General features: G+C 45.4%; 53 protein-coding genes and 4 tRNA genes (2 of these 57 cut by a window edge). 32 read left to right on the top strand and 25 right to left on the bottom strand.

Going from position 1 to position 57,671, the window contains the following annotated elements; genetic code table 11:
• The 4 genes from STSP1_RS00470 to STSP1_RS00455 form a co-directional block, all read right to left on the bottom strand.
• Positions 1 to 1,301 carry the 5' portion of a LamG-like jellyroll fold domain-containing protein gene (locus STSP1_RS00470; RefSeq protein ID WP_085754461.1) on the bottom strand. The gene continues 1,093 nt to the left of window position 1, outside the view, so the window shows 1,301 of its 2,394 coding nt (coding positions 1–1,301); it begins with the start codon at positions 1,299 to 1,301; its stop codon lies beyond the left edge, outside the window.
• 83 nt (positions 1,302 to 1,384) lie between these two features.
• Positions 1,385 to 2,197 carry a type II secretion system protein gene (locus tag STSP1_RS12425; protein WP_085754460.1) on the bottom strand — a complete coding sequence of 271 codons (813 nt, stop codon included), beginning with the start codon at positions 2,195 to 2,197 and terminating at the stop codon, positions 1,385 to 1,387.
• Positions 2,198 to 2,249: 52 nt separating this feature from the next.
• Complete coding sequence (locus STSP1_RS00460; protein ID WP_085754459.1) at positions 2,250 to 3,977, bottom strand: FecR family protein; 1,728 nt, start codon at positions 3,975 to 3,977, stop codon at positions 2,250 to 2,252.
• A complete protein-coding gene (locus STSP1_RS00455) occupies positions 3,970 to 4,518 on the bottom strand; it encodes a sigma-70 family RNA polymerase sigma factor (protein ID WP_161491540.1) in 549 nt (182 codons plus the stop codon). Before STSP1_RS00455 ends, STSP1_RS00460 begins: the two co-directional genes overlap by 8 nt.
• 360 nt (positions 4,519 to 4,878) lie before the next feature.
• Between STSP1_RS00455 and STSP1_RS00450 the strand changes: the two genes are divergently transcribed.
• The 14 genes from STSP1_RS00450 (at position 4,879) to prfA (ending at position 18,051) form a co-directional block, all read left to right on the top strand.
• A complete protein-coding gene (locus STSP1_RS00450) occupies positions 4,879 to 6,588 on the top strand; it encodes a GspE/PulE family protein (protein ID WP_161491539.1) in 1,710 nt (569 codons plus the stop codon).
• A gap of 160 nt (positions 6,589 to 6,748) precedes the next feature.
• Complete coding sequence (locus tag STSP1_RS00445) at positions 6,749 to 7,957, top strand: type II secretion system F family protein (RefSeq protein WP_085754456.1); 1,209 nt, start codon at positions 6,749 to 6,751, stop codon at positions 7,955 to 7,957.
• Positions 7,958 to 8,023: 66 nt separating this feature from the next.
• Positions 8,024 to 8,446: a type IV pilin protein gene (locus STSP1_RS12765; protein ID WP_261340865.1), complete on the top strand. Its 423-nt coding sequence runs from the start codon at positions 8,024 to 8,026 to the stop codon at positions 8,444 to 8,446.
• 81 nt (positions 8,447 to 8,527) lie between these two features.
• On the top strand, positions 8,528 to 9,019 hold the full coding sequence (locus tag STSP1_RS00435; protein ID WP_085754454.1) for a hypothetical protein: 492 nt from the start codon (positions 8,528 to 8,530) through the stop codon (positions 9,017 to 9,019).
• 24 nt (positions 9,020 to 9,043) lie between these two features.
• The gene (locus STSP1_RS00430) at positions 9,044 to 9,583 is read left to right on the top strand and encodes a prepilin-type N-terminal cleavage/methylation domain-containing protein (protein ID WP_085754453.1); all 540 of its coding nucleotides are present in this window, start codon (positions 9,044 to 9,046) and stop codon (positions 9,581 to 9,583) included.
• 19 nt (positions 9,584 to 9,602) lie between these two features.
• A complete protein-coding gene (locus STSP1_RS00425; protein ID WP_085754452.1) occupies positions 9,603 to 10,823 on the top strand; it encodes a DUF7305 domain-containing protein in 1,221 nt (406 codons plus the stop codon).
• Positions 10,824 to 10,841: 18 nt separating this feature from the next.
• Positions 10,842 to 11,897 carry a pilus assembly protein PilM gene (pilM, locus tag STSP1_RS00420; protein WP_085754451.1) on the top strand — a complete coding sequence of 352 codons (1,056 nt, stop codon included), beginning with the start codon at positions 10,842 to 10,844 and terminating at the stop codon, positions 11,895 to 11,897.
• The gene (locus STSP1_RS00415) at positions 11,890 to 12,561 is read left to right on the top strand and encodes a hypothetical protein (RefSeq protein ID WP_085754450.1); all 672 of its coding nucleotides are present in this window, start codon (positions 11,890 to 11,892) and stop codon (positions 12,559 to 12,561) included. Before pilM ends, STSP1_RS00415 begins: the two co-directional genes overlap by 8 nt.
• The gene (locus STSP1_RS00410; protein ID WP_085754449.1) at positions 12,551 to 13,120 is read left to right on the top strand and encodes a ubiquitin-activating E1 family protein; all 570 of its coding nucleotides are present in this window, start codon (positions 12,551 to 12,553) and stop codon (positions 13,118 to 13,120) included. Before STSP1_RS00415 ends, STSP1_RS00410 begins: the two co-directional genes overlap by 11 nt.
• Before the next feature lie 15 nt (positions 13,121 to 13,135).
• The gene (locus STSP1_RS00405) at positions 13,136 to 13,798 is read left to right on the top strand and encodes a hypothetical protein (protein ID WP_085754448.1); all 663 of its coding nucleotides are present in this window, start codon (positions 13,136 to 13,138) and stop codon (positions 13,796 to 13,798) included.
• 5 nt (positions 13,799 to 13,803) lie between these two features.
• Positions 13,804 to 15,285, top strand: a complete 1,482-nt coding sequence (locus STSP1_RS00400; RefSeq protein WP_085754447.1) for a type IV pilus secretin PilQ — start codon at positions 13,804 to 13,806, stop codon at positions 15,283 to 15,285.
• Positions 15,269 to 16,363 (top strand): type IV pilus twitching motility protein PilT, encoded by a 1,095-nt coding sequence (locus STSP1_RS00395; RefSeq protein ID WP_204844956.1) that lies wholly within the window; start codon positions 15,269 to 15,271, stop codon positions 16,361 to 16,363. Before STSP1_RS00400 ends, STSP1_RS00395 begins: the two co-directional genes overlap by 17 nt.
• Before the next feature lie 278 nt (positions 16,364 to 16,641).
• Positions 16,642 to 16,875: a 50S ribosomal protein L31 gene (rpmE, locus tag STSP1_RS00390; RefSeq protein ID WP_085754445.1), complete on the top strand. Its 234-nt coding sequence runs from the start codon at positions 16,642 to 16,644 to the stop codon at positions 16,873 to 16,875.
• 90 nt (positions 16,876 to 16,965) lie between these two features.
• Positions 16,966 to 18,051, top strand: coding sequence for a peptide chain release factor 1 (gene prfA, locus STSP1_RS00385; RefSeq protein ID WP_085754444.1), 1,086 nt, complete (start codon positions 16,966 to 16,968; stop codon positions 18,049 to 18,051).
• 71 nt (positions 18,052 to 18,122) lie between these two features.
• Here prfA and STSP1_RS00380 read toward each other — a convergent pair whose 3' ends face one another.
• The 4 genes from STSP1_RS00380 to STSP1_RS00365 all read right to left on the bottom strand — a co-directional run bounded on the left by STSP1_RS00380 (position 18,123) and on the right by STSP1_RS00365 (position 23,199).
• Positions 18,123 to 19,985 (bottom strand): sodium:solute symporter family protein, encoded by a 1,863-nt coding sequence (locus tag STSP1_RS00380; RefSeq protein WP_085754443.1) that lies wholly within the window; start codon positions 19,983 to 19,985, stop codon positions 18,123 to 18,125.
• A gap of 159 nt (positions 19,986 to 20,144) precedes the next feature.
• The gene (locus tag STSP1_RS00375) at positions 20,145 to 22,007 is read right to left on the bottom strand and encodes a sodium:solute symporter family protein (protein WP_085754442.1); all 1,863 of its coding nucleotides are present in this window, start codon (positions 22,005 to 22,007) and stop codon (positions 20,145 to 20,147) included.
• Positions 22,008 to 22,096: 89 nt separating this feature from the next.
• Positions 22,097 to 22,300 carry a hypothetical protein gene (locus STSP1_RS00370; protein WP_085754441.1) on the bottom strand — a complete coding sequence of 68 codons (204 nt, stop codon included), beginning with the start codon at positions 22,298 to 22,300 and terminating at the stop codon, positions 22,097 to 22,099.
• Positions 22,285 to 23,199: a nucleotidyltransferase family protein gene (locus STSP1_RS00365; RefSeq protein ID WP_085754440.1), complete on the bottom strand. Its 915-nt coding sequence runs from the start codon at positions 23,197 to 23,199 to the stop codon at positions 22,285 to 22,287. The genes STSP1_RS00370 and STSP1_RS00365 overlap by 16 nt, the downstream gene beginning before the upstream one ends.
• A 221-nt stretch (positions 23,200 to 23,420) precedes the next feature.
• Here STSP1_RS00365 and STSP1_RS00360 point away from each other — a divergent pair.
• The 9 genes from STSP1_RS00360 to nifJ all read left to right on the top strand — a co-directional run bounded on the left by STSP1_RS00360 (position 23,421) and on the right by nifJ (position 34,055).
• A tRNA-Gln gene (locus tag STSP1_RS00360) sits at positions 23,421 to 23,491 on the top strand.
• A 192-nt stretch (positions 23,492 to 23,683) separates the two neighbouring features.
• On the top strand, positions 23,684 to 25,042 hold the full coding sequence (locus STSP1_RS00355; RefSeq protein ID WP_085754439.1) for a deoxyribodipyrimidine photo-lyase: 1,359 nt from the start codon (positions 23,684 to 23,686) through the stop codon (positions 25,040 to 25,042).
• 152 nt (positions 25,043 to 25,194) lie between these two features.
• Positions 25,195 to 25,956: an IclR family transcriptional regulator gene (locus STSP1_RS00350; protein WP_085754438.1), complete on the top strand. Its 762-nt coding sequence runs from the start codon at positions 25,195 to 25,197 to the stop codon at positions 25,954 to 25,956.
• 36 nt (positions 25,957 to 25,992) lie between these two features.
• Entirely contained in the window at positions 25,993 to 26,754 is a 762-nt protein-coding gene (gene kduD / locus STSP1_RS00345) for a 2-dehydro-3-deoxy-D-gluconate 5-dehydrogenase KduD (RefSeq protein WP_085754437.1), read from the top strand.
• 36 nt (positions 26,755 to 26,790) lie between these two features.
• A complete protein-coding gene (locus tag STSP1_RS00340) occupies positions 26,791 to 27,891 on the top strand; it encodes a sugar kinase (RefSeq protein WP_085756626.1) in 1,101 nt (366 codons plus the stop codon).
• 20 nt (positions 27,892 to 27,911) lie between these two features.
• Entirely contained in the window at positions 27,912 to 28,589 is a 678-nt protein-coding gene (locus STSP1_RS00335; RefSeq protein WP_085754436.1) for a bifunctional 4-hydroxy-2-oxoglutarate aldolase/2-dehydro-3-deoxy-phosphogluconate aldolase, read from the top strand.
• A gap of 83 nt (positions 28,590 to 28,672) precedes the next feature.
• Entirely contained in the window at positions 28,673 to 29,503 is an 831-nt protein-coding gene (kduI, locus tag STSP1_RS00330; protein WP_085754435.1) for a 5-dehydro-4-deoxy-D-glucuronate isomerase, read from the top strand.
• Positions 29,504 to 29,649: 146 nt separating this feature from the next.
• Entirely contained in the window at positions 29,650 to 30,093 is a 444-nt protein-coding gene (locus STSP1_RS00325; RefSeq protein WP_085754434.1) for a cupin domain-containing protein, read from the top strand.
• Positions 30,094 to 30,491: 398 nt separating this feature from the next.
• A complete protein-coding gene (gene nifJ, locus STSP1_RS00320; RefSeq protein WP_085754433.1) occupies positions 30,492 to 34,055 on the top strand; it encodes a pyruvate:ferredoxin (flavodoxin) oxidoreductase in 3,564 nt (1,187 codons plus the stop codon).
• Between the two features lie 177 nt (positions 34,056 to 34,232).
• Here nifJ and STSP1_RS00315 read toward each other — a convergent pair whose 3' ends face one another.
• From STSP1_RS00315 to STSP1_RS12360, 6 genes are all read right to left on the bottom strand, one after another.
• Entirely contained in the window at positions 34,233 to 34,760 is a 528-nt protein-coding gene (locus STSP1_RS00315; protein WP_085754432.1) for a PEP-CTERM sorting domain-containing protein, read from the bottom strand.
• A gap of 109 nt (positions 34,761 to 34,869) precedes the next feature.
• Positions 34,870 to 35,475, bottom strand: a complete 606-nt coding sequence (locus tag STSP1_RS00310) for a PEP-CTERM sorting domain-containing protein (protein WP_085754431.1) — start codon at positions 35,473 to 35,475, stop codon at positions 34,870 to 34,872.
• Between the two features lie 27 nt (positions 35,476 to 35,502).
• A complete protein-coding gene (locus STSP1_RS00305; protein WP_085754430.1) occupies positions 35,503 to 36,087 on the bottom strand; it encodes a PEP-CTERM sorting domain-containing protein in 585 nt (194 codons plus the stop codon).
• A 109-nt stretch (positions 36,088 to 36,196) separates the two neighbouring features.
• Entirely contained in the window at positions 36,197 to 36,772 is a 576-nt protein-coding gene (locus STSP1_RS00300; protein ID WP_085754429.1) for a PEP-CTERM sorting domain-containing protein, read from the bottom strand.
• Positions 36,773 to 36,885: 113 nt separating this feature from the next.
• On the bottom strand, positions 36,886 to 37,473 hold the full coding sequence (locus STSP1_RS00295; protein WP_085754428.1) for a PEP-CTERM sorting domain-containing protein: 588 nt from the start codon (positions 37,471 to 37,473) through the stop codon (positions 36,886 to 36,888).
• A 289-nt stretch (positions 37,474 to 37,762) separates the two neighbouring features.
• Positions 37,763 to 38,026 carry a hypothetical protein gene (locus STSP1_RS12360; RefSeq protein ID WP_123806938.1) on the bottom strand — a complete coding sequence of 88 codons (264 nt, stop codon included), beginning with the start codon at positions 38,024 to 38,026 and terminating at the stop codon, positions 37,763 to 37,765.
• Between the two features lie 501 nt (positions 38,027 to 38,527).
• Between STSP1_RS12360 and ffh the strand changes: the two genes are divergently transcribed.
• Genes ffh through STSP1_RS00260 form a run of 6 tightly spaced genes read left to right on the top strand, consistent with a single transcriptional unit; the run spans position 38,528 to position 42,315 of the window.
• Complete coding sequence (gene ffh, locus STSP1_RS00285) at positions 38,528 to 39,955, top strand: signal recognition particle protein (RefSeq protein WP_085754426.1); 1,428 nt, start codon at positions 38,528 to 38,530, stop codon at positions 39,953 to 39,955.
• Positions 39,956 to 39,962: 7 nt separating this feature from the next.
• Positions 39,963 to 40,292 (top strand): hypothetical protein, encoded by a 330-nt coding sequence (locus STSP1_RS00280; RefSeq protein ID WP_085754425.1) that lies wholly within the window; start codon positions 39,963 to 39,965, stop codon positions 40,290 to 40,292.
• A gap of 28 nt (positions 40,293 to 40,320) precedes the next feature.
• Entirely contained in the window at positions 40,321 to 40,749 is a 429-nt protein-coding gene (gene rpsP / locus STSP1_RS00275; RefSeq protein ID WP_085754424.1) for a 30S ribosomal protein S16, read from the top strand.
• A 14-nt stretch (positions 40,750 to 40,763) separates the two neighbouring features.
• Entirely contained in the window at positions 40,764 to 41,486 is a 723-nt protein-coding gene (trmD, locus tag STSP1_RS00270; RefSeq protein WP_085754423.1) for a tRNA (guanosine(37)-N1)-methyltransferase TrmD, read from the top strand.
• On the top strand, positions 41,476 to 41,853 hold the full coding sequence (gene rplS / locus STSP1_RS00265) for a 50S ribosomal protein L19 (protein WP_085754422.1): 378 nt from the start codon (positions 41,476 to 41,478) through the stop codon (positions 41,851 to 41,853). The genes trmD and rplS overlap by 11 nt, the downstream gene beginning before the upstream one ends.
• A gap of 27 nt (positions 41,854 to 41,880) precedes the next feature.
• Positions 41,881 to 42,315, top strand: a complete 435-nt coding sequence (locus tag STSP1_RS00260; RefSeq protein ID WP_085754421.1) for a YraN family protein — start codon at positions 41,881 to 41,883, stop codon at positions 42,313 to 42,315.
• Between the two features lie 121 nt (positions 42,316 to 42,436).
• Here the strand turns inward: STSP1_RS00260 and STSP1_RS00255 are convergent.
• The 8 genes from STSP1_RS00255 to STSP1_RS00220 form a co-directional block, all read right to left on the bottom strand.
• Positions 42,437 to 42,510: transfer RNA gene (locus STSP1_RS00255), tRNA-Cys, on the bottom strand.
• Between the two features lie 19 nt (positions 42,511 to 42,529).
• Positions 42,530 to 42,603 (bottom strand) — tRNA-Ile (locus STSP1_RS00250).
• 59 nt (positions 42,604 to 42,662) lie between these two features.
• Positions 42,663 to 42,745: transfer RNA gene (locus STSP1_RS00245), tRNA-Tyr, on the bottom strand.
• A 101-nt stretch (positions 42,746 to 42,846) separates the two neighbouring features.
• Positions 42,847 to 44,064 (bottom strand): aldo/keto reductase, encoded by a 1,218-nt coding sequence (locus tag STSP1_RS00240; RefSeq protein ID WP_085754420.1) that lies wholly within the window; start codon positions 44,062 to 44,064, stop codon positions 42,847 to 42,849.
• An 88-nt stretch (positions 44,065 to 44,152) separates the two neighbouring features.
• Positions 44,153 to 45,883: a 4Fe-4S binding protein gene (locus tag STSP1_RS00235; RefSeq protein ID WP_085754419.1), complete on the bottom strand. Its 1,731-nt coding sequence runs from the start codon at positions 45,881 to 45,883 to the stop codon at positions 44,153 to 44,155.
• Positions 45,880 to 46,848, bottom strand: coding sequence for a DUF362 domain-containing protein (locus STSP1_RS00230; RefSeq protein WP_085754418.1), 969 nt, complete (start codon positions 46,846 to 46,848; stop codon positions 45,880 to 45,882). Before STSP1_RS00230 ends, STSP1_RS00235 begins: the two co-directional genes overlap by 4 nt.
• On the bottom strand, positions 46,832 to 47,836 hold the full coding sequence (locus STSP1_RS00225) for a DUF6599 family protein (protein WP_085754417.1): 1,005 nt from the start codon (positions 47,834 to 47,836) through the stop codon (positions 46,832 to 46,834). The genes STSP1_RS00230 and STSP1_RS00225 overlap by 17 nt, the downstream gene beginning before the upstream one ends.
• Before the next feature lie 376 nt (positions 47,837 to 48,212).
• Positions 48,213 to 51,254: a glycoside hydrolase family 2 TIM barrel-domain containing protein gene (locus STSP1_RS00220; RefSeq protein WP_085754416.1), complete on the bottom strand. Its 3,042-nt coding sequence runs from the start codon at positions 51,252 to 51,254 to the stop codon at positions 48,213 to 48,215.
• Positions 51,255 to 51,452: 198 nt separating this feature from the next.
• Between STSP1_RS00220 and STSP1_RS00215 the strand changes: the two genes are divergently transcribed.
• Together STSP1_RS00215 and STSP1_RS00210 are read left to right on the top strand one after the other, a co-directional pair.
• Complete coding sequence (locus STSP1_RS00215; RefSeq protein WP_085754415.1) at positions 51,453 to 52,124, top strand: cobalamin B12-binding domain-containing protein; 672 nt, start codon at positions 51,453 to 51,455, stop codon at positions 52,122 to 52,124.
• Between the two features lie 9 nt (positions 52,125 to 52,133).
• Positions 52,134 to 52,574, top strand: coding sequence for a hypothetical protein (locus STSP1_RS00210; RefSeq protein WP_085754414.1), 441 nt, complete (start codon positions 52,134 to 52,136; stop codon positions 52,572 to 52,574).
• A gap of 2 nt (positions 52,575 to 52,576) precedes the next feature.
• On the opposite strand, the gene STSP1_RS00205 is transcribed toward STSP1_RS00210, so the two are convergent.
• The gene (locus tag STSP1_RS00205; RefSeq protein ID WP_085754413.1) at positions 52,577 to 52,960 is read right to left on the bottom strand and encodes a response regulator; all 384 of its coding nucleotides are present in this window, start codon (positions 52,958 to 52,960) and stop codon (positions 52,577 to 52,579) included.
• A gap of 154 nt (positions 52,961 to 53,114) precedes the next feature.
• On the opposite strand from STSP1_RS00205, the gene STSP1_RS00200 reads away from it, so the two are divergent.
• Positions 53,115 to 56,129 (top strand): PAS domain S-box protein, encoded by a 3,015-nt coding sequence (locus STSP1_RS00200; RefSeq protein WP_085754412.1) that lies wholly within the window; start codon positions 53,115 to 53,117, stop codon positions 56,127 to 56,129.
• Between the two features lie 89 nt (positions 56,130 to 56,218).
• Here STSP1_RS00200 and STSP1_RS00195 read toward each other — a convergent pair whose 3' ends face one another.
• Both STSP1_RS00195 and STSP1_RS00190 read right to left on the bottom strand, forming a co-directional pair.
• Positions 56,219 to 57,223, bottom strand: a complete 1,005-nt coding sequence (locus STSP1_RS00195) for a Gfo/Idh/MocA family protein (protein WP_085754411.1) — start codon at positions 57,221 to 57,223, stop codon at positions 56,219 to 56,221.
• 38 nt (positions 57,224 to 57,261) lie between these two features.
• On the bottom strand, positions 57,262 to 57,671 hold the 3' portion of the coding sequence (locus tag STSP1_RS00190) for a TdeIII family type II restriction endonuclease (RefSeq protein WP_085754410.1). 373 nt of this gene lie beyond the right edge of the window; the window shows 410 of its 783 coding nt (coding positions 374–783); the start codon falls outside the window, past its right edge; the stop codon is at positions 57,262 to 57,264.

The raw sequence follows: 57,671 nt of genomic DNA, 5'->3' as shown, positions 1-57,671 counted from the left end.
ACAGAAGCCATAGACTCAAACTCCCAGACAGGCCCGTGAATGTTGTTGTTCGGGTCTGCATCTGCAAGCGTGCTGACTCCTGGAGTGAGGCTCTGCTGATATCCGTCCATAACGCCCACTACTGCCCACTGATAGGTGCTGTCGTAGTTGAGATCAACCGGGCCAAATGAAGATGCAGGATCTGCTGTGCCCGGGTCAACGCCAGTTGCGCCTGCGTAGTACAGCTCGGGATCTTCTTCATTGCCTGAGCTAACGAAAACATACTGATCTACAAGATCGGGCTCAACTGCATTTGAACCGTCTCCAGAGGCATCCTCGCCCGGAGCGTCCCAGCTGAATGTAACATCAACATCGCCGTTAACAGGATCGGACTGCTGAGCAACATCACCGTTGTAGGGTGTTGGGCCCTGGAGGAAATCTGTAACTCTAAGGGCTGAATCGCTGATTCTGATTTCATCAACAAAACCCCAAGCACGATCTCCGTGACCGCCGCCGTAAAGACCTCTTGTTACTGTCCAGTTACCTGCGTCCCAGTCTCCGCCGTCTCCGGCGCCGGCTGTAAGGGCAGTATTTGTGCTCTCGGTTTCTTCGAGCATATTCTCCTGAGCAATAAGCCTGTAGCCTTCTTCAGGGCTGTCGTGGTTGTAAAGATAGAGCGAAAGGTATTCGCCGTCGCTAACTGCCGCTATGCTGTAGAACGGAATGCCTGCACCAGAAGGATTAGTGCCAAAATCGTAAGTTTCTATCACTCCGCCCTCTGAAATAGCATCATGCCAAAAACCCTGTACATCGCAGAATTTTATCGCAAGGCCGTTTCCAGGGGTAGCCTGAAGATAAAGTGCTGCAAGGTCAGGGTTGTGCGGTGAAGTGCCGTAGCTGTCTCGACCGACTATACAGCGATAGCCGCCGTTTTCGAGCCTTACGGTTGCCTCGATAGTAAACTCAGCCGGGCTCATATTGCTAATTTGAGAGCCTGTTTGAGTCCACATTCCGGGGAAGCCGGTATTGTTCTTAGCACTGAACTGATTGGATGCCCCAGTTTGAGGTACTTCGGTGAATCCAACCTCCGTGCTGTAAATGTGCGCGCCTTCGTGCCATACAGAAAGGGCGTTGCCGTTTCCGGAACTGTCAACTATCGCCGGATAAAAATCTCCGTCGGCCGCGTCTCCGTGCAGGATGGGGTCTCCATCGGATGTACCGCCTTCGAAACGCCAGTAGGCAACAGTGCTGCCTACGGCAAGCGACTGCAGCAAAAATAACTGCGCCGCCAGAAACATTGTTAGAAGCAAGCTTCTTTTCATAATGAATCTCCTTAAAAATAAGTATTAAATTAGAATTTCAACACACAGAAAAAATCGTCTGTTGTTTACTGCTTAAATTATAATTACCAAATCTGCTCTACGGTACCGCCGGAACCGCCTACTCTGAGCCGAACCCTGTCGGTGCCGTCTGGGTTTTCGAGTTCCTCTTCGCCAAGCCATTCCACATGGCCGTCAACGAAAGCAGCATTCGAGCCGTTAAGCTCGCCGCCTCCGTCAACGTGATTTGTTCTGTCAGTCTTTTGCCAGCCGTCCCAATTGCCGCCTTTGATCTGGGTGTATAGCTCATTCTGCTTGAAAACAGCATCGGCAATCATTTTCCTCTCAGCGGGGTTTTCCACGTCCTGAGATTTAACGAGCCAGTCTGTAGTCGGCCTTCCTTCAAGGTCAGGCCGCCCTGCATTTTTGTCCTCAAGCACCTCGTAGCTGTCGAAAAACCAGAAGTATGATGAAACCCTGTAGAGATTTCTCCTGTGGAAAAGGGTATCGGGCTCTTCTCTGTCGAGGCTTGTATTTGGCGCTTCCGGCCAGATCTCAGCAAATCTCCAGTACCTGTCTTTATCGGCAGACATCTTGGTATTTGATGGGCAGTAGAAGATATCCGGTTCTGCGCCGCTGTCGATAATCAGATCGGTTGTCCAGTAAGAAATATCCCACGCCCAAGCTGTGGTTGCCTGAAGGGGATACACCCCCCTGTTCTGCTGGGAATAAATCTGGCAGGCCACAGCACACTGCCTTAGATTATTAGCGCAGAGCATCCTTTTGCCCTGCTCCCTTGCCTTGCTCAAAGCAGGCATAAGAATTGCCATTAACAGAGCTATGATTGAAATAACAACCAGAAGCTCTATAAGTGTAAATCCTTTTTTTGTATTATTCATTTTATCCTCTTTATTGTTTAGTTACTTTTCATAACTGCAAATACTGCTCTTGTTAATTTCTCCTGATATGGAGATTGGGCTCTCTCATAAATGCCCAGACAAAACCGGAATCAGGCAGATTGTCTTCGACAGGATTTGATACAATGATGGTCAAGAAGCGATCTTGCGGTTTTAGTGTTAGATCCACCCTGCTCGGCTTTTGCGAGGGGGATTGGTTCCTTTTCTCAAATCGAAGCTGACCATCAACGAGCACCTGCAAATCGCAATTTAGCTGGCCCTCCTTGAACACCTCAAAATTATTCAGAGGTACAACAAAGTTGTCGTTGTCAAACACGCTGTCTGAAAGCCCGAATTCGGCGGTAAACCTGGCAAACTGATTTCCTTCAACAATCTGCCTTATTTTATTTAGGTCAAATGTGATTCCCTGATTTGGATGTATAAACAATGCTGAATTTTCAGGATAACTCTGCTTTGCTCCCTGTAAAGTAAGTGTATGCGGCAGAACATCATTCAGCCTCGGATGGTATGCGCCGTTAAGGAGCCCGATCCAGTATTTTCCGTCTGTATCTGACAGCTCGCTGAATGTATGGCCTTGGCTTGTAACCTGAACTGAGCCAAACTCGCCGTCCGGGATAAATACCCCGTCAACAAACGGAAGAGATTTGACATTAAAATATCTATTGCCGCTGGAAGACTTGAGCGAATTAAGCCTGTTAATGTCCGCAGTATATTCACCAGAAGCTGTATCTATGCCGGATTTATACTCGCCGCTGCCGAGGCCGTTGCCGCCGCCGACAATATCAGCAAGGCCTAATGTTTTCTGTCCTCGCCATACAGATTTATGGTCTGAGTTAATGTATCGGGCAAATTTTTCCGGCTTAGAATCAAGCTCTTCTACACTGGTTCCGTTTCCGGAAACGCCCCTTGCCTGCCCTTGAAACAGCTGCTGTTTGGTTTTCTTAAACCAAGACCCGCCAGCCACAAGAGCTGCTTCGCCGTCTATCATATGAACTTCTGTCCAGCCCTTTTTATCCCTGTAAACGCCGAACTCGGTTCCAAGATCAATCAATCGCATATTGTCTGTATGGACAGTGAAACCAATCCCATTCTCGCCGACATTTGCGTAAAGCTGGCCGTATTCGAGCTGCATATCGTCCTGCTTATTGAATTCAAACTCAGCCGGTGCTTCAACTGTTATAAGAACATCCCGCGCAGTTGCAAATTCAATGAACCCCTCGGAAATTTTAATAGTTTCCTCAGCCCAGATGATATCGCCCTTGGAATATCTCTTAGAGTCATCTGCAAACTTAACATCAAGTGAATCTCTAACCGCCGCCACTTTCACTGCTGCTCTCTCCGGCGAAAGGCTTGCAAAAATGAATAGAAATATCAGGGCAGCAGCGCCGGTGATAGCTGAATAGAGATTGAATTTGCTGATCTGCCTTGGCTGTTTTTGCTGATAAACCTTCCTGTTCACTCTTCTTGGCGATTCTTCAATAGATTCAAACCTTTGAGCAGGCTCAGCATTTTTCTCCTCTTCTGCGAGACTCTCCCATACCTGTTCAACAAAAGTTTCTTCACTTAGAAGTTCTGAAGATTCTCTGCAGCATTCGCCTGCGAATTTAAGAGAGAGATTGACTTTAACCAAACCGAAATAGACCTTCCTCAGCGCAGGGTGATACATAAGCTCATTAAGCCTTTGGCTTTCATGATCATCCAGAGACCCTTCGAAAAGCTTAATGCACAGGCTTCTAAATTCTAAAATTGTTTGTCTATTCATTTCCTGCCCTCATTGATGCCCTGAGAATACACTGCCGCAGCAGGTTTAGAATTCTTCCAAGGCTCCTGTATATGCTCTGGTGAGAGCGGTTCAGGCTCGCACAAAGATCTTTAACAGTTTTCTGCTCCACATACAAAGACTTAACGAGATTCAAATCCGCATCTCTGAGTTTTTTAAGGCAATCCTCAAGAAACATAGTGTAAGAGTTTGCGTCTTTCAGCTCCGAAACAGACTCCTTGCTTATCTGCTGGAGTATGTAATCATCGAAAACAAACTTTTTCCGCTTGTTTCTGTTTCTATACTCCAGAACCTTGTAGTAAGCGATCTTTTTACCCCATGCAAGGAAATTTGTGCCCAGTTTGTAATCTTCAAACTTCTGCCACATCTCCTTGGTGGTTTCCTGAAGAATGTCTTCAGAATCATTGAAGTTGCCAACAAGGCTTATTATATAAGCATGAATCTGCCTTTGGTTTCCGGTGAGAAGATCTGTAAACTTCTCGCCGGTATGCAGATCAGTATTTTTTTGAATCTCCGCTTTCAAAGCAATATTCCTGATTTTATTTTTTCATTTATTTAATGATTTCAGATTAAAAATCTGCAACACTGATTTTCAAAAAATGGAAATTTAATTTTTGAGGCCGCAAACCATACGCTTATAATATAATATATACCCATAAAGCTTTATTATGTTCAGAATTTCTGCCGGCATCTGAAATCTGGCAATTATGCCGATTCTGAAAAGACTCAAAAAGCTGTAAATCATTTACTCATTTGCATTTAAGCCTATACACTTAAATATATGAGAATTGAGTTACGAGTTTTTACTTTATTTTTTATTAAAAAAGCTTGTATTATCACCTGCGTATTATACAATAGGATATCATTATTCAAAAGGAAATCCATGGCGGAAAAGATTAAATTTGGACAATGGCTCGTTTCTCAAGGCAAAATAGGCGAAACTGAGCTTGCAGAAGCCTTGGACGCCCAGCCCTCTGGCAAGCGTATAGGCGAGTTTCTGCAAAGCAGAGGAGCATTTTCTGAAAAACAGCTGACCAACTGCCTTTCAGAATATTTCGGCATTGAATTTATGAGCGGCGATGTTCTCTCCGGCGTTGATATTGAAATTGCCAGAAAGCTGCCTGAAATGATGGCACGGCGCTTCAATGCAGTGATAGTACAGGAAAATCCCGATTCTATCTCAATAGCAATAGCCGATCCTCTTAATGTGGTGGCTGTTGACAACATAAAAAGCAAACTGAAAACCAATCTCAATCTCTTTATAGCGTGCAAATCAGATATCGAAAAGACGATTGAGCTGATATATCACGGCTCTGATATAGAGGAGCAGCAGCTTAGAGATATAGTTGAGCTGGAATTTGATTCTGGCGAGGAAGAGGCCGAAGAGGACACAGTATCTGATCTCAACGTGGAGTCTGAGGCCGGCAAGGCGCCTGTAATAAGGTTTGTGGATTTGATGCTCAGCCAGGCAATAAAGAGCAGGGCCAGCGATATCCACGTTGAGCCGCAAGAGAAAACCATGCAGATAAGGATGCGTGTGGACGGTGTTTTGCAGAATATGTGCCCGCCGCCTAGAAAGATGCAGCCCGGGGTTCTTACAAGGCTTAAAATACTTTCTCAGATGAACATTACTGAAAGGCGTGTTCCTCAGGACGGAAGGTTCAAGGTTAAACTAGCGGGAAAGGCCGTTGATGTGAGAGTGAGTTCAATACCTACAATCTACGGCGAGAAGATAGTAATGCGAATACTGGACCAGTCTTCGCTAAAACACGACCTTGCAAGCGTTGGTTTTGAACCGAACCTTTTGAAGGTTATGAAGAATTCACTGAGCAAGCCGCACGGGATTATTCTCGTTACCGGCCCTACAGGCAGCGGAAAAAGCACCACACTCTACTCAGCTCTGAGCTACCTTTTCGATCCTTCAAAAAATATTACTACAGTTGAGGACCCTGTAGAATACAGGCTTGAGGGCATAAATCAGGTTCAGGTTAAGTCAAGCATAGGCCTGAGCTTTGCCGCCTGCCTTCGTTCAATCCTGCGGCAGGACCCGGATATTATCCTTCTTGGAGAAATAAGAGACAACGAAACTATGGAGATTGCAGTTAAGGCTGCCCTCACAGGGCACCTGGTGCTCAGTACTCTGCATACCAACGATGCGCCCAGTGCTGTGAGCAGACTGCTTTATATGGGTCTTGAGCCGTATCTTCTTGCTTCTGCTGTGAATCTCGTGATAGCTCAAAGGCTCATCAGAAGGCTTTGTGAGAGGTGCAAGGAGCAAACCGAACTAACTGAGGAGGAAAAGGAAAAGCTCCAAATCAGTGAGGAATACGCCCGTCAGAATACCTTCTACAGGGCTGCGGGGTGTGAATACTGCAGCAAAACAGGCTACCGCGGGCGTCTGCCGATCTTCGAATTCCTCAATATAAACAGCGAAATAAAAAACATCATCGTGCACAACGGCCATGAAGAAGAGGTGAGGCAGTCTTCAAGAAAAGCCGGCTTCGACGGCCTTCTTGAGAGCGGAGTAAGAAGGATGGCAGTCGGAATCACGACTGCCGAAGAAGTTCTTGCTGCGGCCTACAGCAGCCTCTGAATCAAGCCTCATAATCACACCACAGCCACTAAACAAGTATTTATATTTGAAAAATTTTTAAAAATGCAAGAAAACTTACGTAAAAGTTCTTGACTTGCTGTATATTTTGGTACAATGGCTATTAGACAAGTATTAACACTTGCTTTTAGCGGTTAAAATTATGAAAACTTTCAAGTACATACTCAGAGACGAGAGCGGCAAACAATACACAGGCACTTACGAAGCCGTCAGCCACAGCGAAGTAATTGTTTGGGCAAGATGCCAAGGGCGAATCCCCGTTCTCATCGAAGAGCTTGACACTCGAAAGAAGAAAAGCCGGAAGAAAAAGAGAAATGTAAAACACGTATCACTCTCTGAAATGGCTGCATTTTGCTGGCAGATTGGCACTATGATGGGCGGCGGAGTTTCCATAACAGAATCTTTGGAGACAATCTCAGACGACATAGACAATGAATACTTCGAGAAGACCTTAAACTCAATTTCAGAAGACATCAAAGCCGGCAGCACTTTCACAGACGCCCTTAAAAAACATCCGAAAGTATTCAACACATTCTTCAGAGCGATGAGCCTCGCAGGAGAAACCAGCGGCAATATGCCCCAAGTTTTTGAAAGGCTGGCAGACTATTACGTTAAGAGGGAGAAGCTCTTAAAAGACGTAAAAGGGGCTCTTTCGTATCCTTGTTTCGTAGCAGGATTTGTTGTGCTTATTGTAACCGTTATGGGGCTTTTGATCATCCCGAGATTCAAAAGTATGTTCGAGATGTTCAAAAACGAGCTTCCAGCGTTTACAGAGGTATATATGTCCTGCTACGATTACATTTCCAGAAATATCTGGTGGATGGGACTAATAATCATTGCCTTGTGGATTTCGGGGCATTTTTACAGCAAAACAATCAATGGGCACAGAAATCTGAGCAAGCTTGTTTTAAGGCTGCCCTTTTTCAACAACATAATAATAAACTCGTTCATAACCACTTTCTGCCAGACAACATCAACTCTGTTTATGTCTGGAGTGTCTGTGCTGGAAACTCTTGAGATAATCAAGGCTATGAACAGCAACGATATTATAAGAGAATCAATCACCAACATACAAAAGCGAATCGAAGAGGGAGACAACATCTCCTCGGCAATCGAATCTACTGAAATGTTTCCCAATCTGGTGATAAAAATGGCTCAAGTTGGCGAACAGAGCGGTTCGCTGTCAAACGTATTCGACAAGACCAGCGAACAGTTTCAAAGGCAGCTTGAGGGCTCAATAAAAGCTATGACAAAGATGATAGAACCTGTAATGATGATGCTGGTGGGCTCGCTTGTGCTGGTAACAGTGATAGCGCTTTACCTGCCGGTATTCACCATGTCCGATGTATAGAGAATAATCTGCAGAGTGTAGATTGAGAATTTTTAACTGATGTATCATTTTTTAAGAGGTGAACTTATGAAGGCAAAAGGTTTCACATTAATCGAACTGATGATCGTAGTATTGATCGTCGCAATCTTGGCTGCTGTTGCAGTGCCGCTGATGAGGGGCCGTGTGGATTCGGCCAAGTGGTCTGAGGCAAAGGCAGCTATGGGTACAGTTGCAACTGCTATCCGTGCTTACCACGCAGAGAAAGGTCCTAACGGAGATGCTGCTACGGCTATTTTCGGCCAAGGTGCAACAGAGTTAGGCTTTGCGGACGGGGATCTGGAAGGAACTTACTTCGCAGATGAAGACTACTCTATGACCGTTTCTTCAATGGATCCATTGACATTCACAATAACCTGCACTCCGTCTAAGACGGACGCACCTTCGAACTATTCCCAAATTACGCTCGATCAAGACGGCGCTTGGACTGAAACCGCAGCTACCTCGGGTTAAAAAAATAGAAATCTTTTGGGGTGAGGCTATTCTCACCCCTTTACTTCTCATTGATATCTTAGGGTTTAAGGAGCAGCAAAAATGAAAAAATATAATACCAACAGAAAAGGCTTTGCTATAGTTGAAGCCACGATTTCTTCTGCTGTCCTTTTAATCGCTGTAATGGGAACGATGAAATTTGATTACTACTCTGCGATAGATTCCTACCGCTCACAGTGCCAGCTTGAGGGCTGTATGCTGGGGTCTGCTGTTATGGAGAGCTGGCAGGGACAGGGAGGAACGCTGGAATTCAACCCTGCGCAAGACCTCTCGGATTCGATTATGGACTGCGGGGATGTGAGCGTCTCCGGGGCTTATTTCGGGCCTGGGATCCCTGCGGGATTTACAATATCATACGATATCTTCCCCTACTACAAGATCACAATCAATGGGACCAAGTTCCGCGTGGCTCTCTCCTACAAATACATAGACGGCTACAAGTATCTCAATGTTAGAGTAGGCTGGGCAAACAATCTGGACGGAGGCTACTGGAAGTCAAGAGATTATGTGGGCATCACAGAGTGCCTTCATTGAAGCCTTAGATTGGAAGGCATAAAAATGAGACTTAAGCCAACAAAATCAAGCAGAAAAAGCAAGGCCTTTACACTTGTAGAAGTAACCATTTCGCTTGCGATAATTTCAGTTATTGTTATGGCAGTTAATAATGTTATAGCAAATCAGTACTCCGGGCTGGACAAGACCTTCCGCCGAATCTTCGGGGAGACAGCAGAGGGAGTAGTTAAAGTAAGAAAGGCATTTAACGGCACTTGCAGAAAAGCAAGCCTTAGAAATATCACAATAGAAGACGACGGAGAAACATTAACCCTCTATTACTATTCCGACCATACAGACCCGCCCTACTGGCCAGATAAATACGCAAAATACTATCTGAACAGTAATGACGAGTTCTTTGTTGAACATGGGGATGTAGTTTTCGGGACGCTTCAGCAGCTAAGCAGCGACTATACAGAGATTCTCTGCGGGGATGTTTCTTATCTGAGCTTTTCTGCTCAGGGTTTGTCTGTAGAGCTTTGTATGACGATTGACGAGGGCTCAGACGATTTCACATTTACTTGGACTGCTGTCAGGCATAACTGAATTTGCCAAGGGAGCTGAAATGAGAGAAATAAATAAAAAAGGATCAGCACTTCCCACCGTAGCGGTGATCGTAATGATACTTGCAATGACAGGCCTGAGCATATTGAAGATAGCTCAGGCTGCAAGGATGCGTTCTGCAAGATTAACAGCCGAGATAAGCGCACAAAATGCAGCAGACACCGGCCTTAATATGGGGATTGATTATGTTTACAGCCTCTGGAACCAAAACGCCCCCGACCTAATAGACATTGATTACACATCACCAACTTACAATTTCGAGGGCACTACAGCAGATGCAGAATATTACTTCACCGTTGAGCTCTCAGAGGAATTCTACGGCTACGATATAACCTCCTATGCCTCAGCCGGCACTCAGGAGCGGGAAGTACATTACAGGATGGTTATCCAGCACCCTTGGGTTGGAATATCAGCCAAAGAAACAATAAATATAAACGTAGGCGCCGGAATAGCACTCCTGCCGGCAGACTACGAAGATTTCACGCTTGTTACAAATCTGATAAACTCAAACAGCATCGTTCTGCGTAACGGTGTTCATATCCCGGGAGATATTATTGTCGGCCCGGGCGGAGATCCTGATTCGGTTATAGATACTAAAAGAGAAGCGGTAATCGATGGTGAAACTTGGTCTATGTATGAAGAAATAGAATATCCCGATGTTTCAATACCCTCAGGGCTCGCAAATAAAACGCTCACAATTGACAGCAGTGATTATGTAATGAACGAAAGCGGAATTTATGGAACGATATCATTAGGGAACTCAGAAACGCTGAGAGTAGAGGGGTATGTTGTTGCAGTAATTAACGGGGATTTGGATCTCGGCAACGGCGCAGAGATCAAGATAACCAGCGGTTCCTCGCTATGTCTATATATGGCAGGGGATCTTGACATGGGCAATGGCTCTGTATTTTCTAACGAAAATTTCGATTCAGCAAGCACTTACGAAGAGATCAGAGATTCTGTAAAGTCCGTTAAGATTTACGGTACACCGAGCTGTGAGAACCTTGTTTTCAAAAATTCAAGCTATCTTACAGCAGGGATTTACGCCCCTCAGGCATTTATAGACCTTAGGAACAGCTCCGATGTTTACGGAGCTGTCATGGGCAAGGATGTTATCCTTAAAAACAGCGCAAATTTCTATTTCGTTTTCGATTTATATTCAAACAGAGACAACCTTATCTCCAACCTCAAGCTCCACAGGGGAAGCTGGTGGGAGAGTTGAAAGAGGCAAAGGGATAAAATGCTGAACAAGAAAAACACAGTTTCAGGAATACATATAGGCGCAGACACTGTTCGCGTGGTTCAGATGAATTACCATGCCGATAATGAAACTTACCGCGCAGGCAGCGCCGCCCTTTCTCCTGTACAGGGTTATTTCGACGCTGAGGAGAGAATAAGAAATAACGTTCAGGCGATAAATACCTGCAAAAACACCATAGGCCGGAAGATCGAAAAATCAGGATTCTACGTAACGTGTATGAACTGGCCGGATGTGATCGTCAGCACCTTTTCACTGCCCGAAAAATCAAAACAGGAACTGGAAAGATCACTCATCGGAGAAATTGAACAAATATATCCATCCGATTTGGAAAAGGCTGTTATAGATTATCATGTGATATCAAGGGAAAAACCGGAAGACCCTCAGCAGCCAGCCAGAGCAAACGGAATTATCGCAATATCTCAGCAGAGCTCAGTACAGAATTATTATTCAATGATGAGGCGTTCCGGCCTGAAGAGCATAATAATAGATACAGACAGCTTCGCCCTTTTAAACTGTTTTGAACTGCTCAACGAACGCAGAGATACTGCGATAATCAATGTTGATATGTCTCATACTATAATCGCAATCCCTCGGCGGGATTCAGTGCCGTTTGTGAGGAACATCGAATATGGCGGCAAGAACATAATCAACAGTGTTGTTAAGGCTAAGGGCATTGAGAAGGAGGACTTTACAGACTCTCTTCAGAATGCGAAAGAATCTCTTTCAGATGATGTTCTGGAAGTGCTGAAGAAGTCTTGCGATACCCTTGCTCAGAATGTAAACAGGACGCTTCAGTATTGCCTTACGCAGGATGAAAATCTTGAAATAAATCATATATACATAACCGGTGAGCTCTCGCTTATGCCTATTATAGTTGAGCTGCTCAGTGAGCAGATGCACTGGACGATGAGTCAGTGGAACCCGTTTGAGAAAATAGACAAGAAAAACATAACCGGACAGGACTTGCTTGACAAAACAGGTTCGGCTTTTGCAATTGCCGCCGGGCTGTCTATGAGGAGGCCGGAATATGTATGAAGTAGATATGCTCAAAAAACAGGGAATACCGAGAAAAAGCACTCCGCTGCTGACAGTTATAATGACAGCGGCAGTTTCCCTGCCCCTTATTCTAAGCGGGCTTTTCCTTTTCGAGTATTACGGGAAAAACATAGAGATTGATTTTAATTCCAAGGTTTTAACCAGAATTGAGAAGAAAGTTTCCACACTGCCTTTCGATGAAAGGCTGAATAACCGCCTTAAGAAGAAACTGGGCGTGGGAATTGAATATCCCGAGGAGCTTTTGCTGGGTATTGATAAGTCTCTGCAATGGACTCCGATACTCGAATCAATCACCGGAACACTGCCGGAAAACCTCGCCATATCAGAATTTGACGTGAGCAAAGAGACAGACAGGCTCAGGATAGAAGATCCGGAAAAAGAAGGACGCAAAAAGGATGTTGAGATAGTGAGCAGAAAGCTGAGCCTGCTTGTTTACAATCTTCGTGATGATGACGGAAACGAAAGCGCAGAACATTACATAAATCAGCTGAACGAATCTAAAGCTCTAAAGACCAAAATGAAAAATGCAAAGATCGCTTCAATCAGGCTCGAAGAGTTTGGTGAATATGTTCTGCCATGTTATGTAGTGGAGTGTGTATTCGTGAGCGGTAAAAAGCAGCTGGAGGAAGGCAATGAAGGCTAAACTCAAAGAAACGTTTGGAAAGGTTCTGCTTATATGGGCGATTTTCGCAGCAGCAATCAGCGCTTGCTACTTCTTTATTCTTATGCCTCAGGCAAGAAAACTTGATGTTCTCTACAGCAGGCTCGATAAAAAAATCGCCAAGAATCTCGTTATTGCAAACGCAGATAACGAGCGTGCTGAATCTATAATGGATAAGCGAGTTAAGGAAGCTGAAGATCTGATTTCCGAATTCCTCATTCGCAAAGAAGATGTTAACGGAATGATATTCAAATTCAACAGGCTCGCATCAGAAGCGAATGTATCAAATTTCAGCGCATCATACAGTCCTGAGTCATCTTACAGAAAGGTAACGGGATTCAAACACATTGGGCAGGGTACAATCAGATTAAATTTTACGGCAAATTTCAAAGAGTTTATGTCTATGCTTTCAAAACTGGAAACTTATACGCCTGTGGTGTTTGTTGACAGATTCGACATCTCTGAGCCGAAAATGGGAAACGAGAAGAACAACATAAACATCTTACTGACCTTTTATACAGACAAAGAAACAAAAACTTAATCGGAGGAATTTATTATGTTTGGCAAAAAGAAAAAAGCAGTCTCCGATTTTTCTGCCCTTTCAGAAGGCGGGAAGATTGCCGACAAGAAAAGCGTTTTCGACTCAGATTTCATCGGCAAAGAAGGTCATATAAATCCGCGTACAGTAAAGGAAGCGGCCGTTATAACCTTTCTTGCCTGCATTCTGGGTGTTGTGGTTTATTACAACGTTTTCTACACAAAAAAAGAGGCGGCAAAAGATGCCGAGCTGCAGGGACTGCCTGATATAAAAGTGCTTGAGGACATAAGCTTCAAGAGTGAATGGGAGCAAGTTGAGTTTCGCAGCGATAGGTGTGAAAATCCGATGCTTGATCTGAACAAGATCCTCGCCTTCAGGCAGAAACACTCGCTAATACCCGAAGAGGAGCAAGAGCCCGAGGAGATTGAGAAGACTGAAGAACAGAAACAGAAGATAGTTAAGAAAAAGGTATTTGTTAAGGGCGTTTTAATGAACCCTGAGGGCAAATCCATGGCTCTTATCAATAGAAAAATGATAAATGAAAACGGCACATTCGAAGGGTACAGGCTTGCAAAGGTAACAAGGGAAAGCGTTGTTTTAGAGGATTCCAACGGACACCCAATAAAAATTGAAGTGGGCAGGAGCCGCGAGATCCTGACAACAGAAGATAACAGGAACTGATTATTATGAAACGCAGAAACACCGGCACAAAAATGCTCTTCGCTGCTTTAGGTGTTATCATTTTATCCCTGCCGTGCTTTGGTGAAATAACTGAAGCGAAAAAGGATAAAAAGCAGGAAGCAGCTGCCATAGATAAAAAGCTGAGCAAAGAAATCAGCGTTGATTTCGTAGGAACTGAAATTGATGATGTTCTCAGGATGATCTCGCAATACGCTGATGTTGATATGGTAAAAAGCCCGGAGGTTACAGGCACCGTAAACGCTCGTTTGAGCGATGTTCCTGTAGGCGAGGCCTTGGAGAATATCCTCGCTGTGCATAACTATGCTTACATAAAAACCAAAACTATGCTGCGGATTGTTCCTGAGAGCGAAGTGATCAATGCGCCTGAGAAAACGGTGAGCAAGGTGTACAGGATAACTTATGCCGATGCGACCAACGTTGCCTCCGCCCTGAAAGATTATATCTCTGAGACCGGCAGGGTTTCTGTTAGCCCGGGCACAAGCAATATCGCTGTTACTGACAAGGAAAGCAGAATCAAAGCGATAGATGCTTTTGTCGATGAGGTTGACAGGGTAACAGAGCAGGTGATTGTGGAAGTGCGGATTTATGATGTATCGGGAGACAGTTCGGTTGAACTCGGAATTGAGTGGAATGCTGGTACCGAAACATCTAACTCATTAGGAAATCAGGTTTACCAGACAACCGGAGAAGGAATTAAATACAGCGATGAGATGGTTGTGGGCGAGGCACCTGGAGGCACCCCTATCCAGACAGGAGAAGACCCTTACGCAGCAGGTTCATTCGATAAAGAATCCGGAGGGGCTATTAGGCTTGGGTTTCTCAATGATTCAATAAGCGTGGATATGGTGCTCTCGATGCTTCATAAAGAGGGGCTTGCCAAACTGCTTGCCAATCCTAAGATACTCGTTCTGGACAATGAAACGGCAAACTTTGAGATTGTGCAGGAAATCCCATACGAAGAGGAAAGCGAAACATCTCAAGGCGGCTCAATGACTTCGACAGAATTTAAGGATGTAGGTGTTAAGCTTGAAGTAACCCCGCACATCACCAGAGATGATATGCTCAGAATGAGAATAATCCCTGAATTCGGCATTGTTGAAGGCCAGAGCGCATATCAGGATAAGGTACCTACTGTGAACACGAGGCGTCTTGACACAATCGCCCTGCTCAAGAGCGGGGAGACAGTGGTATTAGGCGGCCTGAAACGCTTTGAAACAACAAAAAGTTTTACCAAGGCGCCTATCCTCGGAGATCTCCCGCTGATTGCCCCAATATTCCGTTCTGAGAATGAAACTATAAAGGAATCCGAGCTTATGGTTTTTATACGCCCGCTGATAATCCCGGGAGAGCATAAGATAAGCAAAAAGGAAAAAGAAATTCTCGATAAAACAGGTTGTCCGAGCCCTGATTACAAGGGAAGAAATCTTAAGCAGGTTTTGAGCGGTGAAGATGATGAAGATAACTGAAGCCCTCGAAAAAGCGGTAGAGCAGAAAGCAAGCGATATACATATAAACATTGGACTGCCGCCTGTTATCAGGAAAAACACAGTGATAATGGGCCTCGATTTCCCTGAAATAACGGCCGATGATTTAAGGTCGTTTTTAGAGGAGTTTGTTTATGAAGGCGGGCAGGAAAAACTGGCAAAAAACAAAGACATTGATTTTGCTGTTATGCTTAAAAGCCGGAACCGATTTCGTGTTAACGTGCATTACCAGAGGGGCAAACCCGCCTTGTCTTTCAGAATTATACCTAATTCAATACCAGAACTCGAAGAGCTGGAGCTGCCCGGTGCAGTAGAGGAAATAATGGGACTTCCAAGGGGTCTTGTACTCGTTACTGGCCCTACAGGCTCGGGCAAAAGTACAACCCTTGCGTCGACAATAAATAAAATCAACCAGCAGTCAGCCAAGCGTATAATCACGCTTGAGGATCCGATAGAGTATCTCTTTGAAAATAATCTTAGCCATATTGAACAAAGGGAGCTGGGAAGGGATGTAACGAATTTTGCTTCAGGCCTCAAGCACGCAATGAGGCAGGATCCGGATATCATAATGTTGGGCGAAATGAGAGACCTTGAAACCACTTCCGCTGCAATCACCGCCGCTGAAACAGGGCACCTCGTTTTGAGCACTCTGCACACAATCAATGCCGCCCAGACAATAGAAAGGATTATAGATATCTATCCAGACGGCCAGCAGAACCATATCAGGAGTCTGCTTTCTAATACTCTCAAGGCAGTTGTTTCTCAAACTCTTTTCCAGCGAAAAGATCTTGAGGGTATGATCCCATGTTCGGAGGTTCTGATATGCAATTCAGCAGCCAAGAACTGCATTCGAGATAACCGGCTCCACGAAATACCCAATATTATCGAAACCTCGCGGCAGCTTGGGATGCACTCGCTGGATAAAAGCATACTGGACACTTTCTACAGGGGCGCAATATATAAAAGCGATGCTGTTGCTAAGTCATCCAACCAGACACAAATGCAGAAACTTCTCGGAAAAGTTTACGACGAAAAAGACTTCGCCCCGATAGTTTTTTAAATTCTCATCTGCATCTGATAGAGAATTCAGATAGGGCCGTGTCTATTAAAGGTGCGGCCTTCTGTTTTTGAGAAAGAAATTCCCGAAAAAGTAAAAAATACTCCTTGAAAATATTTTTTAGAATAATAAAATTACGTTTTCGTTAATTTGCCGGAAACCCAATTTACTGCTTTCTGATTGTTTTGCAAGTCGAAAGCTGAACAAATAGTTGCCGGCAGCGAATTAAAATAAAAACATTTTACTGGCTCATAGCTTAAGACAGGCGGGAGAGCAATATTATGAAAGACAAAATACACCCAAAATACGACAAGGTAACAGTCCACTGCGGCTGCGGAAACACATTTGAAACCCGCAGCACTCTTAATAAAGAGGTGCATGTTGAGATTTGTTCAATGTGCCACCCGTTCTTTACGGGTAAGCAGAAGTTTGTTGATACCGCAGGACGCATTGAGCGTTTCCAGAGGAAATACGGCAACAGCATGCTTGACAGAGTTAAAAAGAAAAAGAATTAGCCTAACAGCTTAGCTTACCAAACGCTGCCCTTAACACAGGCAGCGTTATTTTTTTCAAATTAAAGAGTTAGTTAATCTATTCAGGTTTTAATGAGCGAAGACAATACAAGACTCCTCGAAAAGCTTTCAGAGCTTGAAACTCGTCTTAATGAGCTTGGCAAACAGATTGAGGATCCTGAAATCGCTTCAGACCCTTCCAAACTTATCCCTCTTACAAAGGAGCAGGCCAAACTGAAGCCTGTGGTAAGTTTGTACAGGGAATACAACGAGTGTATAAACGGCATTAAGGGCTCCGAAGAAATTCTCGAAAACGAACAGGACTCCGAGATGCGGGAGATGGCTGAGGCTGAGATTGAAGAACTCAAACAAAGAGAAGAGCAGGTTCTTCAGGAAGTAAAGGATAAGCTCGTGATGGCAGACGATGCAGCAATCGACTCTGTTATCTTAGAGATACGTCCCGGCACCGGCGGGGATGAAGCCGCACTGTTTGCGAAAGATCTTTTCTCAATGTACTCCAGATACGCAGAAGCAAACTGCTGGAAAGTTGAAACGATTTCCTTTGCCGGCTCGGAGAGAGGCGGGATTAAGGAAGTAGTAGCTGGGATTAAAGGTCCGGGCGTTTGGGCACAGTTAGGTTATGAAGGCGGCGGACACAGAGTTCAGAGAGTTCCGGAAACGGAAACACAGGGACGTATTCACACCTCCGCTGCTACTGTAGCAATTATGCCCGAGCCTGAAGATATTGAGGTGGATATCAAGGAGAGTGATGTAGTTGAGCATGTGAGCCGGGCAGGCGGCCCGGGCGGGCAGAGCGTAAACAAGATAAACAGCGCTATCAAGCTCGAGCACATCCCAACGGGAATAACAGTGAGCATGCGGGACGAGAAGAGCCAGCATAAAAACAGGGCAAAGGCCTGGCGAATCCTGAAAAGCCGTATATATGAACACTTCATCTCGCAGGAAAGGGCTGAACGTGATTCACAGAGAAAGGCAATGATAGGTTCGGGAGACCGCTCCCAGAGAATAAGAACTTACAACTTCCCGCAAAACCGAGTTACCGACCACCGAATCAATCTTACGCTTTACCACCTCGATAAAATTATTATGGGCGACTTAGACGAGATTGTAGAAGCCCTGCAAACCCACGATAAGCAGCAAAGGCTCGATAATATATAATCGGGGCGAAGCATTTAAGCCTGCGCCCCGAACAAAAGCTTCAAATCATTTTATCGTCTTCGCGATAACTTTTATTTCGCAAAACATCTTTCGAGCTCTTCGCTTGTATGCGCCTTTGTGAATGCTGCCACAACTACAGCAGTGATCACTGAGATCGGCAGAGCGACAAAGCACGGATCCACATTAGGCCAGTTTGGATAGCCTGCGAGTATGGAAGATTCGCCGCCTGTGATGTGCTGAACAAGGCCTATCGCTCCCGCCTCCTTGGCCTTAACGAAAAGAAGCCAGAATACAGTAACGCCGAAGCCGGCGGCCATAGAGCTCAGAGCAGCGGGCTTTGTCATTCGGCGGAAAAACAGCCCCCCTACCAGCGAAGGCAGGAACGAGGAGAGGCAAAGGCCGAAGAAAATCGCAGTAGCCCTCGCTACGATAAACCCGCCTCTTGCATACAGGCTGAGCATCATAGCAATTATAATGCCCACCAGAATGCTTGTTCTTGTAACCTTTACACTGCTGGTTTCTTTGTTTCTAAGCTTTCGGAATACATCATGCGCAAATGTACTTCCAAGCGTATGGAACTGACTTGAGAGCGTACTCATACCCGCTGAGAGCAATGTAATAAGGAAAAGGAGAGAAAACCATGTGGGCATTGCTGAGCGAATGAAGTTTGGTATTACGCTGTCTGCATTCAGCATCCAGCGACCGTCCCTAGTCTGCGTGAGAGCGCGTTTGAAAGCGGTGCCGCGGGGCTTAACCTGAATAAACCCGTTTTCGAGCTCTTTTACTTCCGCTTTCGGCATAATAGCTGCCGCCTTACCGAGACCTTTCTCAATTACATTGAAATCTGCCTTTTTATCGCCGTCTTCATCTATATGCAGAAGGGTGCAGGGAATAGTCTTTTCCACATCCCTTGTTTTCTTCGCTATAACATCCGCCCTCTCAGTACGTGAAAGCAGCTGGCCTGTGATTGTTTCGTATTTATTAAAATAAACATTTGAAAGATTGGCCACAACAAATGCAGTTCCCGGGATGAGCAATATAAACAAACCGCCGATAAGTACACCCCTGTTGAGCTCTCTTTTACTGCGTACTGTCATAAAACGAACCGATAGCTGGGGCTGTGCAAGCACGCCGAAACCTACGCCGCAGATTATGCTGGAAACCATAATCCACCAGAGGTCGTACTGGCTGTCTCCCCAGCCGAATTTGGGCATCTCTGTCCAGCCCTGATGGCCAATTGCCTTGAACCCGACGAACACCTGATCAGACATCTCGGTAAGCTGGGTATGTCCCTCTGTTATCCCGCCTACCATCTTGTAGCAAAGAATGAGCAGCGTGATCATGCAGACAGTCATAATGGTTCCCTGCATTGCGTCAACATACATAACACCCTTGAGGCCTCCCGTTACCACGTATGAGGCTACAATAACAGCAAAAAGCAGCAATGCAAGATGGTAGGATATTGCGAAATGCGCCGATATAAACTCGCATGCACCGATAAAAACCGCAGCGGCATAAAGCGGCAAAAAGAGGCTGATGATAATGCCGGAGAAAACCTGCGCCGCCTTGCTGCTGTATCGTCTGCCGAGAAGCTCAGCGAAGGTATGGGCGTTGAGTACGTGCCCCATATGACGTGTTCTCTCGCCGAGAAAAACGAAAGCTACAAATATACCTACAAAAATATTTAGAAACGTAAGCCAAAGCACGCCCATCCCGAACATTCCGGCAACACCTGCAAAGCCTACAATCGCACTCGTAGAGATGAATGTGGCTCCGTAACTCATAGCCATAACAAATGGATGAGTTCCCCTGCCTGCGAGCATAAAATCCGAAGCAGTTTTTGTTTTAGTGTAACCAAGCCAGCCGAGCATAATAACCAAAACCAGATAAGTCATTATCACGGCAATTTCAACAACGTCTGTAACCATCAGCATAATTTTCCCCTTAAAAAACGCTTAAAATAAGACCGGCATTAACGTTTCCGGCACAATTCCTGCCCGCTTTTGAGCAGGCACATCTATTCTGATATACAAAAAATTTCTGCGGCTTAAACCTCAATCATCAACAATAGTTTATAATATTCCGCACAAAAGCTATCCTGCAAAGCACTTTTCGAGCTCTTCGCTTGTATGCGCCTTTGTGAATGCTGCCACAACTACAGCAGTGATCACTGAGATCGGCAGAGCAACAAAGCACGGATCCACATTAGGCCAGTTTGGATAGCCTGCGAGTATGGAAGATTCGCCGCCTGTGATGTGCTGAACAAGGCCTATCGCTCCGGCCTCCTTGGCCTTAACGAAAAGAAGCCAGAATACAGTAACGCCGAAGCCGGCGGCCATAGAGCTCAGAGCAGCGGGCTTTGTCATTCTGCGGAAAAACAGCCCCCCTACCAGCGAAGGCAGAAACGAGGAGAGGCAAAGGCCGAAGAAAATCGCAGTAGCCCTCGCTACGATAAACCCGCCTCTTGCATACAGGCTGAGCATCATAGCGATTATAATGCCTACAAGTATGCTAGTCCTTGTAACCTTTACACTGCTGGTTTCTTTGTTTCTAAGCTTTCGGAATACATCATGCGCAAATGTACTTCCAAGCGTATGGAACTGGCTTGAGAGCGTACTCATACCCGCTGAGAGCAGTGTAATAAGGAAAAGCAGAGAAAACCACGTGGGCATCGCTGAGCGGATATAATTAGGTATTACGCTGTCTGCATTCAGCATCCAGCGGCCGTTTCTTGTCTGCGTGAGGGCACGTTTAAAGGCGGTTCCGCGCGGCTTAACCTGAATCATACCGTTTTCCATTTCGGTTACTTCCGCCTTCGGCATTATTGCAGAGGCCTTCCCGAGACCTTTCTCAATAACATGGAAATCCGCTTTTTTATCACCGTCTTCATCAATATGGAGGAGGCTGCAGGGAATCGTTTTTTCCACATCCCTTGTTTTCTTCGCTATAACATCCGCCCTTTCAGTACGAGAGAGCAGCTGGCCTGTAATAGTTTCATATTTATTGAAGTAAACGTTCGACATATTTGCCACAACGTATGCCGTGCCTGGTATAAGAAGAATGAACAGTCCGCCGATAAGAACGCCCCTGTTGAGCTCCCTTTTACTGCGTACTGTCATAAAACGAACCGTAAGCTGGGGCTGTGCAAGCACGCCGAAACCTACTCCGCAGATTATGCTCGATACAAGAATCCACCACAGATCATATTGGCTGTCTCCCCAGCCGAATTTGGGCATCTCTGTCCAGCCCTGATGACCAATCGCCTTGAAACCAACGAACACCTGATCAGACATCTCTGTAAGCTGGGCATGGCCTTCAGCAACCCCGCCTACCATCTTATAGCAGAGGATAAGCATTGTTATCATACAGACGGTCATTATAGTTCCCTGCATCGCATCAACGTACATCACGCCCTTCAGCCCGCCTGTTACCACATAAGAAGCCACTATCACAGCAAAAATCAATAATGCAAGGTGATAGGATATGCCGAAATGGGCAGTTATAAACTCACATGCACCGATAAAAACCGCCGCTGCATAAAGAGGCAGGAACAGGCTTATTATAATCCCGGAAAAAACCTGTGCTGCTTTGCTGTTGTACCGCCTGCCGAGCAGCTCTGCGAAGGTATGGGCATTGAGAACGTGCCCCATATGACGAGTTCTCTCACCGAGGAAAACGAAGGCAATGAATATACCCACAAATATATTCAGGAATACCAGCCAAAGCACCCCCATCCCGAACATACCCGCTACGCCGGCAAAGCCGACAATTGCGCTTGTAGAGATGAATGTGGCTCCGTAGCTCATAGCCATAACGAAGGGATGAGTACCCCTGCCTGCCAGCATAAAATCCGAGGCGGTTTTGGTTTTAGTGTAACCAAGCCAGCCGAGCATAATCACAATGACCAGATAGGCCATTATCACTGCAATTTCTACAACATCTGTAACCATCAGCATAATCTTTTCCTTATAAAAACGCTGCCAACTATACTGCTGCGGCCTAACCAACGCAGCCCTGCAGACCTGTCTCCAAGCCTGTTAATACACTATTTACTATTTCGCTCTTCAGTCTCGTAGGCTTTTTTGCCATGCACCTTTTCGTAAGCTCTGCAGAACGGGCAGAATTTTTCGCCAAATTTAACCAGCGAATATATCACGCCATTCTGCTTTTTTCTGGCGTACTGACATATTTTGCAGTTTACGCAGTGCTGAGCAAGTTTTTTATCATTTTCTGTTACTTCTTTTCCCATAAATTTTCCGGATAGATGCCTTTTTCTGTAAGTTTGGCTATATTATTCCTCACAAGCGGTTTATCCTCTTTGTAGGTTACACCGAACCATTCTCCTGAGGTGGGAAGAACGTTTACGCAGGCCTTGTTTTCGCTGATAAGCGTGTCAACAACATTCGGGATGAAGAATTCGCTCTTGAGCTCACTTCCATATTCATCTATAAATTGATGAAACTGCTGCTCGAGATGTTCATATATATCCTGCTGAAAGCCCCAGAAATTCATGCTCGTCATTGTTTCCGGGTTCATTTTTATTTCTTCACCGCTTTCCAGACTCGAGAAAACCTCACCGTCTTTCCAGTAGATTTCTTTATATTCCTCCACCTTCTTCAAAAAGCCCCTTTCATCAGTGGTGCAAAGGCCTCTTGAAACGCTGCCGTACTCACTGAGAGTATTTTTCAGCAAGAATCCAGACATTGCATATTCTCCGCTGCCGCAGTTTTGGGACAGAAAACCCGCCATAACTTCAAAAGCATGTTTGCCGTAGAAATCGTCTGCATTTATCACGGCAAAAGGTGTATCGATAAGCTCTTTAGTTGTAAGAACCGCATGGCCTGTGCCCCAAGGCTTTGTCCTGCCTTCGGGTATTTTCCTTCCGCGCAGCATCGCATCAAGCTCCTGACATGCATAATCAACATCAAAACCATTTATATCCTGGACTACAGAGCCTATTTTATCGTGGAAAAGCTGCTTAAACTCCTCCCTCACAACAAAAACGACCTTACCAAAACCAGCCCTTACTGCGTCATAAAGTGAATATTCTATTATAGACTCGCCTGATGGGCCAACAGAATCAAGCTGTTTGAGACCGCCGTAACGTGAACCCATACCTGCTGCCATAACTACTAACGATGGTTTCATACCGCACCTTTGCAAAATAATTATCTAAGTTTCCAAAGTTTAATTTATTATCAAGATTTTACAAGTTTTCCTTCTTATCGAAAGTTTGATTTAATTTTTTTTGCCGGTTCTGAAATATATTGAGCTCCGGCAACCTCTGCTCTTTTGAAGAAACTCAAATTATGTGAAAATTTTGCTTGATTCGTCCGCTCAATTCTATATATTCTCTGGCCTCCAGAGATTGGGGTATAGTGTAACGGCAGCACGACTGACTCTGGCTCAGTTAGTTGGGGTTCGAATCCCTGTACCCCAGTTATCAGCCGGCCTGAAGGCCGGCTTTTTTTATTCCTGCAAAAGACTTATTGACCGACATACCTGCATTTATATCCAAGAACAATAAGCTGAAAACCAAAAAACAAGTAAGGAAAAAACTTTAAAATATTTTCGCTGAGCCTATATTTAGCAGTTATGCCTCCAAGCTGAGATATAATTTGTTGAATAGAAAATGACACAGCAAGAGAGAATAACAAAACTAAACGACCTCTCAAGCCGCGAAAACGGGCGGTATGTTCTCTACTGGATGCACGCATCTATCAGAACAGAAGAAAATCCCGCCCTTGAATTTGCAGTTGAAAAGGCAAACAACGCAGGCCTGCCTGCTATAGTGATGTTCTGCCTTGTAGACAAATTCCCTCAAAGCGGAAGAAGAAGCTACAGGTTTATGCTTGAAGGTCTAAAAGAGGTAGAAAAAAAACTGGCAGAGAGAAATATAAAATTCATCCTCAAAAAGAACAAACCTACAGAAGCCATCCCGCAATACTGCGCTGAAGCAGAATCGCTAATATTCGACAGAGGCTACGCTTACACTGAAAATAGATGGGAGAGCGTTATAGCTCGAAGGTGCAAATGCCCTGTATTCGAGGTTGATTCAAATGTTATTGTGCCTGTGGAAACTGCCTCAAACAAACGAGAATACAGCGCAGCAACTCTCAGGAGAAAAATTGTACCGATTGCTGAGAATTTCATCGCACCCTGCGAAAAAAATGAGCCGGTTAAAAGCTCGCTTGATTTAGATATCAAAAGCGATGAATTCTCAATCCATGATGCACGCCCTGACCTTAGAGAGATTGCAGGATTCAAATATATAGGCCAAAGGCTGCACCCAGGCGGAGAAAACCACGCAATAAAACGGCTCTCGGATTTCATTGAAAACCGCCTCGAAAACTACGAAAACAGCCGCAACGACCCAGCGTCAGATTTTCAGTCCGGCCTGAGCCCTTATCTTCGATTCGGGCAGATAAGCCCGAATCTTATTTACCGTAAAGTAAAAGATAGCGGCAAACCCTGCGAGGGTTTCTTAGAGCAGATCCTTGTACGAAGGGAGCTCGCATTCAATTTTGTCTGGTACACTGAAAATTTCTGGCGATATTCCGCCTTGCCCGCATGGGCAAGGGAAACCCTTGAAGAGCAAAAATCCGCAAAGCGGGAGTATGTATACAAATACGAAGAGCTTGAAAATGCCCGTACACACGATAAATACTGGAACGCCGCTCAGAAAGAGATGATAATCACAGGCAAAATGCACGGATATATGCGGATGTACTGGGGCAAAAAGATTCTTGAATGGACAAACAACCCCAAAACTGCATTCGACTGGGCTTTGAGGCTGAATAACGTTTACTCTCTTGATGGAAACGATCCAAACAGTTTTGCAGGGGTTGCATGGTGTTTCGGCAATCACGACAGGCCTTGGACAAAACGCAGTATATTCGGTTCGGTTCGGTATATGAACGCCCGAGGGCTGGAACGCAAATTTAATATGAAAAGCTATATTGACAAGGTAAACGAACTTCAAAAACAGTAGAAGACGTTCAGACCGAATTGCCAATTTTTTCGACAACCGGCTGCTGTAATGAAAAGCGTTTTAAATCACTTCTCCGAATATTAATTTTTCAACGTTGACAGCAGTAGTGCATTCGCATAAAATATTTCATATATAAACAAAGGTTTTCAAATATGAATAAATATCAGATTCCCAACATAACCAAGACTTGCAAAATACTAATGCTTTTAGCAGAAAATCCTAAAGGGCTGAGCGCATCAGAGATTGAAGAGAGATCTGAAACTGCAAGAACGACGGTTTACAGAATACTTCAAACATTATGCGCACAAGAGATGGTGCAAAAGAAAAAAGGGCTTTTCTTCGCGGGCACTCAGCTTGTGAGAATCGGCCTTGAATCACTGCATTCTATGGAAATAAGGTCTCTGTGCGTTCCATATCTGCGTGATCTGGCAAATAAAACTGGCTGCACGAGCCACCTTGCCATCCCAACGGGCTGGCAGTCGCTGATTCTTGAAGTTCACGACAGCCCAAACCCGGTACGAGTGGCCTCAAGGCCGGGTACTACAGTTCCTTTGTACTGCTCCTCTACAGGGAAAATTTTTCTGGCGCATATTTACAAGAATAAGCTAAAGGAATACTATTCAAATCACCTGCCGGAGAAATTTACCGCAAACACCATAACAACTCTCGAAGAAATGCAGGAAGAAGTAAACAAAATCCTTGAAAAAGGTTACAGCGTGGATGCTCAAGAGTATCACAATAATGTATGCTGTCTGGCTGCACCTGTAAGAAACGGCAGCAGGGAAATATGCGCTTCTATTGGAATAACCGGCCCTTCAGACAACCTCTCAGAAAACCGGCTGGAAGGTTTTTCAGAAGAAGTTATTACAGCCGCAGAAAATTTGAGCAAATCAATGGGTTATTCGGGAAATTAAGACAACGGGAAATTCAATGTTTTACAGGAGATGAAAATGATTTTAGAAAAATTCAAACTGGACGGAAAAAATGCAATTGTAACAGGCGGTTCCCGCGGTCTCGGACAGGCTATGGCAATCGGTCTTGCAGAAGCCGGAGCTGATGTTGCCCTTGTTGCCAAGACCAGCATGGAAGAAACCAAAACAAAAATCGAAAACCTTGGCAGGGAATGCATCACCATTCAGGCCGATCTCACGAATAAAGAGCCTGTTGGTGAGATAGTTACCAGAACCAGACAGGAACTGGGCGGCATAGACATCCTTGTTAATAATGCAGGCACTATCCGCAGAGCTCCCTTCACAGAATTCTCAGAGAAAGACTGGGACGATGTTTTGAACGTGAACCTCCGCACTCTTTTCTTTTTGAGCCAGGAAGTCAGCAAGGTTCTTATAGAACAGGGCAGAGGCGGAAAGATAATCAACATCGCTTCAATGCTGAGCTTCCAAGGGGGAATCTTTGTTCCCTCATACACCTCCTCAAAAAGCGCTGTAATGGGGCTTACAAAACTTATGGCAAATGAACTCGCCAAACACGGGATCAACACCAACGGAATTGCCCCTGGGTATATGGCCACAGACAATACAAAGCCGCTGCGGGACGATCCTGAGAGAAGCAAGGCAATTTTAGGCCGCATACCTGCCGGCAGATGGGGCAAACCGGAGGATTTGCAGGGAGCAGCAGTATTTCTTGCATCAGAGGCATCAGATTATATGAACGGATACACCATTGCCGTTGACGGCGGATGGCTTGCAAGGTAAAACTGTGATATATCGGATCAAGGCTTGGAAGTTATTATGAACAAACTGAAATTACGTCCTGAATCAGAATGCAAATATGATATTATCTCGCTTGGCGAGGTTATGCTCCGGCTGGACCCGGGCGAGAACAGAATCCACACAACCCGCCAGTTTAACGTTTGGGAAGGCGGCGGAGAGTATAACGTAGCTCGTGGGCTCAAACGCTGCTTTGGCAAACGGGCTGCTGTAGTAACAGCAATTGTGGATAATCCGGTAGGACGGCTTCTTGAGGATTTGCTGTATCAGGGCGGCACAGGACTTGAATACATTAAATGGGTACCGTTTGACGGGATTGGCCGCAAGACTCGGGTAGGACTGAATTTCACAGAACGAGGCTTCGGGGTGCGGGCAGCAGTAGGCTGCAATGACCGCGCCGGCAGCGCTGCATCTCAGATTAAAAAAGGCGATATAGATTGGAATTCAATATTTGGGAATGACGGCGTTCGCTGGTTTCATTCAGGCGGTATATATGCAGGGCTCAGCGAGACCACGCCGGAAGTCTTAATCGAGGCAATGCAGGCGGCAAAGAAATACGGCACAGTTGTATCATACGACTTAAACTACCGTGCATCACTCTGGAAAGATATCGGCGGCAAGAAAAAAGCGATGCAGGTTAATCGAGAGATTGCTCCGCTTGTAGATGTTATGATAGGCAATGAAGAGGATTTTTCAGCTTCGCTTGGATTTGAGGTTCATGGGCTTGATGAAAAATGCAGCAAGCTTGATCCGGCAAACTTCAAAAAAATGATTCGTGAAGCAGTGAGCGAATTCCCGAATTTCAAGGCAGTTGCAACGACCCTGAGAAACGCAATTACCGCAACAAAGAACGACTGGGGGGCAGTGCTCTACGCAGGCGGGGAATTTTACGATGCCCAGCTCCGCGAGAAACTCGAAATCTTAGACCGCGTTGGCGGAGGAGACAGCTTCGCCTCAGGGCTGATCTACGCCCTGATGGAAGGCAAAGACCCGCAGACAGCAGTTGATTACGGGGCAGCGCACGGAGCGCTTGCAATGACCACCACGGGCGATACGACAACCGCAAGTCTTAAAGAAGTGGAAAGACTCGTTGAAGGCGGTTCGGCGAGAATTGCCCGCTGATTTATTAACGGAGATTAGTTATGGCTAAACATTCAAGACTCGAAACGCTCTGTGCAATGAAAAACATTGGTCTTGTGCCGGTGTTTTACAGGCCGGACGCTGAAACTTCCTGCGGGATAATGAGGGCCTGCGCAGAAGGCGGGGCGAGAGTTATCGAGTTTACCAACCGCGGAGACAGAGCGATAGATGTGTTCAAAGAGCTTGCGGCTTACAGGGATGAAAGCCTCCCAGAAATGATCATAGGTGCAGGGTCTGTTTGCGATGCACCCACTGCTGCAATGTATATAGCGGCAGGTGCCGATTTCATAGTTTCGCCGATTCTGGACAGAGAAACCGCCCTGCTCTGCAATAAACGCAAAATTCCCTACAGCCCGGGGTGCGGCAGCGCATCGGAGATTCATCAGGCTCACGAACTGGGCGTTGAGATCTGCAAGATATTTCCCGGAGAGCAGGTAGGCGGGCCGGCTTTTGCAAAGGCATTGAAAGCGCCTATGCCTTGGGCAGAGCTTATGCCGACAGGCGGCGTAGCCCCCACAGATAAGAGCCTTGAAGAGTGGTTTTCTGCAGGGATCGCTGCTGCAGGAATAGGCTCAAAACTAATTAAAGGGAGCTTTTCTTCAAAAGAAGACTACAAAAAGCTTACCGATAAAACAGCGGAAGTGATAAGTAAAATCAGCAAGATCAGAACAAAGATTTAAGCAAACTGAGATTTTTACAAAATGACGGTTAAAAAATAGTAGAGTAGTAATCAAGAAATAATAAGATTAGACAGGAGAAAAAAATGGAAGTAAGGTATTCACCAGATCCAGTTAGATTTTCAAGAATGACAAATCAGGAAATACGTGATAATTTCCTGATAGAAACCCTTTTCAAGGCCGATACTATCGAGATGGTTTATTCAGATGTTGACAGGGCTATCATAGGCTCTGCTGTTCCCGCTGATAAGCCTCTTACGCTCAGCACAGCAGACGAGCTGAGGGCAGAGTTTTTCTGCAAACGCCGAGAACTCGGAGTTTTGAACGCAGGCGGAGAAGGAGCGATTGAGGTTGACGGGCAGTCTTTCGATATAAAAAAGCTTGAATGCCTCTATATCGGACGCGGAAGCAGAGAAATTACATTCAGCAGCAAGAACGGCTCGGAGCCGGCGTGCTTCTATTTGCTAAGCTACCCAGCTCATAAAGAGTATCCGGTTAAGCATGCTAAAATCGAAGATGCCCTTCAGGCACATCTTGGCTCAAAAGACACCTGCAACGAACGCACAATATACAAATACATCCATCCGGACGGAATTGAGAGCTGCCAGCTTGTAATGGGGTTCACAGAAATAGCCAAGGGCAGCGTATGGAATACAATGCCCCCGCACCTGCACCCGCGCAGGATGGAGGCTTATATGTATTTCGATATCTCGAAAGAAAACCGCGTGTTCCATTTTATGGGCAAGCCCGACGAGATGAGACATATTGTGGTTGCTGATAAGCAGGCATTGGTTTCACCAAGCTGGTCTATACACTCTGGAGCAGGCACATCCGGCTACCGCTTCTGCTGGGGGATGGGCGGCGAAAATCAGGACTTCAACGACATGGACCACCTCGGAATAGACGACCTCAAATAGACAAGCAATAAACATCTAAAACCTGAAACTGCGGGCTTAATCCCCGCAGTTTTTTTTGTTATCGTAAAATGGAGCTTGAAGCTTTAAATGAATTGTGGTATTATCAACCTCTGTTCATATAAGAGAATTTTGCATAAGGAAAAATTATGGTAGCAAGAAAGGTTTACATATTATTGTCAGCCGCTCTTCTGCTTGCCGGCTGCTCTGCCAGCAAAACTGAGCAGGCTGTTCAAATTCTGCCTGATGAGATTGAATGGCAAAGCAATCCCAAAATGCATTCACTTCAAACAGCAACGTTAATCGGCGACCCCTCAGAGCCTGCCCCTTACGTTCAGCGGATAATGTTCCCGCCAAATTTTAAAATAGAGCCGCACAGACATCCGAATACACTGCGGCGAGTAACTGTTCTTTCAGGAAAGATACACTTTGCTTTCGGCGAGACTTTCGACAAATCAAAGCTCAGGGAAATGCCGGCCGGCAGCTTCTTTACAGAGCCCGCAAACAAGGCTCACTACGCCGAAACGAGGGAGGAAGGCGTATTGCTGGAGCTGCATGCCGTTGGGCCGGACGGCACTGAGTATGTAAAATAGATTTAAGCGGTGATGCAAAATCGCTTAAGCGGCATTCAGCCTCTGTTTTTTAATCTAAAAGCGGAGGAAAAGACCGCATTCAGGTAAATCAAACAAATCAAAACGATTCCACGTATCGCAGTTAAGGTTATATATAGCGTGTTTTGCTCACTTTTGTGAAAAACTATAACGAAATGTATTGATGTTAAGCACGAAAAACATATAATGATATGGGTTTTTTAAGGCTTATATATTAAGCCCTTAAACCGGAAAATCAAAACTGCTTGCAACTCCTGCCGGCCGCTGTTTTTTTCCCTTACAAAACAAGCTAAGCAGGGAGCAGTTTTTAATCGACTTTAAGCTTTAAGTTCAAGTGAGCTTAGAAAAACATATAATATGCAGATAACGATGGAGTTATTATGTCAAGAAAAATGGTAACTATAGACGGTAACACTGCTGCGGCACACGTAGCACATGCTACCAACGAGGTGATTGCGATTTATCCGATCACCCCATCCTCGCCCATGGGTGAGATTTCTGACGCAAAATCAGCAGCCGGCCAAAAAAATATCTGGGGTTCAGTCCCCTCGGTAACTGAGATGCAGTCAGAAGGCGGAGCAGCTGGAGCTGTCCACGGTGCTCTTGCGACAGGCGCACTTACAACCACATTCACCGCTTCTCAGGGCCTTCTTTTAATGATCCCGAATATGTACAAGATTGCCGGCGAGCTCTTGCCGACAGTTTTCCATGTTTCGGCCAGATCTCTTGCATGCCAGGCGCTGAGCATTTTCGGAGACCACTCGGATGTGATGGCCTGCCGCCAGACGGGCTTTGCAATGCTCTGCTCCAATTCTGTTCAGGAAGTTATGGATATGGCTCTGATTGCTCAGGCTTCAACGCTTGAATCAAGAGTTCCATTCGTACACTTCTTCGACGGTTTCCGTACGAGCCACGAAATCAAGAAGGTTGAAGAACTTGCTCTTGATGATATGAAGGCTCTTATAAATGATGACAAAGTACGCGAGCACAGGCAAAGAGGCCTCAGTCCGGATCATCCTGTAATCTCTGGTACTGCCCAAAATCCTGATGTTTATTTCCAGGGGCGTGAGACTGTAAACAAATACTACAATGCTGCTCCGGCCATAGTTCAGAAGGCTATGGACAAGTTTTATGAAGTTACAGGGCGCCAATACAAGCTGTTTGACTATGTGGGCGCAGAGGACGCTGAGAAGGTTATTATCGTTATGGGCTCAGGCGCTGATACAGTACACGAAACTGTAGAAGAGATGTCCGAAGCCGGGGAAAAAGTGGGCGTATTGAAAGTGCGTCTCTATCGGCCTTTCAGCGTTAAACACTTCATCAACGCCCTGCCGAAAACAGTTAAGAAGATTGCCGTTCTCGACAGAACAAAAGAGCCGGGCTCTGTTGGCGAACCGCTTTACGTGGATGTTCGCACAGCTATAGGCGAGGCAATGTCTGAAGGACTCACTGAATTCAAGGATTATCCTGTTACAGTGGGAGGACGCTACGGACTTGGCTCTAAAGAATTCACGCCGGCAATGGTCAAGGGAGTATTTGCAAACCTCGACCTCAAAGAGCCGATCAACAGCTTTGTTGTGGGAATTGAAGACGATGTTACAAATAAGAGCGTTGACTTTGATCCATCATTCAACCTCAAATCCGATGCGTTCGAGGCAATGTTCTACGGCCTCGGGTCTGACGGTACTGTAGGAGCAAACAAAAACTCAATCAAGATCATCGGCTCACTCACAGATAACTACGCCCAGGGCTACTTCGTTTACGATTCCAAGAAGGCCGGTGCTGTAACAGTATCTCACCTTCGCTTCGGCAAAAGCCTTCTGAGAAAGCCATATCTTATCAGCCAAGCGGATTTTGTGGCCTGTCATAACCCAAGCTTCCTTGAGAAGTATGATATGCTCAGCAACGCCAAAGACGAAGCAACATTCCTGCTGACAAGCTCACATGATGCCTCTGATGTATGGTGCACACTGCCCAAGCAGGTGCAGCAGCAGATTATAGACAAGAAGCTTAATTTCTACGTAATCGACGCTATCGGCATTGCAGAGAAGCTCGGGCTCGGTGCGAGAATCAACGTAATAATGCAGACAGCATTCTTCAAGATCAGCGAAGTTATACCTGCTGAAAAAGCGATTGATGCAATCAAAGACGCTATCAAGAAGACTTACGGCAAGAAGGGCGAAAAAGTCGTTCAGATGAACTCTGATGCAGTAGATGCTGCTGTAAACAGCGTTCAAAAGGTTAACGTGCCCTCTGATGCAACAAGCAAGAAAGAGATGGCGCAGGTTGTACCGGATGACGCACCTGAATTCGTTAAGGAAGTGCTTGCACCGATTCTCTCCGGCAAGGGCGACAGCGTGCCGGTGAGCAAGATGCCTGTGGACGGGAAATTCCCCACAGGAACAACCAAATACGAGAAACGCAATATTGCTGTAAACATCCCTGTATGGGAGCCGGAACTGTGTATTCAGTGCGGCCAGTGTTCGCTGGTGTGTCCGCATGCGGCTATTCGCGTTAAGGCATACGAAGAAGACAATCTGAAAAACGCACCTGAGACATTCAAGAGCGTTGATGCCAAGGGCAAAGACCTCAAGGGCATGAAGTTTACAGTTCAGGTAGCTCCGGAAGACTGCACAGGCTGCGGGGCATGCGTTGAGAACTGCCCGGGCAAGAGCAAGGAAATCGAAGGCAAGAAGGCAATCAATATGGAGCATCAGGAACCGCTTCGCGATTCAGAAGCAGAAAACTGGGACTTCTTCCTGAATCTGCCTAACACCGATCCTGATAAATACAAAGTTGCTTCTGTTAAGGGAAGTCAGTTTGTTGAGCCGCTGTTTGAATTCAGCGGAGCTTGCGCAGGCTGCGGCGAAACAGCTTATGTTAAGCTGCTCTCTCAGCTCTTCGGCGACCGTGCGGTAATCGGAAATGCTACCGGCTGCTCATCTATATACGGCGGAAACCTGCCAACCACACCTTACACGAAGAGGGCTGACGGATACGGGCCGGCATGGTCTAACAGCTTATTCGAAGACAATGCCGAATTCGGTATGGGTATGCGTCTTACAGCAGACCGCCTCAAGCAGCAGGCAATAGAGAAGCTCGATACGGCAGTAGAAAACGGCTGCGTTGATTCAGAGCTCGCTGAGCAGATCAAAGCAAACGTTTACACGAAAGACCAATCCGGCATTGAAGACCAGCGGGCGAGAGTTAAGAAGCTCAAGGCTGCCTGCGAGGGCTGCGGCGAGCTGGGCAAAGAGATAACAACGCTTGCTGATTACCTCGTACATAAGAGCGTATGGATTCTCGGCGGCGACGGCTGGGCATACGATATCGACAGCCACGGTGTTGACCATGTGCTTGCAAGCGGAAGCGATGTGAACCTGCTCGTGCTTGATACAGAGGTTTACTCCAACACAGGCGGGCAGATGTCTAAATCTACGCCGCTGGGTGCTGTGGCCAAGTTTGCCGCAGGCGGAAAGCAGATGCCGAAGAAAGATCTCGGTATGATCTCAATGACCTACGGCGGAATATACGTTGCCAAGGTGGCAGTGGGAGCGAATCCGAATCAGATGGTGAAGGCGTTCGTTGAAGCAGAAGCATACAACGGCCCGAGCATCATCCTCGCATACTCACACTGTATCGCTCACGGCATCAATATGACCTGCGGGCTCGACGAGCAGAAAAAGGCTGTAAACAGCGGCCACTGGCCTCTCTACAGATTCAATCCTGACCTCGCCTCTGAAGGCAAGAACCCGCTCAAGCTCGACAGCAAAGCGCCTACTATCGGATTCGATGAATTCGCCAAGGGCGAAAACCGCTGGAAGGTGCTGATGAAGAGCAATCCTGAGGCAGCTGAAAAGATGATGCAAGAAGGCTCTAAAGACGCCAAGAGGAAATTCTGCCTGCTTGAAAATATCGCTAATATGGAATGCGATAAGCAGTAAACTTTTCTCTCAGAAAAAATAAATCACATAAAGGCCGGACGAAATTCGTTCGGCCTTTTTTCTTGCAGCGGGAATTTATAGATATGACAGGCGGCTATGATTTCCTGCCGGTCTATATGCCAAGCAGCCCACCTAAAACTGCCGTCCAAATTTTGAAACATCTTCTCTTATAAATTTTTAAGCTTTTCTTCTGTTATACAAAACACCGCCCGCTAAGCCAAAAAACAATACCGTTGCCGGCTCGGGGACTTCGTGGAGAAATGTGTTTTGGTCTAAATATGCTCTTTCAAAATATATTTCAAAAGCTGCGCCGTTTTCCCAATAACCAGTTAAATTAAAAATCCCATTAGAAACATCATGGTTTTGGATTGAGAGATCATATCCATACAAATTTAAAATTCCGGTATTAACGTAAACTGATTCTACAGCCCCGCCAAAGAGATTTACAGCACTTGAATCATATACAGTTATTACATCAGCAGATCCTGAATGAAGATCAAATTTACTCGTGTCATGGGTAATTACAGAAAGACAGGACCCTCCAGACATTTCAACAATTGTTTGCTCCGATTGACCATCAAATATTCGAATATTTCCGTAAGACCCATTTTCAATCAATTGACTGCTGTTAATATTCCAATCAACCGCGCCCTCAGCGTTAAAAACAGCAAAACAAAACGCAAAAACAACCAACATCTTTTTCATTTTCAGCTCCTTAATTTCGCTTGGAAAATATTATTACCTTACATTTTTAGTACTTTTACTTTATCAAACCAAAAACGTTATTCAAAAAAAAAGATTATCTTATAAATTTTTAAGCTTTTCTTCTGTTATACAAAACACCGCCCGCTAAGCCAAAAAACAATACCGTTGCCGGCTCGGGGACTTCATGAAGGGTGATATATGAGGTACCCAAATATGGGTCTTCGGGAAAGACATCAGGCAAATAGCGTAAATAAATCTCAAATTCCTGCCCATTTTGCCAATAGCCAGAGAGCCAACCTGATTCCTGTTGGCCTCCCGATCGTACAAAATTGAAATCGAAACCATATATATTTACGCTGTTAGTTAATTCGTTTATCATAATAAATTCGATATCTCCACCATAAATATGAGCAGTACTTTGCTCGAACATCTCCCAACCCTGCGGATTACCCCCATGTAAATTCAAAACAGAAGAATCATATTGATGCAGCGTAGAAATTTCTCCATTGTAAAGATTAATAATGCTTGAATCATAGCTTCTCATCCAAGAAACCGCGGTTTGAGATCCTTCAACGTCCAACGTTGCCTCATTATATACGTTTATTTGGTCATAGACAGAATTGTTAATATTCTCATCTTCTTGTATTTCCCAAAGGGTAGAATACGCAGAAGCTGTTATAACAAAAAATATTAAAGCAATTATATTTGTTCTCATTTATTCGCCTTCCAAATTTCTATGCTTTTATGATTTATTCTTTTGCCTGCTTACGACTATTCCTGATGCTGAGCCTAAAAGCAGTATAGTTGACGGTTCGGGGACTTCATGGAGTATTATGTGGTCTTCCGGGATAAAGCTGTTGCGAAAGTTGATGGTAAACCATTCATCATCAACGCTGTAACCCTCAACCCATAAAGGCTCAATTTTCAATGAATAGCCATAGATATGCAGCAAAGAATCGTTATATATTCTTATGTTTGAAACATTTTCAGCTCCGTTGTGAAGGAAAACAGTGCTGCTGTCATACATATCTATTAAGTCTAAGCCTGCGTTAGCGTTTACTGAAACCACTGAATTGTTATATGTATCTAAGAAACTGATCTCGCAGCCGCTGCAATTAAGCTGAGCCGAATCGAAAATATTGCAAAAAGAAATGTCTCCACCCGTCATATTTACCACTGTCTGTTCAGGGGGGTTATCATAAATGTTTACGGCGAGATAAACATCTCCATCTTGAATTGATGCATCATCATAGATATCCCAATCAACCGCGCCCTCAGCGTTAAAAACAGCAAAACAAAACGCAAAAACAACCAACATCTTTTTCATTTTCAGCTCCTTAATTTCACTTAGAAAATTTTATCACCTTACATTTTTAGTATTTTTACTTTATCAAATCAAAAACGTTATTCAAGGAAAAAAAATAATATTATAAATTTTAAGCTTTTCTTCTGTTATACAAAACACCGCCCGCTAAGCCGAAAAACAATACCGTTGCCGGCTCGGGGACGATTATAATATTGGCCTTATCCCAGCTTTCAGAATCTCTAAAAGACACCGAGAAGGGAGAACCATCTTTCCAATAACCATTCATTATCACACCTTGCCCTCCCGCATCGTAAAGAGAATAAGAACTAACAAAGTAATTAACTACAGCTTCAGAAGAGATGCCGTATTGATATTCCAGCCCACCCCCATAGATATTGACTGTGCTGGCATCATTTGCAGTTAACCCGAAAATATTACCATCGTAAATATTAACCGTGCTCGAATCGTATAATTGAATTCCAGCTGAAACATCACCTCTGATTATTGCAAATTCAGCGGTATCAAACGTCTTTAAAATATTTATTCCGCCTCCAGTCATTTCAACAAAAGAATCACTGAAAACATTAACAGCTGAATAAACATCTCCATTCTGAATTGAGGCATCATCATAGATATCCCAATCAACAGCGCCATCAGAATTAAAAACAGCAAAACAAAACGCAAAAACAACCAACATCTTTTTCATTTTCAGCTCCTTAATTTTGCTTGGAAAATTTTAGTTACCTTACATTTTTAGTATTTTTACTTTATCAAATCAAAAACGTTATTCAAGAAAAAAAAAGGATTATTTTATAATTTTTAAGATTTTCTTCTGTTATACAAAACACCGCCTGCTGAAACAAGAAGCAGTACCGTTGCCGGCTCAGGGACTTCATGCAGGATTACTTGATCAGAATTGTAAGAGTATGAATTTCTAAAAACTAAAGAAAAGCTCTCACCATTTTCCCATTGTCCATTCAATAAATTGGGACTAACAAGCTCGTTGTAATCAAAGTTGTACCCATAAATATGCACTTTTGCGTTGTCATAAAGAAAGATGCTTGAACCATAGCTGCCGTTATGGATATAAGCTTGTGTTTCTTCGTACAAATACATTGTGGGAATATCTACAGAATCAGACATAACAACGCTTTGGTTATTTGCCTGTAAAGTACTTATGTCGCCGCCTTTATAATTCAGCGTCGCTGAATTGTTAATTGAACAAAGAGAAATGTCTCCACCCGTCATATTTACCACTGTCTGTTCAGGGGGGTTATCATAAATGTTTACGGCGAGATAAACATCTCCATCCTGAATTGAGGCATCATCATAGATATCCCAATCAACCGCGCCCTCAGCGTTAAAAACAGCAAAACAAACCGCAAAAACAACCAACATCTTTTTCATTTTCAGCTCCTTAATTTCGCTTGGAAATTTTATTACAATTTTAGTATTTTCACTTTATCAAATCAAAAACGTTATTCAAGAGAAAATATTCGCAACCTTTTCGTGTTTTCCTGCTTTCGGGAGTCCCAGCTGCCGAGCGTGCAGTGAACCTGCACAACTAATTTAATGAACATTCAGGGCAAACTAAAAATTCCGAGAAAATTTTCATTTTCCCGGAATTGATGTAAGTGTAAGAGGGTGCAGCTTTCAAATGCCTGGTTGCCCCCTGAAATGGTGTTTGCTTTTTATATTACTGCATAATCTTTTCTCTCATTGATATCTCCGCTGCGACACCGGAAGTAATATTAAGACAATCCTCTATTGTCTTATTAAGCTTCTTGTGTTCTTCGTTTTCTTTTGTAATCCTGTGCATCTCCAGAAGAGCTGAGTGAAGGCGATACAGCTCGTCTGCAGACGTTGAGAAAAGAATTTTCTCAACTTTTTTCTTCCCGTCATCACCTTTTTTTAGTACTAAATCCATAAGCCAATTTGATGCTGAGTTCAATCTTTTCATAAATGATTTCCCGTTATTACCCTTCATTAGCGTTTTTATTGCACAGTCTATAATTATAAAATTACATCTTTGATTTTGTATCAGGAACAAGACATTTCTTTTGTAATATATTTTAGTGAAATGATAGAGCAGAAGCCCTTCAGGGCGTAAGGAATAACCTACAAGCAGCCAGAATAGCTGTTTACCGGCAGAAAATTTCGAGCGGGCATAAACAGCCCGAACAAGCAAGGCAGGATACACTGGACACTGAGATCAGAAAATTCGATTTCTGCGGAAAGGCAAGAGAGGTCTGAAGCAAACAGCTCAGAGAGATAAAGCAGGTTATCCCCCTGCTAAAATCTTGCCGAATTACTTCAGACGGGTTTATATTGTAAAAAATATCCCGAAAACAGGGTCTTGGGAATGGGTTTAAGCTTGAAAATGCTTCTTTATTTGTTAGAATTCTGCGTCTATCTTTGCGCAGAGACCTTCGTACAGCAGTAAATTTATATGGTATCATAAATGTTTGAATCTCTAACAGATCGTTTCAACAGTGTATTTAAGTCGCTTTCAGGGCGCGGCAGGATAACTGAGTCTAACATCTCAGACGCAATGCGAGAAGTTCGCAAGGCTCTTCTCGAGGCGGATGTTAATTATCAGGTAGCCAAGCAGTTCTGCAAAGACGTTCGCGAGGCTGCGCTCGGGGCGGAGGTAGTACAAAGCTTAAAACCCGGGCAGGTTCTGATCAAGATCGTTCAGGATGAGCTTACAAAGCTCATGGGGCCTGAGGGCAGCGATATATACTACGTATCCCCAGGGCCAACAGTTATAATGCTTGCCGGCCTTCAGGGCTGCGGTAAAACAACCACTGCCGCCAAGCTGGCAAACTACGTGAGAAGCGAGGGGAAAAAGCCGCAGATGGTGGCCGTAGATCTCCAGAGACCGGCTGCTATAGAGCAGCTGAGAACCCTCGGCGAGCAGATTGATGTGCCGGTGTACTGCGAGGAGAGCAAGGATTCGGTAAAGGTTGCCAAGAACGGACTCAAAGACGCAAAGAAAAACGATGCGGATGTGGTAATCCTCGATACCGCCGGCAGGCTCCACGTAGATCAGGAGCTGATGGACGAGGTTTCTAATGTGGCCAAAGCCACCTCGCCTCACCAAATATATCTCGTTTGCGATTCAATGACTGGTCAGGATGCGGTTAATTCTGCGAAGGAATTCAACGAACGGCTCGAGCTGGACGGTGTGATCCTTACGAAGCTCGACGGCGATGCAAGAGGCGGAGCGGCGCTGAGCGTTAAGGCTGTAACGGGCAAGCCGATAAAATTCGCAGGCGTTGGCGAGAAAATCGAAGACCTGCAGAAATTCCATCCGGACAGAATGGCCGGCAGAATCCTCGGGATGGGGGATGTGGTATCGCTTGTGGAGAAAGCACAAAGCGAATACGATGAAAAAGAAGCAGACAAGCTCAAAAATAAAATGGCCGAGGGAAAATTCGGCCTCGATGACTTCCTCAAGCAGATGTCTAAAATCAAAAACATGGGCGGGATAATGAGCATGATGAAAATGCTCCCCGGTATGGCCGGCAAGATGGATGATTTAGACGTTGATGAAAAGGAATTCAAACGGATCGAAGCTATAATCCGCTCTATGACATACACCGAACGAAAAGATCCCGAGGTATTGAACGCCTCAAGGCGCAGGCGTATCGCCGCCGGTTGCGGTCTTACTGTAAACGATGTTTCCGGGCTTATCAAAACATTCAAGAGAAGCCGCGATATGATGAAAATGATGGCCTCAGGCGAGGGCGGCTCAATGAGCGCTATGAAGGGAATGCTGAGCGGCGATATGAGTATGTTCAATGCCATGGGCGGAGCTGGGAAGCAGAAGAAAAGGTCTAAGCGCAAGAAGGTAAAGGTTCGCGGAAAGAAGCGTAAGAAACGCTGATAGAGCCATGAAGAATATCGAGGAATATCTTGAACAGGTTACCTCGCTCCAAGGCGACAGCTTCGGGCTTATGGTAAGGCGGCAGTTTTCCGATATCCTTTCGGGAGCCTCGGAGCTTGCGGCGCTTGCCTGTCCAACTCAGCAGGAAGCAGAAGACCTGAGAAAAGCTGTTGCAATTATGACAGAATCGGAGAAAAAAGACGCTGAGAATCTCGGCGATGAAAAAATAAGAGCTATATCGGAAGATGCTGGGATAGATGAAGCCCTGCTTTCGATATTTATAAACGGGTATGCATTATATTGTAAACGTGTTCGCGGCAGTGAGCCGCGGAATTAAATTATATACTTTTTACAGGAGCTGAAATATGGCAGTAAAATTAAGAATGACGAGGATGGGCAGAAGGCACCGCCCGTTCTTCCGTATCAACGCAGTGGAATCCACTACGCCCAGAGACGGCAGGATCCTTGAGAAAGTTGGGCATTACGACCCTCTCAAGAAAGACAAGGACAGCCAGATCGAGCTGGACACAGAAAAGGCCAAGAAATGGATCGACAAGGGCGCTGTGCCTTCGGATACAGTAGCGCAGATTCTCGAAAAGTTCGAGATTGAGTGCCCAACGTACAAGCGTAAGAAGGCTCGCAAGGAAAGGGCGAAGGCTCTTGCCCGCAAGAAAGGCGTGCCATTTACAAAGCAGGAAAAACTCGCTGTTGCTAAAGCCAAAACCGACAAGGCAGAAGCCGAGGCCAGGGAAAAGGCTAAAGCTGAAAAAGCCGAAGCAGAAAAGGCTGAATAAGCCTGACTTGCCAAATGAGATTTGATATTCTTACTCTTTTCCCCGAGATGTTTGCCTCACCAATGGGCAGCTCGATTCTCAAACGCGGCCAGGAAACCGGGGCGTTTGAGATAGCTCTTTCAAATATTAGAGACTTTACAGACAACCCTCACCGCAAGGTGGACGACAAGCCGTACGGCGGAGGTCCTGGGATGGTGATGATGTGTGAGCCGGTTTTCCGGTGCTTCGAGCACGTTGCCGAGCAGGGGCCAAAGCCAGGGAGAGTGCTGCTGATGACCCCTCAGGGCAGGCAGTATGACCAGAAGATGGCAGAAGAACTCAGCAGAGAAGAGAGGGTTGTGATAATAGCCGGAAGATATGAAGGCTTTGATGAACGAATCCGCGATGGGCTCGGCGCTGAGCAGGTGTCTATCGGAGATTATGTGCTCACAGGCGGCGAACTGCCTGCAATGGTGGTTGTGGACTCAGTGGCAAGGCTGCTGGAAGGCGTGCTGGGAGATGAAGATTCTGCAAAAGATGAATCATTCTCCAACGGCCTGCTTGAATATCCGCACTACACAAGGCCGGAGAACTACCGGGGGATGACTGTTCCGGAGGTGCTCTTAAGCGGACATCACAAGAATATCGAAGAATGGCGGCGTGAAAAATCGCTTGAACGGACAAAGGCTGTAAGGCCGGATTTGTTTGAGAAATACAAAGATAACAGTAAATATCAGGAGAATAATCGTGAAAACTGAATTATTAAATGCTGTAGAATCAGCGAGCCTTAAGAAAAATGTGCCCTATTTCGAAATAGGAGATACTGTTGAGGTTCACTGCAGAATACAAGAAGGAAACAAGACAAGGGTGCAGGTTTTCAGCGGCGTAGTGATTGCAAGGAAAGGCAGCGGGATAAACGAAAGCTTCACCGTTCGCCGAATGATTGCAGATCAGGGTGTTGAACGTGTATTCCCGCTTCATTCGCCGAATGTGGTGGATGTTGTGCCGATAAGAAGCGCCAAAGTGAGAAGGGCAAAGCTGTACTTCCTCCGCCAAAGAGCGGGCAAGGCTGTACGCCTCAAACAGAGGCACTCAAAGCACACCGCAGTAAGGAAAACAAAATAAAGAATCAATATACGGCCGCAGAACTCAATGCGGCCGTTTTTTTATCTTCTCTTCAGATTTATGCAAGGCTTTGCTCATATATTCTTTAGAAGGAAACTGCTCAAAAACAGCTCCGCACTAGGGAGCTGGGGGGAGAAATTTGCAGCGGGAATACTGAAGAGAAAAGGCCACCGCCTGATATGCTCAAACTACCGCAAGGGCAGATACGAAATAGACCTGATCAGCTCTGATAAAGAGGGGAGAATTGTTTTTACGGAAGTAAAAACCCGCCGTAAGGAAGGGCTCAAACCCACAGAGCGGGCTGTAGATAAGGACAAAAAGAAATTCCTTAAACAGGCAGCAAAGGCATTCCTCAGGGAAAATGGGCTTCGTGAAAGAAAATTTCAGTTTGATATTATCACAATCATACTGCCTCCTAAAGGACGCCCTGAAACCAAACACATCCAAAAGGCCTTCCGCTGATTGAAAATTTTTTATAATCGCAGAATCCAGCTAATATCGCATTGAAAATACCGACGCATAGATGTCCTAAAATGAGATGGCGAAATTAACCTGCTGGAAAATAAGTTAGATTTGGAAGGACAGGCGACGACCGGATTCGAACCGGTGAATATCGGTTTTGCAAACCGACGCCTTAGACCACTTGGCCACGTCGCCGTTGATTTCAGAGCAAAAATGGGCCCACTTGGACTCGAACCAAGGACCGACGGATTATGAGTCCGTAGCTCTAACCAACTGAGCTATGGGCCCCTGAAACTATAGCTAAAGCAAAGAAAACCCCGATAAGATTTAATTACCGGGGCTTCAAATGGGCCGGGTTGGATTCGAACCAACGAAGGCTCTCGCCAACGGGTTTACAGCCCGTCCCCTTTAGCCACTCGGGCACCGACCCTGTTTATCAAGGGAATACGGCATTTTATGGATTCGTCCCGAGTTTTCAACCGGAAAATATTAAATTACTCACAAAATAATAAAAATATTTTGCTTCAGATATCAAGCAAGCTTATCAGCCGCCCTGCTTACGAGCTCTGTTATCGGAATGTTATTCGGGCAGGCCCTTTCGGCTGCGGAAAAATCTGCGGATGCAAACTGCTGCCTGTAAGCCGTCGGAATCTCGCTGAAGGTCTCTACAGCCATCTCGTGCTCGCCGTAGCTGTCGTTATACATCAAAGCCCGCATTGCATCAGCGATATACGGATTGCCTGAGGCCTTGGAGCAAATCTCAGAGCAGCCTGCGCAGTAGCCGTCGCAATTGGCTTTGGCGATTTCGCCGAGCTTTTGATGGTCGCTGAAAGAGAGCTTTTCATCTCTGAGCACAGCCTTGAGATTCTCGCTGAACTCTTTCACACTCTTCATTCCAACGCAGGCAGACGCGAAGCGGTCGTCTGAAAGGATAGCCTTTATTTTAGCCTGTGCCGGGGTCATTCCCTTTTCGAGGAACTGAGAGGCTATATTCTTGTCGTCGTCTTTCTCTATATCTGCGTTTCTCGCCATTACCTTCATTGCCACAAGCCCAATTCCGGCCTTATTAGCAGCCTCAACAGCCTTATTCATCTTATCCTGCTGCATCAGCTTGAAGTTGTAGCTGCACATAATCGCATCGATGTACCCGCTCTCAGCACAGGCGTGCAAACATTCTTCAATATTACTGTGGGTAGTGATCCCGAAGAATTTAATTTTCTTTTCTTCCTTGGCTTTCTGAGCCCATTCCTTTAGCTCATCTGTGAGCTGCTCAGGACGAGACATAGCGTGGATGCCGTAGTAGATGTCGATGTAGTCTGTGTTCATTCTTTTGAAAGAGGTTTGAAGGCGGTCGTCTCTGCCAGCATTATCACGGGCTCCGGAGGCCTTAGAAGCAATGATAATCTTCTTTCTCAGCTCAGGCTTTCTCTCGAAGAATTTCCCGATGCCAAGCTCGCTGTTCCCGCCGGCATATCCATGGGCAGTATCCCAATAGTTGGCGCCTTTCATTGCAGAGGCCAGCAGCACGGATTGATTATTCACGGCATTGTACATAATTCCGGGAGCCAAAGTTGGAACCTTAAGCCCTGTTTTGCCCAGAGTTCTCTGGAGGACGGGGCTTTTCTTTTCCTCACCCTTCTTTTCACAGTCTTTTTTGTCTTTCGGCTCAGCGTAAACTTTGTACGAAGTACCAGCCACGCCGGCAGCGCCAACTGCCTTGATGAAATTTCTTCTGTTAAAATCGGTCATAATGTGTTTCCCCTGTAAAAGTTAATATAGTATTACTAAAGCACCAGACGCTTATGGGCTTTAGGAATCTTTCGTTATTTGGTTCAGCCTACGAGCCTAAGACAAGTCGGCTTTCTGGGTCTCTGGATTCGCCTTCAGCGGTTACCCTTATTGCTCTTTTACCGCTTACCGGGCACTCATGTTCGCAGATACCGCAGCCAATGCATCTGTCTATCTCAACTGCGGGTCTCTGGAGATGAGCTAAAACCTCAATTTTATCGCCCGAACCGGCTTTGGTAACCTCTCCATCAACTATTACATTTTTGCCGTTAATGGTTTTGATCCTGAATTCTTCTCCACCAGCGGATATGTAGTAATCGCCTGTTGCATAAGCGGGGCTTATATCTGAAACCACCTGCAAAGAGCTCTCACCCTCAGAAATATCCACGCCATCAATCTCATATGAATAATTCCTCACGCGTTCGTAAACATCGATAGTATAAATGGCCTTCGGGCTCACAGGGCAATTCTCCTGACAAACAATGCACGGCTTGTTCATAGCCCAAGGAAGACAGCGTGAACGGTCCACAAAGGCTGTGCCCAGTTTTACCGGCCCCTTATCTGCAAACTCGCCTGTTCCGTGTTTTTCGTCGAGGGTGAGGTGTTTTATGGCCCCTGTTGGGCAAACCGCTCCGCAGCTTGTGCAGTTCTGCTGGCAGCCGCTTGTGCCAATTCTGTTGTTCAATACGGGCGTCCACATCACCTCAAGCCCTTTGGATATCGGAGCGGGCTGAAGGACGTTCGAGGGGCATACCCTTATGCACTGCCCGCATTTTATACATCTCTGAAGGAAGTCCTCTTCTTTGAGCGATCCTGGCGGGCGTATGTTGGAGCTGTCCCAGTTGCTGCCGCTGGATTTATCGGCCGCTTTAACTACGTAAGAACCTGCCCCGCCTGCGGCAAGCGATATAAGCACTCCGCGGCGTGAGATATCAGGCTTGGATTCGGCCTTGCACTCTCCTGCGGGCAGATAACCTACCACCTCATCCGGGCAGACCTCACGGCAATTGAAGCAAAGCATACATTCGCTCAGCTTTGTAGAAGTTTTGGGGGTTGCAGAGCCGTGACAGGTTTTATTGCACAGGCCGCACATCCTGCATTCATCCTGCACCTTTGCCACCCTGAACATACTGAATCTGCTGAAGATTCCAAGCAATGCTCCCAGCGGACATACAAATTTGCAGAAAAACCGCGGACGTATAATATTCAAAAGCGTAAATGCGGCGAAAACAGCGAATATTCCGAGGCCAAATTCATAATGCCGGGTGAAATCGCCTGAGCCGATATAATCTGCAATCGGCATAACAGCGATATTTACAGACCTGTGGAAAAGCGGGATCGGGTCTAAAAGCCCCGTCAGAAGTGTGCTCGAAAGCCCTGTAACCGCAGCGCCGAGAAAAATCAGCAATACGTAATACTTAACAGACTGAAACTTGCTGTACTCATTTGCCTTGAGCAGCTCTGAGCTCTTGCGTCCGCGCCATGAGAGCCAGCTTACCAGCTGATGGAACGCCCCGAAAGGGCAAATCCAGCCGCAGAAAAAACGACCGAGAAAAACAGTGGCAATAAGTATCACTCCCCCTGTTATAAGGCCGGCATGAAGGCTGCCTGAGGCCAAAGCCGTACTAACGGCGGCAAGCGGGTCTGCCCCGAGGAAAAGATTTACCGGCCAGCCCCTGATTTCATAGAAGGCTGTTCCAAGCTGAATAGTAATCGAGAGCCATATAAAAAGCAGAAGAAATACTGCCTGACTCACCTTCCTTGCGGTTGTGATCTTCATAACTTCGCCTCCATAAGGCCAGCTTTATTCAAATCCATAGTACCAACGCCTGCCTCCTGAGCCAACGCAAGATAAGGCAGGGAACCAGGCTCCCTTTCAAGGAGCGAAACGCCGAGTGTATCTGCGGCGAGCATATCAGTGCTTGCTATGAGTGTGTTTGTGTCTTTGAGGTCTGAAAGGCTTCCGCCTGTAGGGCCGTTTCTCATCATAGTTACCACACCATCCAAAACCACGAGACTGGGCTTTACCATAACAGCAAGCTCTTTGATAATTCCGTTTATATCCTGATGAAATATGTTTCTTCGGCCTCCGAGAAGGCCGTACCAGTTTTTCATTGTCATTGATGCCCCGCTTCGATGATGATCTTTCACAGGAGCAACACCAATCAGCTTATCCGCCCTTTTCAGCGGATCGTTAAACAGCGGCCAATCCACTATAAGCCCGCCTCCGGAAAGCGTGTATTTTGAAAACATCGAATCAGAAGGAATCAAAACTTTTGCCCCCGCCCTTTCGGCTGCCTTGCTTATGCCGCTTATCATAAAGCAGCTCTGGGGGCTGTTGATTGGATTATCGAACACCAGTACTTCTTTAGCTCCTGCCTCGAAACACATCTTAGAGAGCTCGTAAACCAGATCTGGGCTTGTTGTTGCTCCGAGCGATTCCGGAGATGCGAATGCCACGTTTGGCTTCAGCGCAACCACATCGCCCTTTTCTATAAATCTTTCCATCCCGCCAAGCATAGCCACGGCTTTTCTGGCCAGCTCAGGCCTTGAAGAACCCGAAACTGAGGCAATGGTTTTGCCGTCGATTTTTTCAACAGAAAAATCCGGCATTGAAAAACCGTTCTCTGAGCCCTTTTCACCATCCCCTGCCGAATAGAGCCCTACAGCTCCTGCGGTAAGGGCGGCCAAAGTTCCGGCCCTTGCAGCATTCCAAACAAACTCCCTTCTATTCTGCATTTTCATCAGTTTCTCCTTTAACAGCAGCAACTAAGCTGAGAAGTTTTTCTTTGGCAGGTTCCAAGTTTTCTACTTCATGAACACCTGCAAACACGTCCCCGTCAACGTAAAAGTATTCTTTCAGACCGAAAAATTCATACGTCCTTGATTTTTCGCTTTTTTCTGCAAGGTTGTAGCCGTTTTGGCTTAGAAAAGAATCGTAAACACTTAGCAGTTCTAACGCCTCTTCGCTGCTTTTGCATTTGCTCCAGAAAAGCGACCGGCCTTCTGAGGAGGCAATCATTATATTATTGAGGCCTTCCGCCCCAAAGGTGTTATCAAGGCTGAGCTTTACGGTTTTATGATCCAGAACATCACTGCCGTTCAGAAATGAAACCGCTTCGGGAAGGTCATCAGCTGGCGAACCGGCCATCTCACGCCCGCATTTAATCATCTCAGCTACGAGCTCTTCGGAGGCGCTTGAACCTACAAATTCAAAATACCTGCTGCCGGCAAAAGCGAAATAGCCGTTTTCAGTGCGGTATTCCCAGAGCGGATTATGAATCCCCTTGTATATCGCCTCCGGCCTGCGCTGAGTGCTGAAGACGTAGAATGCAGCCTCGGAACCTGCCATATGGTAAATATTTGCCTCAAACCAGAGATCCGGGTTAGCCTTAAGGGCAAACCTCGTACTGCTTAGCTCTTCGAACCCTGCATCAGTATAGAGGGGGGCCTTCCCGTTGATCTTTTCGTAGAGAGTTTCTTCATTGTAAGTTTTTTCAGGTGTAAATATCTTGAAGCCTTCGGGGACATCCCCTGGAGCAGATTCAGCAGAAGAACCCTCTTTGCCCGCCTGGGCCTCTGAAGATACTCCTGCGGAAGGTTTCAAGCCGTATTTGGACATATCAAAATCATTCTGCTTAATCAAAACCCCCAGCACCGCTGCAGCGATAATGCCAAGACAAACTGCAGACATAGTGCTCTCAAGTTTTCTGTTACGTTTGAAATCTGCCAATGAAACCCCCTTTGTTTAATTCTGAGCCGGCTTTAAATAATACAAAACCGGCAATGGAAGGTCAGTACTGATTAAATATGCTTGAACGCCCCCTGAAATTCGAAAAAATCTCCTGCATAACTGCAGGGTTATGTAAACAGCTCTGAATATATAAACTCTAAACTCTATCGCCATCTCAGAAGGCCTTTTAACCTTACTTCATAACATCAGTATTCCACTTTACAAATTCAAGGCGAATTTTCAAGCTCATTAAAAAACTCAAAAAGGCTCGTCGAACCTATGAAGCTTTTAAAACTGCTTTAAAAAGGGCTTACAATTTTTTGCAAGCCCAATAAATCAAATAGTGTACTTTGTGTGTTAGAGTTTTGTTCGAATTTTACTCACTGAAAAAATCCAATATGAACATAAAATCCATCGGCTTAACCGGAACCTCATGCTCAGGCAGACGCTTCTTGGGCATATTCCCAACCCCTGCCTGACGGTAATCAAGGTGTAGATAAACCTTTTCGCCATCCTCAAGCTGGTCGGTATGATCTGCCTCTTTGATTTGCTTCTCGCTGTATGGAATAGCTGAAAATTCAAACAGGCTGCTCTCAAACACACCTGATTCGGGAGAATACATCTTCGCAGAGAAGCCTAAATTATCGGTATTGAAAACTCTCAGCCAGCGCAAACCGGTTCTGTTTCCGTATGCCTGCGGGGTTATGTAGGTTTCTTCCTCTTCTCCTGCCCGCTTATGGTAAATACCAACCGGAGCTGCGGCGAGGCGGTCTATATAGTTTTCCTGAGGGCCGCGGCCGTACCACTGAGCATTTACAAAGGATTTATCAAGCTCCATTATCCAGCCCACTCTCGGAAGCCCCCGCATATCAAACTTTTCAATATCTTCGAGAGGCTCGAGGCTAGTGTCAATAGAGAGCCTGCCGGAATCAGTAAGCCCGTAAATTATCCGCGTTTTGAAGTAATCTTTTTGCTTATAGCCGACAGTGCCTTTAGCTGAGAGTCTGCCGTCGGGTAATACAGTGCTCCCTTCAAGACTGAAATCCACATCGGGAAGCCCAGCCTTATGCCATTTCTCGGCATAGATTTCGAACGTTTTGCCCCAATTCTGGGTGTCGTTATCGATCTCAGCGCGCCAGAGCGATATCTCTGCCGGCGATTCGAGAACCTGTTTGCCCCTGAATTCAATTGAAGCAGGAAGGCCGCCTTCGATTTTTACCTTCAGTCCATTGGCTTGAGCCTGTGAATTCCGGAACCTAACAAGAACCATTTCTTTCAATTTTTCCGGCTCTCCGTCGCTTATCTTGATCTGCTCGAAAGCGATTTCGTGTCCTGCAGGAACAGCGGGCAGAGCTGTTTTGCGATGGAAGCTTAAGGTGATAAACGCCTCATCCTCCACAGCGGGAAGATTAACACTTATCTTTTGAGTTTGGAGCGGCTCTGCGCTGAGCTCCGGCAGCCTGCCTTTGGCAGCAACCTTTCCGTTTTCTTCAACTTTCCATCTGCCGTTAAATTCTGAGAGCGGGGTAAATCTGTGGCGGTTGACCACTTTAAATATTCCTTTTTCTGGGCTTACAGGCTCAACTGAAATGGGCTGATACACCTTCTTCACCTGCAGCAGCTTGGCGGATACGGAGCGGTCTGGATTTACTATTCCATTGATGCAGAAGTGCGACTGGTATGTTTTACCGCAGCGGAGGCCGTAATCCCAGAACGTGCGGCCGTTTTCTGTCATTGTCCAGCCCTGGTCTATCCAATCCCAGATAAATCCTCCTTGGAGCATTGGATAATCGGGGTTCCTGAAAAGATCCCACATATCCGCAAGCTGACCGAGCGAATTACCCATGCAGTGCGCCATTTCCTTGGCAATTCCGGGCTGGTTCAGGGTTTTATGCGCTTCAGAGAGCTCGGCAACATTGCTGTAGCTCGGGCAGCCAACCTGATTATTTCCTTTATTGCCTCTGCCGTCGTTAAATACCGCACGAGTCGGATCTTTTTCGAGGACCCAGTCATACATCTTTTGAACGTTAGGCCCATGGAAAAATTCATTCCCGAGAGACCAGAAAACCACAGAAGGATGATTCTTATCCCGCTCAACTACACCCTTGATTCTCATCATATGCGAGCCGAGCCATTCGGGCTTGTTTTCATGATGGTTTCGCCAGTGATTCTCAAGGCCTGCCTCATCCATCACCATAATTCCAAACTCATCGCAAATCTCGTAGAAACGCGGGTCGTCTGGGTAATGGCTTGTCCGCACTGCGTTTATGTTGCTTTTCTTCATCAGGCGGATATCAGCGAGCATTTCTTCTCTGCCGATAGCCTGAGCTTTCTCACCGTCCCATTCGTGGCGGTTTACGCCTCTTATCTCTACAGCCCTGCCGTTGAGCTTGAGCTGATTATCCTCTATGCTTACTGTGCGAAAACCAGTATTGCAGCCTATGGTTTCGAGCGTAGTGCCTTCTTTTACCAGCTCTACAACTGTTCTGTATAAATTCGGCTTCTCATCCGACCAGAGCTTCACTGAACCCAGCTTTGCTGAAGCCTTTGCCTGAGCCTCACCTCCTGCGGGGATTTCAGCAATTCTTATATTCCTTTTCGCCTCAACAATTTTTCCCGACTTGTCAAAAAGCATTGCGTTCATAGAAAGTCCAGAGCAGCTCGAGCCCGATTTGTTCCTCAGCTTTGCGGAAACCTGCCAGCTGCCCTGCGCGTCTGCCTTAACCCGCCAGTCTTCAATGTATGTTTCGGGTCTCATTGAGAGATACACATCGCGGAACAACCCGCTCAATCTCCAATGGTCGAAATTTTCGAGGTATATCCCGTCGCTTCGCCTGTAAACGATTACGGTGATATTATTATAGCCCGGCTTTAATTCTTCAGTTACATCGAATTCTATCGGCAAATAAGAACCCTCAGCATAGCCAACCTCTTCGCCGTTTACATAAGCATGCAAAGCGCTGCGCGCGCCTCCGAAGGCAAGCATAACCCTGCGCTCTTCAAGATCCACCGGTTCAAGATAACATTCCCTTCTGTAAATGCCAACTTCATCAGGCTCTACTCCGATCGTATGGTTTGAATATACAGGAAGGCCGTAGCCGTGTCTTTGCCAGTTTGACGGCACGGGCAATTTGTCCCAGCCGCTGTCGCTGAAGGAGGGGTTGGATACGCCGGAAGGGATATTCGATTTCGATTCAACCATCTTAAACTTCCAAGGCCCGTTAAATAGCTTAATCCTCTCAGACTCAAGATATCTCGAGGATACTGCTTCCTGCACATCCGCGCAGGGCGTTATAACTGAGTGAAACGGCTCGCAGCCCTCGCGGTTGATCTCCGGATTGTCGTAGGGCTGGGCAAAAGCAAAACAGGGTAACAGGAAAATAACGGTAAAAACGTGTTTAGCTGCTGAAATCTTCATTCGAGCTCCTTACTGTAATTAAGATTAAAATCTACCCGACCAGATTTTAATGTAAAGCACCATCAAGACAACACCATTTTTAACATTTTCCCCGCCAATTTGTAATTCGTCTGTTACAGTAATTTTGCAGAGTTGCGGACAGTTTAAATTTCTTATATAATAATAAAAGATTATTAAATTTTAATTAATGTTGGTTTTATGCGCTCAAAAATTAATGTCGGCTCTAAAATAAACGGAGAGCTTACTGAATACGTTGACCATTTGGTTCAGGGACACACCTCGTATTGCCAGAACACTGTCTCAGAGCTTCTCTCAAAGGGCTGGGGAGTTTTAGATATATTCGAAAATCTTTTTTACCCATCGATGGTTGTTGTGGGCGAGAGATGGGAAAAGAATGAGCTTTCAGTAGCTCAGGAACATATTGCAACCTGCATCACTGAAACGCTTATAACAGGCCTTTATCCAAAGATTATTCAGGAAAAAAGGGCTTTCTCAGGGCTTAAGGCCATAATAGCCTGCATAGAAAATGAACACCATCAGCTCGGAACCAAAATGATATCCTATCTGCTTGAACTTTGGGGGATTCAGGCGATTCACTTAGGAGCAGATGTTCCCAGAACAGACCTTATGATACTTACAAAGACGGAAAAACCGGATTTTATAATGTTCAGCATAACAATTTATTCAAATATGCCGATTTTTATAGAAACTGCCAAACAATTATACAGCATATCGCCTGAATCGGAAATAATAGCGGGCGGGCAGGCTTTTTATAATATGCAAAGCAGACTGAACCTTCCGAGGAATGCTAAGATATTCAAAACTCTAACTAATCTTAAAAATTACATTGATCTCAGGCTTGAAAAATAAAGGGATCCGATGACAAGAGAAGAACTGCTTCAGCAGGCAAGAAAAATCGAATCTGTAAGCGAAGAAACCAGCGCAGAAATGAAAAATAACAGCGAATTGCTTTTGAGCCTTATTAACAAAAATCTTTCCGAGAGAAATGATATTGAAAAATACATAGGCACAGGCAGCATTCAGATGATGAAAATAAATCACAAAAATCACATTGAGTTTATGTCATCAGTTATGAGTGAATACGACCCGAATGTATTCTCAGAAACTGTGCTCTGGGCGGTTCGCACATACATGGCAAGAGGATTCAAAAAGGAATACTGGCAGATACAGCTCAACGAATGGCTCAGGCTTTTCAAAGAAAATCTAAGCGAAAAAGCATTCAGAGAGATTTCCCCCTTCTACACCTTCATACTGAATAACTTGGACAATATTGTCGAGACAAACGAAGATGACAGCTGAATTCAGGATTTATTGCTTTCTCCCAGAACTTTCTTAACTGTTTCAAGCAGATTATCGCAGGAAAACGGCTTTTCGATAATTTCCTCAGCACCGAAAAAACTGGCGTCTTTCAGGGCATCCGAGGCGCGTACTACTCTCCCGCCCCCGGAAATAGCTATCGCCTTAACGTCCGGGGCCTGATTTTTTATATCCATCAGCGTGCCTATGCCTTCTTTGCCGGGCATTATGATATCGGTGATAACCAAATCCGGCGATTTTTCTCTGAAAAGCTCTACACCTTTATCTCCGTCAGAGGCTCCGAACACTTCATAGCCTGCATCTGCGAGAAATTCGGTTACCATTTCAAGAATCTGTGAGTCATCATCTATTACGAGAATTTTGGTCAATTTTTTACCCCGTCCTAATATTATATCCTTGGATTTTACTTCTCAATGTAAATAATGTGCGAAAGAATTTCAAACTGCATATATAACATTTGCAATATTAACCAAATGGGTTAAAATTGCAACAAAATAATAAAGTAATTTTTCTAAAAATAATTTGAACTTAAAGAAGTCTAAATACTTAATACTATGCTGGAAGCTGCTGTTTCTTGTTTCAGCCGCCGGGCTTATAGCCGGCGAAAACGGCAAATCCGACTTTTTGAACAAGACAGAAAAGCAATGGGTTGAAGAACATCCTGTTGTAAAAGTGGCCCCAGACAAGAACTTTGCGCCGATAGAATTTGTGGAAAACGGTGAAATTAAAGGTTTTTCGGGCGAATACCTCAGGATTATCTCAGAAAAAACCGGCCTAAAATTTAAAATCACACAAACAGACAACTGGGCTGAAACATTTGAAAGCGCAATAGAATGGCAATCCGATATGTTGAGCTCTGCTGCCTATACTGAAGACAGAAAGGAGCGTCTATTATTCAGCCGACCTTATGTAACCTTTCCAATCGGTATTTACACGCAGCTGGGCGGGCCATACATTACAAACTTACGGGAGCTAAACGGAGAGAGGGTTGCTGTTGTAAACGATTATGCCGTTGAAAATTGGCTGAGAAGAGACTATCCTGAAATAAAAATCGTAGAAACAGGCTCTGTTACAGATTCCTTCGAGAGGCTCAGCGAAGGCAAAGTTGAAGCTGTAATAGAAGATTTTCTTGTGGCCAAATACAATATAGCCAAGCACAATTTCAAGGGTATTAAAGCTGCCGGTGCAACGCCCTATCAATACAAAATCTGTTTCGGAGTTCGCAAAGACTGGCCTGAGCTTAGAGATATAATAAATAAAACCCTCGCCTCCCTTTCGAAGAATGAGACAGAGAGAATCAATAAAAAATGGGCAGAGTCTGCCATCATCCATCACATCAACATAAAGAGAGCTCGATTCTGGCTTTCAGTATCTGCGGGACTTGCGGCCTTTATCATAGCTCTGATTCTTGTCTGGAACAAACAGCTCAAATCAAGAGTTAAACAGAGAACCCGTGAACTCTCCGCAGAAAAGGAGAAATTCAAGACAATCCTTAACAGCGCTGGAGATGCTATATATGTACACAGAAAGGATGGAAAGCTGCTTTTATTCAACAATCAGGCAATGGATGATCTAGGATACACAGAAAAAGAGCTTGCAGGGCTCAATGTTAAAGATATAGATAACAATCTTGACGAACCCGTAGATGTGCAAAAAGCACTCGAGAAAACAGCTTATGGCAAAAATTTTGTATTTAGAACGGAAAACATAAGAAAGGACGGGAGCATTTTTCCCGCAGAAGTTAGGCTTGGGAGCTTTGAAATCGATGGTGAAAAGGTTTTTCTCGGGATTTCCCGCAATATTGAACAGCGTGAGAGGCAGCAGCGTGAGCAGGAAGCGATGGTAGAGCTTTTCAGGCTGGTAAACTGCAGGGAAAAGCTCAGCGAGTTAATCAAGGAATTTCTGCCCTACCTTAGAGATTGGGCAAAATGCGATGCAGCAGGAATCAGGCTCAAAAGGGGAGAGGACTATCCATACTACCATACTTTAGGCTTCTCTGAAGATTTTGTGCAAACTGAAAATTCTATCTGCCTGCTGAATAAAAAATACTGCCCAATTAGAGGGCAGGTAAGCGAACAAAAATACGCCTGCATGTGCGGATTAGTTGTGAGCGGGGATACAAACCGAGATACAGGAAACTTTACAAAATCGGGGAGTTTCTGGACGAACTCTTCAAGCGGCCTTATGGAAGCTATGGCGGAAAGCGGCTTTTCTGAAAACATAAGAGGAAGGTGCTGCACTGAAGGATTCGAATCCATTGCTCTGATTCCGCTCAGAGATGCTGGAGAGATTATCGGGCTTTTACAGCTTAACACAAGGGCCAAAAACAACTTTGACATTGAAACTGTCCGCTCTCTTGAACGGACTGCAGACAGTCTTGCATGCGTAATTTCCAGATACACCGCCCTTTCCTCACTTCGGGAAAGCAATAAGCGTTTTAAGCTGATTTACGAAAAAACGCTTCTGGGCTATCAATGTTTTGACACATACGGGATAATCAGAGAAGTTAACCCTGCCATGCTGTCAATCACCGGCTGCAGCAGAGAGGAGATGCTTGGGAAGGAGTTTTCGGATTTCTTAGATGAAAACTCAGCAAAATCATTCAAAAGATTCTTAAATTCCGGCAAAAGTGAAGTGAGAGGGCTTGGGCTTAAACTAAAATCCAAAACAGGAGAACACCTGTTCATAGAGATGGACTGGAGCGCTGAATTCTCCCGAGAGTACAGCATCGAAAATTATCACGCAATTATCAGAGACGTAACTGAAAGAAAGATAAATGAAGATAGAAACCGCAGGCTCTCTGAACAGCTCCATCAAAGGCAGAAACTTGAATCCCTGGGCACACTCGCCGGCGGAATAGCGCACGATTTCAACAATATATTAACCGCAATAATCGGACATGCCGGGCTGGCAAAGAAAAACTGCGGAGAAGACTCCCGTGCATACAAAAACATCAATCAGATACTTCAAGCATCTGACAGGGCGAAAAAGCTGGTGAATCAGATACTTACATTCAGCAGATCATCAGACTTGCAGAAAACAAGCATCTCTGTTTGTTCGATTATCGATGAGTGCCTGTCAATGATTAAGCCCTCTGTGCCGGAAAATGTACGGATTTCAAAGTTTATCAGAACCAGCAGAGACACAATCAGAGGCAATGAATCCCAGCTCCTGCAGATTATTTCAAACCTGATAACAAACTCAATACACGCTGTGGGGGAAAAGAACGGGCAAATCTATGTGATCCTTGAGGAAGCCAAGCTTGAAGAGCCTCTGGTTACTATAAACGGGAACCTCTCGCCCGGAACGTACATAAAGCTCACTGTAAGCGATAACGGCTGCGGGCTGGATGAGAATACCAAGGAAAAAATATTCGAGCCCTTCTTTACAACCAAACCAGTAAACAAAGGTACGGGAATGGGGCTCTCAGTGGTTCACGGAATAATAAGCAGCTTAGGCGGGCTGATTACCATAGACTCGCAATTGGGCAAAGGCACCGATTTTAATATATATTTCCCTCCGGCAGAAGAGCAGTGAGATCTTGATACAGCATTAAAACTGCAATTCAATAATCCGTAAATCAATCACTTTTTCATTTCAAGCCAAAGCAAAGAAACTTCTCTTAATTACTGCCACGCCTTTTCCTTTATGCTCTCAAGGATTTTGTATGCGCACTCAAGGGCAGCAAGCCCTTCTTCGGCTGTTACGATCGGTCTCCGGCGTTTTCCGGCGGCAGCCTCAAGAAAAGCAGACTGCTCAACTTTGAGCGGCTCTTTGTCTTCGATCTTGAGGTTTTCGATATTCAGAAGATCCGGCCAATTCACGTTTTCAAAGCTGAATCCCGGCTCCTTCTGCCTCTCTCTTATCCACTCAACCACATTAACATTCGGGGCCGTTTGAATTACAATACCCTCCTTGCGGAAATAATCGAGGCTCAGATACGCCTGCGAGCTGAAAATCCGAATCTTCCGCTCTGTTTTGAGGGCAAGCCTTGATGCAGTTACGTTGGCCATGCAGCCATTTTCGAAAACTATCCTCGTATTGCAGATGTCTTCATTCTGCCCGATAACATCAACGCCTACAGCATCCACGCTCTTAACCGGACTGCCCGCTATCGAGAGGATAATGTCTATATCGTGAATCATAACATCCAGCACAACGCCGATATCCGTTGAGCGGAAGGGATACGGGCTCACCCTGTTGGCCTCGATGAATCGGGGCTTTATCTCGAGCCTGTCCATCGCCTGCACAACAGGATTGCAGCGTTCGCTGTGTCCCACGGCAACTGTTACGCCTTTGGTGCGTGCGAGGCGGGCAATCTCCTCGCCCTGCTCCACGCTTGATGCCAGCGGCTTTTCTATAAGCACAGCGATTCCGTTTTTTATAAGGGGAGCAGCAATCTTCAGATGGCTGTCTGTCGGTGCGGCTATCGTTACCGCATCAACCTTCCCGATAAGCTCTTCAGGACTCGAAAGCGCTTCGCAGCCGTATTTTTCCGCAAGCTCGCCCGCCTTGGCCGAATCACTATCTACTACCGCTGCAAGCTCACTGAGCTCAAGCTCGCTGTATATCCTTGTATGCAGGCTGCCCATCTTGCCGGCGCCTATCACTGCTGTTTTTAATCTCGCCATATCAAATTCCTTTTGCCACGAAAGGCTGTTTTAAGTTCTTAATAGGAATCCAACCTTTTCTCTGCAACTTCTTTAAATTTCTTATCCAGCCGAGCTTTATAATATTTGCCAACTTCATCAAAGACTTCTAAAAGTTTAGAAAAAGTCCCGTTTCCGCCTATAAAATCCCAATATTGTTCGCCGATTAGAAAATCATTGCCCAAATCCATCATTCCAACTTCTGTAAAGCGGCTGTAAGGTTCAGGGTGATATGGATTGTAGGGGAATGCCAAATATACATTTACCCTTTCCCGTTTTCTGGCAACCCATTCCAAAAGCTTGGTTTTGCTCGCCTGAAAAACATCAATATTCGGCTTTACGGTTTTTATTTCAAAGAAATATTCTTCCCCATCTCTTTTCATATAAAAATCGGCTTCATTGCCCGATTTTTGAAATTCACCACCTTGAG

It is taken from the genome of Sedimentisphaera salicampi, from assembly GCF_002117005.1.
GTDB classification, from domain to species: Bacteria; Planctomycetota; Phycisphaerae; order Sedimentisphaerales; family Sedimentisphaeraceae; genus Sedimentisphaera; species Sedimentisphaera salicampi.
This window is presented reverse-complemented; position numbering and strand designations above follow the sequence as displayed.

Bases quoted from the DNA above. Each gene is read 5' to 3' on its own strand.
- STSP1_RS00300 (WP_085754429.1), bottom strand. From the start codon at position 36,772: ATGAAAAAGATGTTGGTTGTTTTTGCGTTTTGTTTTGCTGTTTTTAAT.
- STSP1_RS12360 (WP_123806938.1), bottom strand. From the start codon at position 38,026: ATGAAAAGATTGAACTCAGCATCAAATTGGCTTATGGATTTAGTACTA.
- STSP1_RS00210 (WP_085754414.1), top strand. From the start codon at position 52,134: ATGACAAGAGAAGAACTGCTTCAGCAGGCAAGAAAAATCGAATCTGTA.
- STSP1_RS00425 (WP_085754452.1), top strand. From the start codon at position 9,603: ATGAGAGAAATAAATAAAAAAGGATCAGCACTTCCCACCGTAGCGGTG.
- STSP1_RS00215 (WP_085754415.1), top strand. From the start codon at position 51,453: ATGCGCTCAAAAATTAATGTCGGCTCTAAAATAAACGGAGAGCTTACT.
- STSP1_RS00240 (WP_085754420.1), bottom strand. From the start codon at position 44,064: ATGACCGATTTTAACAGAAGAAATTTCATCAAGGCAGTTGGCGCTGCC.
- STSP1_RS00435 (WP_085754454.1), top strand. From the start codon at position 8,528: ATGAAAAAATATAATACCAACAGAAAAGGCTTTGCTATAGTTGAAGCC.
- STSP1_RS00220 (WP_085754416.1), bottom strand. From the start codon at position 51,254: ATGAAGATTTCAGCAGCTAAACACGTTTTTACCGTTATTTTCCTGTTA.
- trmD (WP_085754423.1), top strand. From the start codon at position 40,764: ATGAGATTTGATATTCTTACTCTTTTCCCCGAGATGTTTGCCTCACCA.
- STSP1_RS00310 (WP_085754431.1), bottom strand. From the start codon at position 35,475: ATGAGAACAAATATAATTGCTTTAATATTTTTTGTTATAACAGCTTCT.
- STSP1_RS00405 (WP_085754448.1), top strand. From the start codon at position 13,136: ATGTTTGGCAAAAAGAAAAAAGCAGTCTCCGATTTTTCTGCCCTTTCA.
- STSP1_RS00380 (WP_085754443.1), bottom strand. From the start codon at position 19,985: ATGCTGATGGTTACAGACGTTGTTGAAATTGCCGTGATAATGACTTAT.
- STSP1_RS00325 (WP_085754434.1), top strand. From the start codon at position 29,650: ATGGTAGCAAGAAAGGTTTACATATTATTGTCAGCCGCTCTTCTGCTT.
- STSP1_RS00315 (WP_085754432.1), bottom strand. From the start codon at position 34,760: ATGAAAAAGATGTTGGTTGTTTTTGCGTTTTGTTTTGCTGTTTTTAAC.
- STSP1_RS00460 (WP_085754459.1), bottom strand. From the start codon at position 3,977: ATGAATAGACAAACAATTTTAGAATTTAGAAGCCTGTGCATTAAGCTT.
- kduD (WP_085754437.1), top strand. From the start codon at position 25,993: ATGATTTTAGAAAAATTCAAACTGGACGGAAAAAATGCAATTGTAACA.
- rpsP (WP_085754424.1), top strand. From the start codon at position 40,321: ATGGCAGTAAAATTAAGAATGACGAGGATGGGCAGAAGGCACCGCCCG.
- STSP1_RS00395 (WP_204844956.1), top strand. From the start codon at position 15,269: ATGATGAAGATAACTGAAGCCCTCGAAAAAGCGGTAGAGCAGAAAGCA.
- STSP1_RS00410 (WP_085754449.1), top strand. From the start codon at position 12,551: ATGAAGGCTAAACTCAAAGAAACGTTTGGAAAGGTTCTGCTTATATGG.
- STSP1_RS00445 (WP_085754456.1), top strand. From the start codon at position 6,749: ATGAAAACTTTCAAGTACATACTCAGAGACGAGAGCGGCAAACAATAC.
- nifJ (WP_085754433.1), top strand. From the start codon at position 30,492: ATGTCAAGAAAAATGGTAACTATAGACGGTAACACTGCTGCGGCACAC.
- STSP1_RS00280 (WP_085754425.1), top strand. From the start codon at position 39,963: ATGAAGAATATCGAGGAATATCTTGAACAGGTTACCTCGCTCCAAGGC.
- STSP1_RS00400 (WP_085754447.1), top strand. From the start codon at position 13,804: ATGAAACGCAGAAACACCGGCACAAAAATGCTCTTCGCTGCTTTAGGT.
- STSP1_RS00305 (WP_085754430.1), bottom strand. From the start codon at position 36,087: ATGAAAAAGATGTTGGTTGTTTTTGCGTTTTGTTTTGCTGTTTTTAAC.
- STSP1_RS00230 (WP_085754418.1), bottom strand. From the start codon at position 46,848: ATGAAAATGCAGAATAGAAGGGAGTTTGTTTGGAATGCTGCAAGGGCC.
- ffh (WP_085754426.1), top strand. From the start codon at position 38,528: ATGTTTGAATCTCTAACAGATCGTTTCAACAGTGTATTTAAGTCGCTT.
- STSP1_RS00235 (WP_085754419.1), bottom strand. From the start codon at position 45,883: ATGAAGATCACAACCGCAAGGAAGGTGAGTCAGGCAGTATTTCTTCTG.
- STSP1_RS00295 (WP_085754428.1), bottom strand. From the start codon at position 37,473: ATGAAAAAGATGTTGGTTGTTTTTGCGGTTTGTTTTGCTGTTTTTAAC.
- STSP1_RS12765 (WP_261340865.1), top strand. From the start codon at position 8,024: ATGAAGGCAAAAGGTTTCACATTAATCGAACTGATGATCGTAGTATTG.
- STSP1_RS00370 (WP_085754441.1), bottom strand. From the start codon at position 22,300: ATGGGAAAAGAAGTAACAGAAAATGATAAAAAACTTGCTCAGCACTGC.
- rpmE (WP_085754445.1), top strand. From the start codon at position 16,642: ATGAAAGACAAAATACACCCAAAATACGACAAGGTAACAGTCCACTGC.
- STSP1_RS00260 (WP_085754421.1), top strand. From the start codon at position 41,881: ATGCGGCCGTTTTTTTATCTTCTCTTCAGATTTATGCAAGGCTTTGCT.
- STSP1_RS00430 (WP_085754453.1), top strand. From the start codon at position 9,044: ATGAGACTTAAGCCAACAAAATCAAGCAGAAAAAGCAAGGCCTTTACA.
- STSP1_RS00355 (WP_085754439.1), top strand. From the start codon at position 23,684: ATGACACAGCAAGAGAGAATAACAAAACTAAACGACCTCTCAAGCCGC.
- STSP1_RS00350 (WP_085754438.1), top strand. From the start codon at position 25,195: ATGAATAAATATCAGATTCCCAACATAACCAAGACTTGCAAAATACTA.
- STSP1_RS00340 (WP_085756626.1), top strand. From the start codon at position 26,791: ATGAACAAACTGAAATTACGTCCTGAATCAGAATGCAAATATGATATT.
- STSP1_RS00195 (WP_085754411.1), bottom strand. From the start codon at position 57,223: ATGGCGAGATTAAAAACAGCAGTGATAGGCGCCGGCAAGATGGGCAGC.
- STSP1_RS00365 (WP_085754440.1), bottom strand. From the start codon at position 23,199: ATGAAACCATCGTTAGTAGTTATGGCAGCAGGTATGGGTTCACGTTAC.
- STSP1_RS00335 (WP_085754436.1), top strand. From the start codon at position 27,912: ATGGCTAAACATTCAAGACTCGAAACGCTCTGTGCAATGAAAAACATT.
- STSP1_RS12425 (WP_085754460.1), bottom strand. From the start codon at position 2,197: ATGAATAATACAAAAAAAGGATTTACACTTATAGAGCTTCTGGTTGTT.
- STSP1_RS00375 (WP_085754442.1), bottom strand. From the start codon at position 22,007: ATGCTGATGGTTACAGATGTTGTAGAAATTGCAGTGATAATGGCCTAT.
- STSP1_RS00450 (WP_161491539.1), top strand. From the start codon at position 4,879: ATGGCGGAAAAGATTAAATTTGGACAATGGCTCGTTTCTCAAGGCAAA.
- prfA (WP_085754444.1), top strand. From the start codon at position 16,966: ATGAGCGAAGACAATACAAGACTCCTCGAAAAGCTTTCAGAGCTTGAA.
- pilM (WP_085754451.1), top strand. From the start codon at position 10,842: ATGCTGAACAAGAAAAACACAGTTTCAGGAATACATATAGGCGCAGAC.
- STSP1_RS00415 (WP_085754450.1), top strand. From the start codon at position 11,890: ATGTATGAAGTAGATATGCTCAAAAAACAGGGAATACCGAGAAAAAGC.
- kduI (WP_085754435.1), top strand. From the start codon at position 28,673: ATGGAAGTAAGGTATTCACCAGATCCAGTTAGATTTTCAAGAATGACA.